The sequence below is a fragment of the Curtobacterium sp. UNCCL17 genome, assembly GCF_000686685.1.
Lineage (GTDB): Bacteria > Actinomycetota > Actinomycetes > Actinomycetales > Microbacteriaceae > Curtobacterium > Curtobacterium flaccumfaciens.
Map to the genome: position 1 here is coordinate 111,974 of NZ_KK366002.1, position 57,240 is coordinate 169,213.

Annotated in this window: 49 protein-coding genes, 1 tRNA gene, 1 pseudogene and 1 riboswitch (1 of these 52 running past the window's edge); of the genes and pseudogenes, 26 read left to right on the forward strand and 25 right to left on the reverse strand. The window is 70.9% G+C overall.

The genetic code is table 11. The features are described from left to right. A protein-coding gene (locus BR70_RS0114350; protein WP_027466619.1) for a serine/threonine-protein kinase crosses the window boundary here: on the forward strand, positions 1–678 show its 3' end. 1,338 nt of this gene lie to the left of the window's left edge; only the last 678 of its 2,016 coding nucleotides appear in the window; the start codon falls outside the window, past its left edge; its stop codon occupies positions 676–678. Between the two features lie 105 nt (positions 679–783). Here BR70_RS0114350 and BR70_RS0114355 read toward each other — a convergent pair whose 3' ends face one another. Genes BR70_RS0114355 through BR70_RS0114365 form a run of 3 tightly spaced genes read right to left on the reverse strand, consistent with a single transcriptional unit; the run spans position 784 to position 9,251 of the window. Beyond that, a complete protein-coding gene (locus BR70_RS0114355) occupies positions 784–5,055 on the reverse strand; it encodes an FtsK/SpoIIIE domain-containing protein (RefSeq protein WP_027466620.1) in 4,272 nt (1,423 codons plus the stop codon). 36 nt (positions 5,056–5,091) lie between these two features. Further along, positions 5,092–6,498 carry an ABC transporter substrate-binding protein gene (locus BR70_RS21155; protein WP_051596974.1) on the reverse strand — a complete coding sequence of 469 codons (1,407 nt, stop codon included), beginning with the start codon at positions 6,496–6,498 and terminating at the stop codon, positions 5,092–5,094. Beyond that, a complete protein-coding gene (locus tag BR70_RS0114365; protein ID WP_035809236.1) occupies positions 6,495–9,251 on the reverse strand; it encodes a hypothetical protein in 2,757 nt (918 codons plus the stop codon). Before BR70_RS0114365 ends, BR70_RS21155 begins: the two co-directional genes overlap by 4 nt. 253 nt (positions 9,252–9,504) lie before the next feature. Here BR70_RS0114365 and BR70_RS0114370 point away from each other — a divergent pair, with 253 nt between their 5' ends. Then, complete coding sequence (locus BR70_RS0114370) at positions 9,505–10,098, forward strand: hypothetical protein (RefSeq protein WP_027466622.1); 594 nt, start codon at positions 9,505–9,507, stop codon at positions 10,096–10,098. 317 nt (positions 10,099–10,415) lie between these two features. On the opposite strand, the gene BR70_RS0114380 is transcribed toward BR70_RS0114370, so the two are convergent. From BR70_RS0114380 to BR70_RS0114395, 4 genes are all read right to left on the reverse strand, one after another. Beyond that, positions 10,416–10,682 (reverse strand): hypothetical protein, encoded by a 267-nt coding sequence (locus BR70_RS0114380; RefSeq protein WP_155896893.1) that lies wholly within the window; start codon positions 10,680–10,682, stop codon positions 10,416–10,418. A gap of 234 nt (positions 10,683–10,916) precedes the next feature. After that, positions 10,917–11,369, reverse strand: coding sequence for a hypothetical protein (locus tag BR70_RS23365; RefSeq protein ID WP_155896894.1), 453 nt, complete (start codon positions 11,367–11,369; stop codon positions 10,917–10,919). A gap of 767 nt (positions 11,370–12,136) precedes the next feature. Further along, positions 12,137–17,512: a DUF6531 domain-containing protein gene (locus BR70_RS0114390; RefSeq protein WP_027466624.1), complete on the reverse strand. Its 5,376-nt coding sequence runs from the start codon at positions 17,510–17,512 to the stop codon at positions 12,137–12,139. Positions 17,513–17,619: 107 nt separating this feature from the next. Next, a complete protein-coding gene (locus tag BR70_RS0114395; RefSeq protein ID WP_027466625.1) occupies positions 17,620–17,901 on the reverse strand; it encodes a hypothetical protein in 282 nt (93 codons plus the stop codon). Positions 17,902–18,108: 207 nt separating this feature from the next. Here BR70_RS0114395 and BR70_RS0114400 point away from each other — a divergent pair, with 207 nt between their 5' ends. The 6 genes from BR70_RS0114400 to pstB all read left to right on the forward strand — a co-directional run bounded on the left by BR70_RS0114400 (position 18,109) and on the right by pstB (position 25,756). Beyond that, on the forward strand, positions 18,109–20,274 hold the full coding sequence (locus BR70_RS0114400) for an RNA degradosome polyphosphate kinase (RefSeq protein WP_027466626.1): 2,166 nt from the start codon (positions 18,109–18,111) through the stop codon (positions 20,272–20,274). Next, positions 20,271–21,218: an NUDIX hydrolase gene (locus tag BR70_RS0114405; protein WP_027466627.1), complete on the forward strand. Its 948-nt coding sequence runs from the start codon at positions 20,271–20,273 to the stop codon at positions 21,216–21,218. The genes BR70_RS0114400 and BR70_RS0114405 overlap by 4 nt, the downstream gene beginning before the upstream one ends. 406 nt (positions 21,219–21,624) lie before the next feature. Further along, positions 21,625–22,734, forward strand: a complete 1,110-nt coding sequence (locus BR70_RS0114410) for a phosphate ABC transporter substrate-binding protein PstS (RefSeq protein ID WP_027466628.1) — start codon at positions 21,625–21,627, stop codon at positions 22,732–22,734. Between the two features lie 143 nt (positions 22,735–22,877). Next, entirely contained in the window at positions 22,878–23,828 is a 951-nt protein-coding gene (gene pstC / locus BR70_RS0114415) for a phosphate ABC transporter permease subunit PstC (protein WP_027466629.1), read from the forward strand. A gap of 13 nt (positions 23,829–23,841) precedes the next feature. Next, positions 23,842–24,927 carry a phosphate ABC transporter permease PstA gene (pstA, locus tag BR70_RS0114420; protein WP_027466630.1) on the forward strand — a complete coding sequence of 362 codons (1,086 nt, stop codon included), beginning with the start codon at positions 23,842–23,844 and terminating at the stop codon, positions 24,925–24,927. A 49-nt stretch (positions 24,928–24,976) separates the two neighbouring features. Then, complete coding sequence (pstB, locus tag BR70_RS0114425) at positions 24,977–25,756, forward strand: phosphate ABC transporter ATP-binding protein PstB (protein WP_027466631.1); 780 nt, start codon at positions 24,977–24,979, stop codon at positions 25,754–25,756. Positions 25,757–25,969: 213 nt separating this feature from the next. Here the strand turns inward: pstB and BR70_RS0114430 are convergent, their stop codons facing one another. The 3 genes from BR70_RS0114430 to BR70_RS0114440 form a co-directional block, all read right to left on the reverse strand. Beyond that, the gene (locus BR70_RS0114430; protein ID WP_035809238.1) at positions 25,970–26,845 is read right to left on the reverse strand and encodes an anti-sigma factor; all 876 of its coding nucleotides are present in this window, start codon (positions 26,843–26,845) and stop codon (positions 25,970–25,972) included. Further along, positions 26,842–27,441, reverse strand: coding sequence for an ECF RNA polymerase sigma factor SigK (gene sigK, locus BR70_RS0114435; RefSeq protein WP_027466633.1), 600 nt, complete (start codon positions 27,439–27,441; stop codon positions 26,842–26,844). The genes BR70_RS0114430 and sigK overlap by 4 nt, the downstream gene beginning before the upstream one ends. Positions 27,442–27,955: 514 nt before the next feature. Continuing rightward, positions 27,956–28,585 carry a hypothetical protein gene (locus BR70_RS0114440; protein WP_027466634.1) on the reverse strand — a complete coding sequence of 210 codons (630 nt, stop codon included), beginning with the start codon at positions 28,583–28,585 and terminating at the stop codon, positions 27,956–27,958. Between the two features lie 127 nt (positions 28,586–28,712). Here BR70_RS0114440 and BR70_RS23635 point away from each other — a divergent pair, with 127 nt between their 5' ends. Both BR70_RS23635 and BR70_RS0114450 read left to right on the forward strand, forming a co-directional pair. After that, positions 28,713–28,874 (forward strand): DUF2207 domain-containing protein, encoded by a 162-nt coding sequence (locus BR70_RS23635; RefSeq protein WP_138801981.1) that lies wholly within the window; start codon positions 28,713–28,715, stop codon positions 28,872–28,874. Between the two features lie 53 nt (positions 28,875–28,927). Then, positions 28,928–29,000 (forward strand) — tRNA-Lys (locus BR70_RS0114450). A 117-nt stretch (positions 29,001–29,117) separates the two neighbouring features. On the opposite strand, the gene BR70_RS0114455 is transcribed toward BR70_RS0114450, so the two are convergent. Beyond that, positions 29,118–29,672: an SGNH/GDSL hydrolase family protein gene (locus BR70_RS0114455; protein WP_027466635.1), complete on the reverse strand. Its 555-nt coding sequence runs from the start codon at positions 29,670–29,672 to the stop codon at positions 29,118–29,120. A gap of 140 nt (positions 29,673–29,812) precedes the next feature. On the opposite strand from BR70_RS0114455, the gene BR70_RS21160 reads away from it, so the two are divergent. Beyond that, the gene (locus tag BR70_RS21160; protein WP_155896895.1) at positions 29,813–30,628 is read left to right on the forward strand and encodes an SGNH/GDSL hydrolase family protein; all 816 of its coding nucleotides are present in this window, start codon (positions 29,813–29,815) and stop codon (positions 30,626–30,628) included. Positions 30,629–30,814: 186 nt separating this feature from the next. Beyond that, on the forward strand, positions 30,815–31,135 hold the full coding sequence (locus BR70_RS0114465) for a hypothetical protein (protein WP_027466636.1): 321 nt from the start codon (positions 30,815–30,817) through the stop codon (positions 31,133–31,135). Between the two features lie 88 nt (positions 31,136–31,223). Here the strand turns inward: BR70_RS0114465 and BR70_RS0114470 are convergent, their stop codons facing one another. Further along, a complete protein-coding gene (locus BR70_RS0114470) occupies positions 31,224–32,156 on the reverse strand; it encodes an aldose 1-epimerase family protein (protein ID WP_027466637.1) in 933 nt (310 codons plus the stop codon). Then, positions 32,153–33,007 carry a DeoR/GlpR family DNA-binding transcription regulator gene (locus BR70_RS0114475; RefSeq protein WP_027466638.1) on the reverse strand — a complete coding sequence of 285 codons (855 nt, stop codon included), beginning with the start codon at positions 33,005–33,007 and terminating at the stop codon, positions 32,153–32,155. The genes BR70_RS0114470 and BR70_RS0114475 overlap by 4 nt, the downstream gene beginning before the upstream one ends. A 64-nt stretch (positions 33,008–33,071) precedes the next feature. Here BR70_RS0114475 and galT point away from each other — a divergent pair, with 64 nt between their 5' ends. Both galT and galK read left to right on the forward strand, forming a co-directional pair. Then, positions 33,072–34,169 (forward strand): galactose-1-phosphate uridylyltransferase, encoded by a 1,098-nt coding sequence (gene galT / locus BR70_RS0114480; protein ID WP_027466639.1) that lies wholly within the window; start codon positions 33,072–33,074, stop codon positions 34,167–34,169. Beyond that, positions 34,166–35,305 (forward strand): galactokinase, encoded by a 1,140-nt coding sequence (gene galK / locus BR70_RS0114485; protein WP_027466640.1) that lies wholly within the window; start codon positions 34,166–34,168, stop codon positions 35,303–35,305. The genes galT and galK overlap by 4 nt, the downstream gene beginning before the upstream one ends. A gap of 149 nt (positions 35,306–35,454) precedes the next feature. Here galK and BR70_RS0114490 read toward each other — a convergent pair whose 3' ends face one another. The 3 genes from BR70_RS0114490 to glyA form a co-directional block, all read right to left on the reverse strand. Continuing rightward, positions 35,455–35,904 (reverse strand): hypothetical protein, encoded by a 450-nt coding sequence (locus tag BR70_RS0114490; RefSeq protein ID WP_027466641.1) that lies wholly within the window; start codon positions 35,902–35,904, stop codon positions 35,455–35,457. Positions 35,905–36,011: 107 nt separating this feature from the next. Continuing rightward, complete coding sequence (locus BR70_RS0114495; RefSeq protein ID WP_051596976.1) at positions 36,012–36,947, reverse strand: tetrahydrofolate dehydrogenase/cyclohydrolase catalytic domain-containing protein; 936 nt, start codon at positions 36,945–36,947, stop codon at positions 36,012–36,014. Then, positions 36,944–38,221, reverse strand: a complete 1,278-nt coding sequence (gene glyA, locus BR70_RS0114500) for a serine hydroxymethyltransferase (RefSeq protein WP_017888107.1) — start codon at positions 38,219–38,221, stop codon at positions 36,944–36,946. Before glyA ends, BR70_RS0114495 begins: the two co-directional genes overlap by 4 nt. A 96-nt stretch (positions 38,222–38,317) precedes the next feature. Next, positions 38,318–38,402, reverse strand: a riboswitch (ZMP/ZTP riboswitch). A 38-nt stretch (positions 38,403–38,440) separates the two neighbouring features. Between glyA and clpS the strand changes: the two genes are divergently transcribed. After that, the gene (gene clpS, locus BR70_RS0114505) at positions 38,441–38,746 is read left to right on the forward strand and encodes an ATP-dependent Clp protease adapter ClpS (RefSeq protein WP_027466643.1); all 306 of its coding nucleotides are present in this window, start codon (positions 38,441–38,443) and stop codon (positions 38,744–38,746) included. Further along, entirely contained in the window at positions 38,743–39,216 is a 474-nt protein-coding gene (locus BR70_RS0114510; RefSeq protein WP_027466644.1) for a DUF2017 family protein, read from the forward strand. Before clpS ends, BR70_RS0114510 begins: the two co-directional genes overlap by 4 nt. Positions 39,217–39,259: 43 nt before the next feature. Here BR70_RS0114510 and BR70_RS0114515 read toward each other — a convergent pair whose 3' ends face one another. Further along, positions 39,260–40,132, reverse strand: a complete 873-nt coding sequence (locus BR70_RS0114515) for an NmrA family NAD(P)-binding protein (RefSeq protein WP_051596977.1) — start codon at positions 40,130–40,132, stop codon at positions 39,260–39,262. A 75-nt stretch (positions 40,133–40,207) separates the two neighbouring features. Between BR70_RS0114515 and BR70_RS22515 the strand changes: the two genes are divergently transcribed. The 6 genes and pseudogenes from BR70_RS22515 to nagA all read left to right on the forward strand — a co-directional run bounded on the left by BR70_RS22515 (position 40,208) and on the right by nagA (position 45,170). Then, positions 40,208–40,723, forward strand: coding sequence for a MarR family winged helix-turn-helix transcriptional regulator (locus BR70_RS22515; RefSeq protein ID WP_051596978.1), 516 nt, complete (start codon positions 40,208–40,210; stop codon positions 40,721–40,723). Further along, the gene (locus BR70_RS0114525) at positions 40,720–41,154 is read left to right on the forward strand and encodes a MarR family winged helix-turn-helix transcriptional regulator (RefSeq protein WP_027466646.1); all 435 of its coding nucleotides are present in this window, start codon (positions 40,720–40,722) and stop codon (positions 41,152–41,154) included. The genes BR70_RS22515 and BR70_RS0114525 overlap by 4 nt, the downstream gene beginning before the upstream one ends. Before the next feature lie 112 nt (positions 41,155–41,266). Continuing rightward, positions 41,267–42,649, forward strand: a pseudogene (locus BR70_RS21170) (MFS transporter). Positions 42,650–42,730: 81 nt separating this feature from the next. Then, a complete protein-coding gene (gene purU, locus BR70_RS0114535; protein ID WP_027466647.1) occupies positions 42,731–43,591 on the forward strand; it encodes a formyltetrahydrofolate deformylase in 861 nt (286 codons plus the stop codon). Between the two features lie 8 nt (positions 43,592–43,599). Continuing rightward, entirely contained in the window at positions 43,600–44,007 is a 408-nt protein-coding gene (locus BR70_RS21175; protein WP_051596981.1) for a YrdB family protein, read from the forward strand. Continuing rightward, positions 44,004–45,170, forward strand: a complete 1,167-nt coding sequence (nagA, locus tag BR70_RS0114545; protein ID WP_051596982.1) for an N-acetylglucosamine-6-phosphate deacetylase — start codon at positions 44,004–44,006, stop codon at positions 45,168–45,170. The genes BR70_RS21175 and nagA overlap by 4 nt, the downstream gene beginning before the upstream one ends. Before the next feature lie 16 nt (positions 45,171–45,186). Here the strand turns inward: nagA and BR70_RS0114550 are convergent, their stop codons facing one another. The 3 genes from BR70_RS0114550 to BR70_RS21180 all read right to left on the reverse strand — a co-directional run bounded on the left by BR70_RS0114550 (position 45,187) and on the right by BR70_RS21180 (position 49,149). After that, a complete protein-coding gene (locus tag BR70_RS0114550) occupies positions 45,187–47,634 on the reverse strand; it encodes a GH92 family glycosyl hydrolase (protein WP_231495710.1) in 2,448 nt (815 codons plus the stop codon). A 119-nt stretch (positions 47,635–47,753) separates the two neighbouring features. Next, a complete protein-coding gene (locus BR70_RS0114555) occupies positions 47,754–48,218 on the reverse strand; it encodes a hypothetical protein (RefSeq protein WP_027466650.1) in 465 nt (154 codons plus the stop codon). Between the two features lie 40 nt (positions 48,219–48,258). Then, the gene (locus tag BR70_RS21180) at positions 48,259–49,149 is read right to left on the reverse strand and encodes an SDR family NAD(P)-dependent oxidoreductase (protein WP_051596983.1); all 891 of its coding nucleotides are present in this window, start codon (positions 49,147–49,149) and stop codon (positions 48,259–48,261) included. Positions 49,150–49,226: 77 nt separating this feature from the next. Here BR70_RS21180 and BR70_RS0114565 point away from each other — a divergent pair, with 77 nt between their 5' ends. Both BR70_RS0114565 and BR70_RS0114570 read left to right on the forward strand, forming a co-directional pair. Then, positions 49,227–49,799: a TetR/AcrR family transcriptional regulator gene (locus BR70_RS0114565; RefSeq protein WP_027466651.1), complete on the forward strand. Its 573-nt coding sequence runs from the start codon at positions 49,227–49,229 to the stop codon at positions 49,797–49,799. Positions 49,800–49,843: 44 nt separating this feature from the next. Beyond that, positions 49,844–51,019: a MalY/PatB family protein gene (locus BR70_RS0114570; RefSeq protein WP_027466652.1), complete on the forward strand. Its 1,176-nt coding sequence runs from the start codon at positions 49,844–49,846 to the stop codon at positions 51,017–51,019. Positions 51,020–51,058: 39 nt separating this feature from the next. Here BR70_RS0114570 and nagB read toward each other — a convergent pair whose 3' ends face one another. Further along, a complete protein-coding gene (nagB, locus tag BR70_RS0114575; protein WP_027466653.1) occupies positions 51,059–51,844 on the reverse strand; it encodes a glucosamine-6-phosphate deaminase in 786 nt (261 codons plus the stop codon). 60 nt (positions 51,845–51,904) lie between these two features. Here nagB and BR70_RS0114580 point away from each other — a divergent pair, with 60 nt between their 5' ends. After that, on the forward strand, positions 51,905–52,384 hold the full coding sequence (locus BR70_RS0114580) for an NUDIX hydrolase (protein WP_027466654.1): 480 nt from the start codon (positions 51,905–51,907) through the stop codon (positions 52,382–52,384). Between the two features lie 133 nt (positions 52,385–52,517). Here the strand turns inward: BR70_RS0114580 and BR70_RS0114585 are convergent, their stop codons facing one another. From BR70_RS0114585 to BR70_RS0114600, 4 genes are read right to left on the reverse strand one after another with little or no spacing between them, the layout of a single operon-like run. Next, entirely contained in the window at positions 52,518–53,588 is a 1,071-nt protein-coding gene (locus BR70_RS0114585) for an ABC transporter ATP-binding protein (RefSeq protein WP_027466655.1), read from the reverse strand. Continuing rightward, entirely contained in the window at positions 53,585–54,499 is a 915-nt protein-coding gene (locus tag BR70_RS0114590) for an ABC transporter permease (protein ID WP_027466656.1), read from the reverse strand. Before BR70_RS0114590 ends, BR70_RS0114585 begins: the two co-directional genes overlap by 4 nt. Next, positions 54,496–55,449 carry an ABC transporter permease gene (locus BR70_RS0114595; RefSeq protein ID WP_027466657.1) on the reverse strand — a complete coding sequence of 318 codons (954 nt, stop codon included), beginning with the start codon at positions 55,447–55,449 and terminating at the stop codon, positions 54,496–54,498. The genes BR70_RS0114590 and BR70_RS0114595 overlap by 4 nt, the downstream gene beginning before the upstream one ends. Before the next feature lie 5 nt (positions 55,450–55,454). Next, on the reverse strand, positions 55,455–56,600 hold the full coding sequence (locus BR70_RS0114600) for an ABC transporter substrate-binding protein (protein WP_027466658.1): 1,146 nt from the start codon (positions 56,598–56,600) through the stop codon (positions 55,455–55,457). Positions 56,601–56,784: 184 nt separating this feature from the next. On the opposite strand from BR70_RS0114600, the gene BR70_RS0114605 reads away from it, so the two are divergent. Continuing rightward, on the forward strand, positions 56,785–57,222 hold the full coding sequence (locus BR70_RS0114605; RefSeq protein ID WP_027466659.1) for a YdeI/OmpD-associated family protein: 438 nt from the start codon (positions 56,785–56,787) through the stop codon (positions 57,220–57,222). Positions 57,223–57,240 lie beyond the last annotated feature (18 nt).

Sequence of the window (57,240 nt, forward strand, 5' to 3'; positions counted from 1 at the left end):
CTGCGCGTGACGTACGCGGCACAGGCGGCCACCCTCAGCGGACCGTTCCTCGAGGTGCTGCCGGGTGCCCGCTCGGGAGCCTCCTGCCCCGCCGTCACCTGGTCCGGCGAGGGCATCACCGCGAAGCGCAACCAGCCGTCACTGACCGGCGTGGACACCGCGTGCGCGTGGAGCCTGTCCGGCGTCGAGGTCCCCGCTGGCGGAGACGTCACCGTAGAGGCCTCGGTGCCACTCGCCGTCGAGGACGGTGCAGCGCTGCAGACCTGGCTCGACGGCGTCGGCGAGGCGACCACCGCAGCCGTGACCGACGACGCCGTGCGCGGGACGGCCTACCCCGTCCAGCGGCTGCAGGGTGTCGAGGTCCGGACGCCCGACCGGACGGTCAGCCAGACGGCGCTGCCGGTGACCCTGGTGCCGGTCTGGCCGAACGGCGCCGACGAGCTCAACCCGCTGTACCGCAGTCCGAGCAGCGGGCGCCCGTCGCAGATGCTCGTCGACGTGGCCGGCGGGGAGTCCGGAGTACGGTTCGCCGACGGCTGCTCGGGCGCGTTGGCCGTGTCGTCCGACGGGCTCGTGGTCACCGCACTGTCCGTCGCCCCGTCGTGCACCGTCCGGGCGACGGTGGGGAACTTCACGAACCTCGAGAGCTCGCCCTTCGGGATCACGACGCGCGACTGAGCGCGTCTGTCACGCGCGTCCATCGCACGACTGAGCGCGACCAGCAGACGGACTGGAGGCCCGTGGCGGTGTCGCCACGGGCCTCCAGTCCGTCAGTCGGTCGGGTCAGCTGCCTGCGGACGCGGTCTGGACCAGGCGGACGGTGCCGCCGGACGACGCGTAGCCGCGTCCCGCGGTCAGCGCGACCGGTGCACGGCGCGGGAGCGTGACGCCGAGCAGCTCGCCGTCGTAGTCGACGTCCGGCTGCAGGAGCACGCCGCACCGCGACTTGCGGACGGCGCGGGTCCAGTGGCTGTAGAGCGACCGGAGGTCGGCGGACCGACCGGCGGCGACCACGCACAGACCGGGACGCTCCGTCGCGAGCAGGGTGGCGATCGCCTGGTCGCCGTCGTCGAAGCGTTCGGCGTCGTCGATGAGCAGCAGGACCGGACCGCGCTCAAGCCGCAGCCCGGCCAGCAGTGCGGGGACCTCGTCGGGTCCGACGGCGATGCGGTCGAACGATCCCGAGGCGAGCGGTGACCGACGGTCACACACCGCCCAGACGGCCGGGCGGACGCCCTCTGCAGCGCGCGCCAGTGCCGCCAACGCCAGCAGGACGGTCGACTTGCCTGAGCGCGCCGGCCCCGCGACGAGCACGTGTTCGCCGTCGTAGACCTCGAGCGTGGCCGGAGCGAGGTCGTCCTCGGCGATCCCGACCGGCAGCCGCCACGGCTCGCTGGAGAAGACCGCACCGGCACCGAGCTCGTCGACCAGGACGGCGTCGGGCAGCCGCCCGACCGCACTCGCCTTCGGAGCGGTGCCGGACCAGCGCTCCGCGAGGCGCTCGACCGCCTGCGCGAGCGGGACGTCGGGTGTCGCCACGTGTGACTGCAACCTCAGGACCGAGTCGATGAAGCGACCCGGCACCGGCGGCGGGACGTCCTTCGGGCGGACGCCGATCGAGGCGTAGTCGTACGGGTCCGCGAGGCGGAACATCCACTTCTGGGTGGTCACTTCGTCCATCGCGGACGGCACGGCCTTGGCCCGTGTCGTCGACACGGCGAACGAGATGCCCAGCGCGGGCCCCTCGGCGTAGACGCGGTACAGGGCGTCGAGCAGCAGCTGGCCCTCGAAGTCCTGGTACTCGTCGCGCAGTGCCGCGAGACCGTCGATCAGCACGATGGCACGGCGGCCCCCCGGAGTGGCACGACGGCGCTCGAGCTCGACGCGCAGGTGGCGGAGGAACCGCGCCTGCAACTCCCCCGCGCCGGCACCGGAGCCGACGTAGGCCGTGGTGTGCGGCAGCCGGGCGAGCGGAGCCAGGTCGCCTGGACCCATGTCGAGCACCAGCAGGTCGAGGTCGTCCGGGCTCGTCGCCGCGGCGAGCTGCAGGGCGAGGGTGGCGAGCGCGGTGCTCGTCCCGCTGCCGGGGATGCCCATGAGCATGAGGTTGCCCTCGTCGAGGTCCCATCCTGTGGTGACCTGACGCTGGTGGTCGGGGTCGTCCGCCAGGGCGACGGGCACCGTCCGCGACGTGTCAGCGGCGTCGGCTGCCCCCAGCGCACCCAGCTCGACGCGGTCGCCGAGTGCCTCGGGCCAGATCGGGCGCGGCGGGGCGTAGCCGGCGGCGGCGTTCGCCTGCCTGATCGACTCGATGAGCTGGTCGAGGTCGGTCACGTCGGACGCCGTCGGAGCCGGGGCGGGCATCGGCGCCGGAACGCCGAAGACGTCCGTCGGCCGGACGGACACCGGCTGTTCGGCGCGTTCGTCACGGGCTCGGCCGGTGACGAGGGCTGTCTGCACCGGGGTGATGTCGTCCTGCCCGAGCTTCACGTAGGCACGACCGGTCTGCTGGCGACCGATGCCGGCGGCCGCGGGGACGCCGATCACGTTGGTGGAGTCCTCGCGGCTCTGCACCCGCAGCGCGACACGCATGTTGGTGTTCGCCAGGATGTCCTCGCTCACCACGCCGGCCGGCCGCTGGGTGGCCAGGATCATGTGGACGCCGAGTGTGCGCCCGACCGCCGCGACGGCGACGAGCGAGGTCAGGACGTCGGGGAAGTCCTTCGCCAGCATCGCGAACTCGTCCACGACGAGGAGCAGGCGCGGCATCGGCTCGTCCGGCTTCGTCGCCAGGTAGGCGTCGAGGTTGTCGATGTCCGCCCCGGCCGCGGCGAACACCCGCTGCCGTCGCTCGAGCTCGGCCTCGAGCGCACGGATCGCCCGGTCGGCGAGCTGCTCGTCGAGGTTGCTGATCGTGCCGATGGTGTGCGGCAGCCGCTCGCAGGCGGCGAACGCGGCCCCGCCCTTGAAGTCGACGAGCAGGAAGTTCAGGCGCGTCGGGTCGTTCCGCGCAGCGAGCCCGGCGACGAGCGACCGCAGGAACTCGCTCTTGCCGGATCCCGTCGTGCCACCGACCAGGCCGTGTGGTCCGTCGCGGACGAGGTCGATCTCGAGGACGCCGCTCTCCGACGACCCGATCGGGGTCGAGAAGCCGGTGCGGGCGTCCCAGGCCGTGCGGATCGCATCGGCTGGGCTCGTGCCCGTCGGGGTTCGCGCGACCGTGTCGTCAGCCGCGAGCAGCTCCGGCAGGCGGACGAGCGACGGCAACGACGCCCCCGGCACCAGCAGTTCGGGATCGTCGAAGTGCGCCACGCTGCGGGCGCTCCGTTCGGCGGTCTCGGCGCTGAGGCCGGCGAGCACGACGTCCTCGACGCGGGTCCGGTCCTCCGGCCGGTAGACCGTCGCGGCGGCGTCGGCACCGACCGTGATGATCGTCGTGCAGGCTGCGGGGAGCTGCTGCTCGTTGGTCGCGATGACGATCCCGCTCACCCGTCGTGGCTGCTCGCCGGGACGGAGCGACTGTCCGGGCACGGTGCGCCCTTCGCCGAGCAGGTTCCGGGCGGGTGCGTCGCGGCCCTCGGTGAGCACTTCCGAGTCGACCACGACGAGCAGGTTGGGGGTCGGGAGTTCGTCGAGCGACTCCCGCAGTCCCCGGAGCATCGCGGCGCTCTGGTCGCGCTGGGCCGACATCCAGCGGGCACCGGTGCTGCTCCCCGCCACGCGCGCGTGCGGCAGCCAGGAGGCCCATCCCCAGTCGTCCGCGCGGCCGGCGTCACAGAAGATGCCCACCGCCAGGTCTGCGGGTCCGCAGTGCACGGTGGCCTGCGTGAGCAGACTGCGCGCCAGCGCGAGCGCGCCCTCGCGGTCGCCGACGATCCCGACGACGCCGGCGTCGGACAGGTCCGCCACGACCGGCGCAGCGGTGAGGCGACTGTCGGCGACGGCGGCCTTCGCATCGTCCTCGAGCTTGGACGACGCCGCCCGCTGATCGAGTTCGGGGCGCCACGGTGCGTCACCGGTGCCGGCGTGCAGGCTCAGGAAGTCAGCGTCCTCGGAGCGTCGCTGCCACAGCAGGGTGGTGGGGAGTTCGGCCCGGCGGACGACGGTGGCCGGGTCGGGGACGAGTTCCTGCCGACGGGCCGCCTCGGCCGCTGCGGCCTCGGCGATCTCACCCCGGAAGGACTCCACGGCCTCGGCGAAGCGGGTGTCCTCCTCCTTCAGGTTCTTCGCCCGACGGTGCTTCTGCTCGAACCACATGCCGATCGCGGTGACCGGCGACAGCAGCGCGAACAGGGCGAACCGGGCGTCGCCGAGCAGGAGCACCATCGCGCCGGCGAGGACCAGTGGCGCTGCGACGGTGATCCAGCTGAACTTCGAGGCCTGCGGGACCTCGCGCTTGGCCGGCGGGTCGACGGTCTCGGTCTCGGTGTTCCGCCCGGCTCGGGGCGGGCGGTTGAACGGCGCGGTCGCCGCGGGCGTCAGGTTGGCCAGCGAGCCCGCGGCCGGCACGGGGACCTCGTCCAGCGCTGGCCGGAGCAGCAGCACGGCGCCGCCCACGATGACGCTCGTGGTCCCGGTGAGCAGGACTCCCTCGGCATCGATGCGCTCGCCCGCGATCACGGTGCCGTTCGTCGAACCGGCGTCACGCACCCGGACCCCGTCGTCCTCGCGCTCGATCGTGCAGTGCTCCCACGAGGCGCTCTCGGTGGGCAGCACGACGTCGGCTTGGGGCGCCCGGCCCACGACGAGCTTCCGGCTGCGCGGGAACGGTACGACGAGACCCGCGTCGAGTCCCCCGGCGAGGGTGACGCTCCACCCGTCGATCGTCTGCGGTCGCTCCTGTGGTGCGCGGCCGATGCGGGACCCCTCGAGCAGGACGAGGTCGCGCAGCGGGGTCGCCGCACTGGTGCGGTGACCGTCGACCGCGAGGGTCGTCTCGGCATCGAGCTCGACGCCGATCGCCGCCGAGAGGAGCTCCCCCAGCGAGGACGCGCCGGACCACCCGTCGACCTCGACCGCTTCACGTCGGTCGTCGAGCTCGATCAGCAGGCGCATGCTCGCGGTGTCCTTCTCGGGTTGTGCGTGGGTGGGTCAGCGTGCGGTGGAGTCCTCGAACCACACCAGCGAGGTGGCCTGAGCCGCGTCGTCGCCGGATGCGTCTTCGGAGCCAGCAGCGGCGGCGTTGTCGGGTCGGAGTCCGAGTGGCTGTGCCGAGGCCGCCAAGACCGTCGCGGACGCACCGAGCGCCTGCTGCCGCGTGAAGTCGAGCGCCGGACCGGCGATGCCCGCCGCGGAGTCGAGGTCGAGCGCGGCGAGGGCATCGGTCACGTCGGAGGGCTCCGTGCTGCCGGCCCTGCCGACCGCGCGGACCAGGGCGACGACGGCATCGTGGCTGCGGGCGTCCGCTGCCCCGGCGACCGCCGAGAACGGCCGGTCGCCCGTCAGGTTCTGGGCGTCGGCATCGTCGGCGAGCACCCGGACCCCACCGAGGAACGCGGACATCGCCCGGCCTTCGGCGTCCGAGGAGAGCGCCCGTGCGTCGTCGGTGGCCACCCCGACGGTGCGGAAGGAGCCGCTCAGGCTGCCGCCGGCATCGACGAGTGCGGCGCCGAAGGCCGGACTCGTCGCGTCCGGGGTGAGGACGACCGGCACGGTGACGTCTGCGGCCTGCAGTGCCGCCACCAGGGCACCCTGTCGTTGCGCGGACCCGCTGACGACGACAGCGTCCGAGTCCGGCGCGGCCTTCGGGTCGGCGTCCGCGGCCTCGGCGGTGTCGTCGTCTGCGTCGGTCGCGCCGGTCCGCGAGGCGATGGTCGCGGCGAGCTCCGCGGTGTCTGCGGTGTCGTCCCCGTCGAGGACGTGCGCCACTCGGAGGTCTGCGGGCGCACCACCGCCGAGGTTCACCAGGAGCGGCGACTTCGCGTCGCCGAGCGCCGTCGTCATCGCGGCGCCGATCGACTCGGCGGTCGGCGCGGTCGACCACGAGTCCTTCTCGGCCGAGGCGTAGGGCACCACCACCGGGATGTGCTTCTCGGCCGCCGTCGTCAGCGCTCCGGAGACGTGCTTGCCGGACGACGCGACGACGATGCCCGCGACGCCGCTCTTCGCCAGGGACTCCACCGCGGTCTTCGCCCCCGCGGACGTCCCGCCGTCGTTCTTCGTGACGAGCGTGATGTCGGTCCCGCCGAGTGCCAGTCGTCGCTCGGCGACCAGGGCACCCTGCGCCGCCTCGTTCCACTCGGAGCCTTCACCGTCACCCAGGGTGACGACGACGCCGATCTTCGTGGTGTCGGGGACGTGCTTGACGGTGATCTCCACCGGCACGGTGGCCGGGACGGCCTCGGCCGGTGTGCTGCTGCCGATCGCCCGGAAGGTCAGGACGGCGGCGACCACCGCGGCGACCAGGAGCACCGCGATGGCGGTGATGACCAGCGGACGGCGATTGCGCGGACGTCCCGCCTCGGTGCCGTCGGACTCGTCGATCGTCTGGTCGCTCATCGGTCCGCCCCGATCCGGAAGGTGTACAGCGTGGTCGAGGTCGCGCTGGCCGGCACCTTGAGCTGGAAGGCGGGCAGCGTCGTCGCGGCGTCGAGGGAGGCTCGGAACTGCTCCTGCTGGAGCAGGATCCCGGCGACGTCCTCGGCGCGGACGTTCGCGTAGCCTGCGGCGTTCTGCGAGGCCAGGGCGAGCTGGTAGTCGGCGGAGTCGGACTTCGCCGCGCTCGTGGCCATCGCGCCGAGGATGCCGGATCCGTTCACCTTGCGGTCGCCCAGGTCGAGCATCACCCGGTTGAGGTCGCCGGTCAGCAGCGTCGAGGCTCCCTGCACGTCGCGCGTCGAGGCGCTCGTGCTCGCGGCGATCTGCTCGAGACTCGAGGCCGTCTGACGGTCGACGGCGGATGCCAGCTCGGAGCCTTCCTGCTCGAGCGTCCCCCGCTGCTCGTCGATCGTGCCCTTCGAGTCCTTCGTGACCTCGCCCGAGGTGGACCGGAGCCCGGAGATCGACTTGTCGAAGGCCGAGATGACGGCGTCACGGCTGCCCTTCGCGGTCTCACTGACCTGCCGCACCTGCTGGTCGATGATCTTCTGCACGTCCTTCTCGGACTGCGTCGACGCGTCGGCGAAGGCCTTGCGGACCGCGTCCTGCAGCTGGGTCTGCTGCGTGCTGATGGCGGTCAGCTGGGTGCCGACCACAGCGCTCGACTTCGTTGCCTGCTCGACGAGTTCCTGGAGCTCCTGTGCCGCTCCCTCGACCGAACCACCGTCGTTGCGCACCGCCCGGCGGACCGAGGCGATGCCGTCGTCGAGCGCGTCGACGTCGTCGGACAGCGTCGTGACCGCGGCACCGATGCCGGTCTCGGAGCGGAGATCGGTCGCCGCGACGACCGCGTCCCACTGCTTCGCCTGGTCCGTGAGGCGTTCGTCCATCGGGGTACTGAAGCGTCCACCGGGCCGCAACGTCGTGCCCTCTTCGGCACCGGGGCACGGCGTGGCGGTCAGGTACCCGCGCAGCGCATCGGCCTGCTCCGCGTCGAGCTGGTCCGTCGCCGCGAGGGCGCAGAGCTGGTCGGCAACCTCGAGGTTCTGCGCCTGCATCGAGGTGCTGAACCGACCGTCGCCGGCGTTGCCCACCAGCCCGCGCGCTGCGACTGCCTGCCGGTTCACCGTCGTGACGGCATCACGCACGGGGCCGAGGTCGTCGGCGGTCTGGTCGCGGAGGTCCTGCAACGCCTGCAGGGTGCGCGCGACCTCGCCGGTGCCGTCGGCGCCGAGGGCCTGCACGGCGGTGTCGATCTCGCCGAGCTTGGCACGCAGGGCGTCCGACTGCTCGATCGCCGTGTCCGCGAGCTTGGGGTCGAGCTGGTCGGCGAGCTGCTGCCCGGTGCTGACCAGACCGATCAGCGAGGTGCTCACCGCACGCGACGAATCCCAGAGCGCGCAGGTCAACGATCCACGGGCCTCCTGAGGGGCACACGTCGTCTCGTCCGGCGACGCCGGGCCGACCGCTCCCGCCAGCTGCGCACTCACCTGCTGCTTGCACGCCTCGCTGGCATCGGCGTAGCCGGTGAGCTGCGCCGAGACGCGGAGGAGGTTGCCGTAGACACTGCCCCCGGCGGACGGGGTCTTCGGCGTGGCCGCGCACCCGCTGCCGTCGAGCACCGTTGCCGGCGCGGTCGCGGAGGTGTCGCCGAGCAGGCTGTCGAGACTCGTGGTGGTCTGCTGGAGCTGCTGCAGCACCGTCGACTGCGTGGCCTTGACCGTGGTGCCGAGGTCGCTGTTCAGGGAGCCGAGCTGTCCGGAGAGGGACTGCATCGTGCTTGCAAGGGAGGAGCTGCTCTCCTTGAGGCGCTCGGCCGTGCTGACGCCGAGGGTCTCCGACGTCGTCTCGAGGTTCGACCGGACCTCGGTGATGGTGCCACCCGCACGCGCCAGCACCTCGTTCACCTGCGAGATCAGGTCGATCGTGCGGCGCTGGAGCGCGAGTTCGGAGTCACTGTCGGACCCGAAGGCCGCGTTGACGACGCCCGTGGAGGACAGGTCCGTGGACAGCCCGGGCTGCGCGGCGACGTCGATGGTCGGTGCGGTGAAGTCCTCGACGTCGGCGACGAGGTGCAGCGTGCTGCTCGCGCCGGAGGTCGGCGGAGCGAGCAACCGGCCCCACTGGACGACCGCGTCGCCGTCCTCGTTGGTGCTCACGACACCGTCGGTCGACGAGCCGGAGTCGGCCGAGTCCGTGACGACGCGGTCGGCGGCGGTCCCCGCCAGCACGGTCGACGCCGCGATGCTGAAGGGCGCGCCCACGAGTGCCGGGGTCGAACGCGACGTGCCGGCGACGTCGTAGGTCAAGTTCTTCGAAGTGACCGTCAGGTTCTCGATCGTAAGGTCGATCGACACCCGACCCGAGTACCCGTCGAGGTCGGCCAGGTCCGTGCCGGTCTTCTTCTTGGTCGAGTACTGCGTCGTGATGCGCAGTGGCAGGTCACTCGCCGCCTTCGCGGGGTCGTGCTCCGTCGTCACGGACGAGGAGCCCTTGCCTGCGACGGAGATCGCGGTGTCCGAGATCGAGGTGATCGAGCCGTCCGCGGCGAGGCGCGTGTCGACGGTCTGCAGGACCCTCGAAGGGTCGGCAACAGGCTTGTCGTCGGAAGTGCAGCCGGCGAGCGCCAGCGCAGCGATCCCCGTGACGGCGACCGTCCCCGCGATCCGTCGTCCGGTCCGTCGTGCTCCGGTGTTCCCGGCACGCTGGTTCATCACGGTCTTCCCCCCAAGAGAATCGTCGAGCACATCGATGCTAGTTGCTGAACGGCGTCAGATCCGGGCTGGTCTCCCCCGGGAGCCACCCCCGTTCGGGCCACAGCTCGCTACTGAAATCCAACATAGAGCATCCGCGAGTGTGCTCGTACCTGTCCACAGGGCGCTGATACTCTGCACGCATGATCCAGGGGGACCAGGGCGTCACGCCCTTCGAACGACGGCGCACGAACGCACGAACGGGGGCGGACCGGTGAACATCAACCTGTCGCCGGTGCTCATCGCGCTGATTGCCATGATCACCATCCCGGCCGCCGTCAGCGCGCTCGTCCGTCAGAACGACCGGAAGCGGCCACCGTCCACCGTCGTGGGCGACGAGGCGTACGGCGTGCTCTTCACCGTCCGTGCTCGCCGGTTCAGCTACCTGCTGCTCCGGATCATCGGGATCGTCGTCATCGTCGTCGGCGGGTTCTTCTTCCTGGCCACGCTCAGCCTGCTCGACGACCCCGACGCGATCGGCATGCTCATCGCCGGCGTCGGCATGGTGCTGTTCGGGATCCTGTTCGTCTACCTCGGCGTCGGTCAGAAGCGCCGTCGCGTCGAGGCGTACGACTCGCAGCTGGTCGTGACGCCGATGTTCCGTGCCGCGCGGACCGTCGACCCGGCGGCGATCAAGCGCATCCGGCCCACCACCAACCGGTTCGGTGGCCTGGACATCAAGGTGAACGGCCAACGCGGCGTGATCAGCGTCCTGTCGATCGACGCCGCCTATCCCGAGCTCTGTGCATGGCTCGAGCAGCGGGCGCCCGCGCAGTGGGGTGAGTTCGTCGGGGCCTTCGGGCGCTGAGCGGCGCGCTGCTGCTGCACTGGGCAGACGGACCTACTGTGTTCGCACAGGCTCGAAGCTCTTCACGTACACGGCCTGGCGGATCGTGTTCAGGAACTCCCGCATCGTGAAGGAACCCTCGCCGACGTCGAACCGGTAGCGCTCCCCCTCGGCCAGGTGATCCTCTTGTCGCGATCCGCAGCCCAGACAGCACAAGCGCCCCGCAGTCGGAGCCTCGAAGACGGCCTACGACGTCGACGAGCCGGCGCCCTTCACGGAGTGAGGCGAGCCCGCAAGACTGTGCGCGGAGCTGACGGTGCGAGGCGTTCAGTCCTGGGTCACTCGACTGCAGCCCCGATGTCCGTCGTTCGGTGCGGGCCAACTTTCCGTCGCACCGCTTCGGAAAAGGCCAGCACCAGCGCCCCCAGCTCGCTCTCGTAGGGCCAGGTGTCGGCAACAAGGCGGGCGGCGCCCTGTATCCCGCTGCGGTACGCCGGATGGTCGGGCGCCTGCTCGAATGCGGCAATGAGGACAGATCGTACGGCGGCTATCTGCACAGCCGACGCGGCGTCCTCGACGGCGTGGTCGTCGAGTTGCTTGAGCAATTCCGACATTGTCATGTTCTGCTGTGCCCCTTCAGTGCTGGAACAACGCCACTAAGGACCGAGTACGGCGTCGCCGCGAGAGCATGATCACCAGCGAGCACGAGGGGCAAGGCGTCTTCAGATCCGCCGAGCGTCGCCGCAGCGATGAGAACGCCGCGATGCTACTCGACGCGACCCACATGCGGGGATCCGACCGCTAGAGACCGCGTGTGAACGTCGGGGCCGCGTCGAACACTACTCCTGGGTTGCCTTGAAATCGCGCACATCCGGTGCGACTTTGAACAGCTCAAGAACCGAGCGCAACCGGTAAGTCCCCTCTCCAACTTCGAATCGGTAGCGTTGCCCCGCCTTGAGCTCGTCGACCACCCGGCCGACATTGTCCTTGTTGATACCTGAATCGATCAGCAACCGCCCACAGCCTATGGTCTCGATGACAACTTGACTGCCCGAACTCCCGATGCCCTTCAAGGAACGACTCGAAGCGCTCCCCGCTTTTGCTGATTCAACGGTGCATGTCACTGACATTGGATGCGAATCGTCGTACACACCCAAAGCGATCGGCGCTCCGAAGAATGCCAAGATCGGGACGACAACGACGAGGAAGAGCAAGAGCACGGCGACCGCGCGGTTCCGAAAGACACGCCGCCGGGCAACGTCCGTCCTAAGCTGAGTCTCAGCATTCGGCACGGTTGCCCCCTTCTTCTCTCGTCGCCCGCCACTTCCGCCAGTGCCCTGATTCTTCGGGATTGATCTCCGCCGCTCGAAGCAGCCCTGGTCTGCTGCAATCCATTGCTCGCACTCAACGGCCGTCGGACACCAATCCATCACCTGGAGCCCACCTCGCAACCACCCCGAATCGAGGTGGATATTAGACAAAGCGAGGTCGCTGGCCTTGGTCGATAGCACAGCTTCCACCAAGGCCGGTCCGGAAGCCCCTAGGTGCTAGCCACTAGGCGCTTCGCCAAGCTATTTCGCCCCTACTTGCGGACTTGGCTATAGCCGTACACCGTCGGAGCTACTTTGACAAACTTGAGACCCATCCGCAGATTGAACGAGCCAGCGCCAACTTCAAACCGATACAGTGCGTTCGATTCAACCGAGTCGGCTATTTGTTTCATATTCGATCGATCGACTCCGTCTGCGTAGATGAGATTCCCGCAGTCTGTATGGAAGGTCACCTGCGGTTGCGAGCCTCCCGCGCCTTTCGCAGACCGTGAGGACGCAATGTTTGCGTCGGCAGAATCAACTTTGCAGGTTACTTTGATTCGATGAGAATCATCATATCTCCCGAGCCAGGCCGGTCCGACCGTTAATGTCAGGAGAGGAATCACGATGACGCCTAAGACGATTGCTACTGCAATCACTCGATTACCCCAGACGCGTGCCCTGCTTTTCCTCTTTCGAGGCAGCTTCGACGCAACCCGGTCGTCTTCGGAAGAATTCACCATCCGACCCTAGCCCCTGTGCGCGGCTGGGACCCGCACATCGGGGCCTTCAGCGCCGCCTATGGCCCCGCTCAGTAGCGTCCTGCCGAAATTATCGCCTTGCACGTCGCCTCCTGGCCGCGCCACTTCGTTGAGGAGGCTCTGGCCTACCCCCGCCAAGGAATCTGCACCCTTCGCAACGATCGCGCTGACCGTTCGCGACGCCGTCGACACCGCAGCAGGGTCTGCATGTCGACCTGCCGATGCCGCGAGCTCGTCCAGCTCGAGCTTCTTACCAACGACGGACCCGATCTTCGGCGCGTAGGCGCTGGACAGTCCGCTGAAAGCCGTGCCGGTTGCCATTCCCACACCCCCGGCTTGGAGATACCCACCAGCGTCACCTTGCCAGCCCGTTTTCACTCCGTAGTCAGCCATGTTGCTCGTGGCGTTCTGCACACCGCTGGAGATCGCGGATCGCCCTGCTTCCCCGAGCACTCGAGATCCACCCGCTCGTGCTACCCAGCTGATGCTGGATCGACCCAGAGCGGGAACGGCCTTGGACAAGCCGAGTGAAGTCCCTCCTCCAACCGCGCCAGCGACCCCACCGATCAGGGTGTCCACACCGACTGCGCCCCAATCGACCTTCCCGTCCTTCCCGCGATTCGACTTGATCGACATCCCCCCAGCGAGGGCCGCGCCGCCGCCGGCCATCACGGCAATCGCGACCACCGGGCCCATCGGCGTGCACATTGCAAGGACTGTCGCTGCCACGCCGAGGCCAATGCCGATGTTCGAGATCAGCTCCGAGTGCTCGTCGGCCCAGTCACGCACATTGGCGATTGCACCCTGATTCGCATCCCGGTAGGCCTGCAAGTCCTTGTCCGTCGCCGGCCGCAACCCGAGCGGGTCGACGGCTTGCAACGGATCGTTGCCCGCGTACGAGTACGGGTTCCCAGACCACGCGGCACCCAGGATCGGAGCCAGCGGATCGACCGACAGGAAGCCCCGCGCCGCAGGGTCGTACACACGGGCCCCGAGCCACTCCAGCCCTGCGACGGACACCCCACCCGAGCCGGTCAGGGACACCCCCGCGGGGAGCCCGACGTCGGTGACGGCAGCGAGCGCAGCCCACGGGTCCGCAGCATCGGTCGCGCGAGCACTGCGCCAGGCGGGCTGCGTCACGGCATCGCCGATCGCGGTGACACCCCCCGGCAGGTCGAGCAGCGACGTGTCGGCGATGCTGATGAGCGACGGCACGACCGCGGCGGAGTCCCACCACGTGGCGACCCCACCCACCTCGGCGAGCTCACCGAGCGCGTCGACCCAGACGTCGAGCCGACCGGTCTCGGCGTACGAGGCGTCGCGGTCGACGACGGCAGCGAGGTACCCCAGGTCGGACCACGCGTACTCGGTGGTCGACCCGTCGGTGGCGGTCCGCCGGATGCGTCGGCCGAGACCGTCGTGGACGTACTCGATCCGGCCGGCCTCGGTGATCGTCGCGACCAGCTGTCCGGCAGCGTCGTACTCGTGGCGCGTCTCGACACCGCCGACGGTCTCGGCGACGAGTCGCCCACCGTCGTCGTAGGCCCACGTCGAGTCCCCGGCGCGAACGAGCTGCCCGGCGTCGTCGTACTCGTACGACACCGCCCCGGACGGTCCGTCGACCGCGGTGATCCGCGCGTCGGCATCGCGCTCGATCCGCGTGCTGGTGGCACCGTCGAGCGTGGTCGAGGTGTGCGCGACGAGGGCGCCTCGCTCGTACGACCACGACTGCACCAGGTCGCCCGTGGCCGCCTGGACGATACGACCCGAGGCGTCGTAGGTGAACGCGCCGGCAGCGGTGCCGTCACGGTCCACCCCGACCACACGGCCGACGGCATCGCGCCGGTAGGTGGTGCGGGTGCCGTTCGGGTCAACCCGAGCAGTGCGGTTGCCGTCGGCGTCGTACTCCCACGCGACGGACTGGTCGCCGCGGGCTCGGCGGACGAGCAGGCCACGGCGGTCGTGCTGGAGCTCGTGCTCGATCGTCCGGCCTGCACCACGGGTGTGGTCCGACACGACGACAGTTCGGTGGACGGTGTCGCGGGTGATCTCCGCCTGCACCGCACCGTCGACGAGCACGGCCCGCTGGCGGCCGGCTGCGTCGTACGTCCACTCGGTGGTGCGGCCGTCGGGATCCGTCTGGCGGATCTGGCGCCCGGCCGGGTCGTAGGCCGCCATGGTGGTCCGCCCGAGCGGATCGGTGACGGCGACCACGCGGTCGACGGCGTCGTACTTCCGTCGAGTGGTGCCGCCGGCGGGGTCGGTGATCGTCACCAGGCGCCCGCGCTCGTCGTACTCGAACGAGGTGACCCCGTCGAGACCGTTGACGACCTGGATCAGCTGCCCGGCTGCGTCGTAGCGGAACCGACGACGGCCGAAGCGTGCGTCGTGGCTGGAGACGAGCCTCCCGGCCTGGTCGTAGCGGAACCGCGCGGTGCCGGAACCCGGAGTCGACTGCGTGACCACGCGCCCGACGACGTCGTACGTGATCTCCTCGACCTCGCCGGTGGGCAGGGTCCGGGCCACGACACGGGAGTCCGCGTCGTAGGTGAGCGTCGTCCGCGCCCCCGCGGCGTCGGTGGCTGCGGCGGGACGCCCGCAGGCGTCGTACTCGTACGTGGAGCGCGCGCCCGAGGGGGCGACCAACGCGACGACGCGACCGGCGAGGTCGCGCTCGAGTCGGGTCAGTCCGCCTTCGCCGTCGACGAGTTCGACGGGGCGACCGGCGGCGTCGTAGGTGACGAGTTCGGAACCGGTCTCGTCAGACGTTGACTCGACGGGTCGGCCGTACTCGTCGAACCGGACGGTCGCGGTGTCGAAGGCGTCGCGCAGCGTCGCGACACCGGTCGCGACGTCGTCCGAGAACTCCTGACGGACGCCCGTCGGGTCGACGGTCGCCGTCAGCTCGCCGACGACGTCGTACTCGCGACGCCAGGTCGCGCCGGCGGGGTCGGTGACGGCCTGGAGGCGCGACAAGGCGTCGTGCGCGAACGTCCAGACCGCGCCGCCCGGCAACGCGAGCTCCGCCAGGTTCCCCTGGTCGTCGAACGTCCGTGAGACGCGTCGACCCAGTGGGTCGGTCGTGGTCGCGAGTTCGCCGTTCGGGGCGTACTCGAGCGTCGTCCGTGCTCCGAGCGGATCCGTGATCGCAGCGATCCGTGCTCCGGCGGCGTACTCGAAGCGCCAGACGGCTCCGTCGGCGTCACGTCGTTCGACGAGGAGCCCGGCGGCGTCGTAGCGGTACTCGCTCCGTGCGCCGGAGGGGCTGATCGCGGCGACCGGGTGACCGGCCGCGTCGCGCTCGATCCGAGCGGTGTCGCCGACGGCGTTGGTGGTCGAGACGAGCTCACCGAACGCGTCGTAGGAAAGCGTCAGGACCACGCCGGTCGGGTCGACGACGTGGGTGAGGGAGCCGTCCTGCCAGGTCAGCTCCGTCCGGCCGCCGACCGGGTCGACGATGACCGACGGGTCGCGGTCGTCGCCCACGTACTCGTAGCTCACGACGGCACCGGCCTCGGTGACGACCGTCGTCACGCGGTCCTGTTCGTCGTACCCGTAGGTCAGGTCGCCGCCGGACGGCGTGACGGTCCGGGTCTTCCGGCCGCGGTCGTCGTACGCGTGGACGGTCACCGACCCGTCGCGCTCGGTCGCCGACACCAGGTTGCCGTGCCGGTCGTAGCTCATCGACTGGCGTCGGTCGTCGGAGTCGATGACCCCGACGAGACGCCCCTTGGCATTGGCGATGTAGGAGTTCGACCGCGAGCCGTCGTGGTCGGACACCACCGTCACGCGGCCGGGCAGGTACGCGAACCGCACGGTGCGGCCGTGCGGGCTGATCTGTTCGACCACGCGGCGCTGGTCGTCGTAGGTGTTGTCGACCTCGACGACACCGGCCGCACTCGTGACCGTCGTGATGAGGTCGTCGTCGTTCCAGCCGTAGGTCCGGGTGCCGACGGCATCGGTGACCGAGACGAGTCGCCCGCGATCGTCGTACCCGTACTCGACCCGGCGGCCGTCGGAGGCACGGAGCACCGCCACCCGGCCGTCGACGTGGTCGATGTCGATCGAGCGACCGCGCTCGTGCACCAGGCGCACGACGACGTCGTCGGCGTCCCGCTCGACGCGAACCGCGGTGCCGGCCCCGCCGCGCTGTCCGAGCCACAGCCCGGACGGCGAGAAGTCGATGCGCTCACCCTGGTTGTCGCGGACGACGAGCCGGTTGCCCTCGGCCGCGAGCCAGCGGTTCTCGCCGACGCCGCGGGCCCACCCCTCGCCGTCACGTGGGAAGCGCACCTGACGACCGTCGGCGCCGACGAACGACGCGCCCTCGTCGTCGAGGAGCAGGCGGGTCTCGAGGATCGACGCCCACCCCGGACCGAAGAGGCCGACGTGCTGGTCGAGGGAGTTGTACATGCGGGTCACCTGCAGCGCCGCAGATGCACCGGTGAACGCCAGGTCGAGCTCCGGCTCGAGGAAGTTGCCCGTCGTGGTGTTCACCGGGTCCATCGAGTAGCCGGTCGTCGGCTGGGCGCCGTAGGCCGATGGTGGATCGAATTGCAGGTCGGTGCGGGACTGCGAGACCCCGGCGGCAGCCAGGGCTGCGGCGAGCGCGGCGTCCGAGACGGTGGACACGGCGCCCTCGCCGCCAGCTGCCGCGAATGCGTCGGCGATCGTGTTCGCCCACGTGACGTCCTGGTCGTTGGCAGCAAGCCACTTGTCGAACGCCGACACGAGCCCGTCGGCGTTGATCGTGCCCCACGAGCACTTCGTCGCGAAGTCGTCGAGCTTGCCGCGGAGCCCCGCGGGCTTCCCGGCGAGGTCGCTGTTGAGCGAGGTCGATCCGGCGGCGAAGGAACGCAGGTCCTCCGGCTTGGCGGACGAGGTCCCGCCGCCACCACTCCCACCCGCGCCCGGATTCGGGGTCTGGCGTGTGGTCGACTTCGCACTGGCGGGCGCGAAGGTCGGAGCATCCTCGTGCTCGACCTTGGGCGGCTCCGGTGCGCCGGCGACCTTGTCGTGCATCCACTCGAAGAAGTTCCGGTCACCGTACTCGGCGTACCAGTCGCGGGCTTTCTTGCGACGGGCGTTCTCGCGCTCGGCGGCCGCCTTCATCTGGTCGACCCAGCCCGCGACGGTGCGCAGGTTCGTGGCGATGTCCTCGGCGTCACTCTTCGCGGTGCCGGCGTTCTGCGCGAAGAGCTCGGAGAAGTGCCCGCGGAACTCCTGCGATGCGGTGGTGACGTAGGACTGTCGCGAGCCGGCCTGGCCCTCGATCGACTCGGCCGCGCCGTTCAGCGCCGTGCTGAGTGCGTCGGCCGTGCCGTTGTCGAACTTGACTGGCTCGTTGCCGTGCAGGTCCACCATGGTTCATCCCCCGAAGTCGTGCTGATCGTGCTGGTGAAGCGGCCCCACCGACCGCGAACGCCCGGACCGCCGCGAGTGCGACGGTCCGGGCGGGAACAGGCCGGTGCTTACGCGCCGCCACCCGCGGTGAAGATGTCCTGCGAGATCTTGTCGAGCTGCGTGCGGAGCTGCTCGAGCTCGGTCTTCGCCTTGTCCAGAGCAGCCTTGGTCTCCGGCCAGGTGGACCCGCGGAACGTCGCCGCGAGCGGGCCGTCCCAGACGTTCGAGTCGGACAGGATCCGGCCCTGGGCGTCGAGCTGCGAGATCTGGTCGGTGAAACCACCGTTGATGATCGACTGGACCTGACGGATGGCGGTCTTGGCCTGCTCGGTCGAAAGGACACGCGACATGATGAACCTCTTTCATTCGTAGCTGCACCCCCGCGCAGTGGAATCCCCCCGGAGGCTCTGACACGGCCCACCATACCCACAAACCCAGGCAGATGTCACCGTCGGTATATCGTGACCCTTCCTCCACATCCGAACGGTTCACCACCGGTTTCCACAGCGTCCACCGAGGCCCCTCCGGTGGCAGGGGCCGGGTGGCAGGATGTGGGGATGGACACCGAACCGCAGCTCGACGGCGAATCCGTCGCACCCGACCTCGACGACTTCGACGAAGTCATCGAGATCGAGCACGAGTCACTGCCGACGGACCGCTACTTCGACCGCGAGCTCAGCTGGCTCCGGTTCAACCAGCGTGTGCTCGAGCTGGGTGAAGACCGCACGCAGCCCCTGCTGGAGCGGGCGAACTTCCTGGCGATCTTTGCGTCCAACCTCGACGAGTTCTTCATGGTCCGCGTCGCCGGCCTGAAGCGCCGCATCGACACCGGCATCGCCGTCCCGACCAACGTCGGCCGTGCCCCCAGCGACGTCCTGCGTGACATCGCGAAGAAGGCCCACGAGCTGCAGGACCGGCACGCCCAAGCCTTCATCGGGTCACTCAAGCCCGACCTCGACGCCGCGGGCATCCACATCGAGCACTGGTCCGACCTCGACGAAGCCGACCGGCAGCGGATGCGGGAGTACTTCAACGAGCAGATCTTCCCGGTGCTCATGCCCCTGGCCGTCGACCCGGCGCACCCGTTCCCCTACATCTCCGGGCTCTCGCTCAACCTGGCGGTGCGGGTCCGCAACCCGAAGTCGCAGCGCCAGGAGTTCGCGCGCCTCAAGGTGCCGCAGAACTTCTCCCGCTTCATCAAGCTCCCCGACGACAACTCCGGCCGGATGCGCTTCATCCCGCTCGAAGACCTCATCGCGAACCACCTCGACGATCTGTTCCCGGGGATGGAGGTCCTCGAGCACCACGTGTTCCGGGTCACCCGCAACGAGGACGTCGAGATCGAGGAGGACGAGGCCGAGAACCTCATCCAGGCCCTCGAGCGCGAGCTCCTGCGCCGCCGGTTCGGTCCGCCGATCCGCCTCGAGATCACCGAGGACATGGACCCGGTGACCCTCGACCTGCTCGTGCGTGAACTCGACATCACCGAGGAAGAGGTCTTCCGGCTGCCGTCGCCGCTCGACCTCGGCGGACTGTTCGAGATCTCCAAGATCAACCGTCCCGACCTGCACTACCCCAAGCACGTGCCGACCACCCCGGTGCAGTTCCAGCCGGGTGAGCCGAACACGAAGCCCGACCTGTTCCGCGCGATCAAGGCGAACGACGTCCTGGTCCACCACCCCTACGAGTCCTTCGCCACGAGCGTGCAGGCGTTCCTCGAGCAGGCCGCGGCCGACCCGAACGTCCTGGCGATCAAGCAGACCCTGTACCGCACCTCCGGCGACAGCCCCATCGTCGAGGCGCTGATCGACGCTGCGGCCGCCGGCAAGCAGGTCCTCGCCCTGGTCGAGATCAAGGCCCGCTTCGACGAGCAGAACAACATCACCTGGGCCCGGAAGCTCGAGAAGGCCGGCGTGCACGTCGTTTACGGCCTGGTCGGGCTGAAGACGCACTCGAAGCTGGTGCTCGTCATCCGGCAAGAGGGCGGGACGCTCAAGCACTACAGCCACATCGGCACGGGCAACTACAACCCGAAGACCTCGCGCATCTACGAGGACATGGGGCTCTTCACCTCGGACGACACGGTGGGCAAGGACCTGACCCGCCTGTTCAACGAGCTGTCCGGCTACGCCATCGAGAAGAAGTTCAAGCGCCTGCTCGTGGCACCGCTGCACCTGCGGAAGGGCCTGCTCAAGCGCATCCAGACCGAGGCCGCCAACGCCCGCGCCGGCAAGCCCTCGGGCATCCGGATCAAGGTCAACTCGATGGTCGACGAGCAGATCATCGACGCGCTGTACCTGGCGAGCCAGGCCGGGGTGCCGATCGACGTGTGGGTGCGCGGCATCTGCTCGCTCAAGCCGGGCATGGAAGGCGTCAGCGACACCATCCGCGTGCGGAGCATCGTCGGGCGCTACCTCGAGCACTCCCGCGCGTTCGCGTTCCACAACGACGGCGACCCGGCGGTGTTCATCGGCAGCGCCGACATGATGCACCGCAACCTCGACCGACGCGTCGAGGCGCTCGTGCGGCTGGTCGCCCCGGACCACATCAACGAGGTCCAGGAGATGTTCGACCTGGCGATGGCCGACACCGCCAGCTCGTGGCACCTGGAGTCCGACGGCGAGTGGACGCGGCACTCCACCGACGATGCGGGCCGTCCGCTCGAGGACGTGCAGAATGTGACCATGCGGAAGATCTCGGCCCGGAAGCGCTCGACTCGGTGAGCGGCGGTCCCTCGGGCCCCGTCGTCGCTGCGGGTGCGGTCGTCTGGCGCGAACAGGACGGCACGCCCCTCGTGCTGCTCATCCACCGCGACCACCACAAGGACGTCTCCCTGCCCAAGGGCAAGGTGGACCCGGGCGAGGCCGTCCCGACGACCGCCGTGCGCGAGATCGACGAGGAGACCGGGTACCGCGTCCACCTCGGCGCACCGCTCGGCACCGCCGAGTACGTGCTGCCGAACGGCCGCGACAAGGTCGTGCACTACTGGGCGGCCCGAGTCTCGGCGAAGGAGTACGCCCGCGCGGGCGCCTTCGTGCCGAACCACGAGGTCGCGGCGCTCGAGTGGGTGACCATCGACGACGCCCGCAACCGCCTGACGTACGAGCGGGACGTCGCGATCCTCGACCGGTTCGCCGAACGCGCCGCCGCGGGACAGCACCGCACGTTCGCCCTGATCACCCTGCGCCACGCGAAGACGGTGCCCGGCTCGGACTGGGACGGCCCCGACGCCACCCGTCCGCTGCTGCCCGTCGGCCGCTCGCAGGCCAAGGCCGCCGCGGCACCGGTCGCAGCGTTCGGCCCGAAGAAGATCGTGAGCAGCACGGCGGCGCGGTGCCTCGCGACCGTCGAACCGCTGTCCGCCGCGACGAAGCTCGGTGTCTCGAGCACCCCGGACCTCAGCCAGGACGCCCACGACCGCGGAGCCGCCGACGTCAAGGGCGTCGTCCGGCGCCGGCTCGACAAGGGCAAGACCGCCGTGTTGTGCTCGCACGGCCCGGTACTGCCCGACATCATCGCCCGGATCGCCACCGCGACCGCCGACGAGTCCGGCCGCTTCGACCTGCGCCGCGCCGCGATGCTGTCGGTCGGGGACTTCTCCGTCATGCACATCGCCGGGGACACGCTCGTCGCGGTCGAGACGCACCGCAACACGATCCCGGCGTAGCCCGCCACCGGCGGATCGCAGCGGTCCGGCTGCCCGCAGCGCCGCCCGACCGCAGCGCCGGCGGACGGCAGCGTCGGCGGACCGCAGCGTCGCCGCACGGCTGCCGACGCGCCCGGCACCCGGCCACACAACGGGGCCGCGCCGCGCCCGGGAACGCGATCCGGGCCTCCCGACCGCTCGTCCGCGATCATGCGTGCGCATCTTCCAAACGAGCGCACAGTGCCCCCGATCCTGCTCCCTGCGCGGGTGCGGCGCACGCCGCCCCGACGCGGACAACCCCTCGTTCACCTCCCGTTCACCAGCGGGGGTGATTGCGGTCACCTCGCGTCCCTACAGTCGCTCCCGGGTCGGCACCGGCCCAGGGACCGCAGTGGTCCCACTGCATTCCATTCCCGAAGGGACCCCTGTGAACATCAAGCGAATCGGTTCGATCGCAGCAATCGCGATCGCCGGCGCAGTCGTGCTCTCCTCGTGCGCGGCAAACGAGGACGCGGGCAGCACCGAGTCCTCCTCTTCCACCAGCGGCAGCGACTACTCGAAGCTCTCCGGCACCCTGACCGGCTCGGGCTCGTCCGCACAGCAGACCGCGCAGGCCACCTGGGCCGCCGGTTTCCAGAACGAAGCCTCGGGCGTCACCGTCAACTACACGCCGGACGGCTCCGGCGCCGGCCGCGAGAACTTCATGTCGGGTGCCGCGGACTTCGCCGGCTCCGACGCCGCGCTGAAGGACGAGGAGCTCTCGGGCAAGTTCGAGTCCTGCAAGGCGGACACCAAGGGCATCGACATCCCCGTCTACATCTCCCCCATCGCGATCGCGTACAAGGTCGACGGCGTCAGCGACCTGACCCTCGACGCGAAGGCCATCGCGGGGATCTTCTCGGGCAAGATCACCAAGTGGAACGACTCGGAGATCGCCGGCCTGAACAAGGACGCGAAGCTGCCGGACGCGAACATCACGGTCGTGCACCGCTCGGACGACTCGGGCACCACGCAGAACTTCTCGGAGTACGTCTCCGCGAACGCCTCTGACGTCTGGACCGAAGAGCCCAGCCAGACCTTCCCGTACTCGGTCGGTGACAGCGCGAAGGGCACCTCCGGTGTCGCCTCCGCGATGGGCAACGCCACCAACGCCATCACCTACATCGACGACTCCGGTGCGGGCGACCTCGACCGCGCGAAGCTGATGGTCGGCGACAAGGCGACCGAGATCTCGGCCGACGGTGCCGCGCAGGTCGTCGCCGACTCGAAGATCGCGACCGGCCGCGAGGACAACGACCTCGCGATCGACATCGACCGCAAGGACACCGCTGACGGTGCCTGGCCGCTGGTCCTCGTCTCCTACGCCATCGCGTGCCAGGAGTACAAGGACGCCGACAAGGCCGAGCTCGTGAAGGGCTACCTCGACTACGTCGTCTCGAGCGCCGCTCAGGACGCCGCTGCCAAGGAGGCCAAGTCGGCCGCCCTCTCCTCCGACCTCGCGTCGAAGGCCAAGGACGCGGTCGCGTCCATCAAGTAAGGCCCCTTGAGCGCCCGGACGCCGGTCCCACCCACACGACCGGCGTCCGGGCACTCAGCCGTCCAGGACACCACCGGACGGGCACCGCACCACCACCCCAGAACCCGTCGCCTCCCCCGGCGTTCCTCCGACAGGAGTACCCCATGACGACCGCACCGGCCCAGCCAGGGGCCACCGTCACCCCGATCAAGCCGAAGGCCGTCGTCCGTGTCGGCGACCGCGTCTTCTCCGCCGCGTCGGTCATCGCCGGCGGCCTCATCCTCTTCGTGCTCGTGCTCGTCGCCGCGTTCCTCGTGTGGCAGAGCATCCCGGCCTTCTCCGCCAAGGTCGGCGAGCTGCCGGGCAAGGCCACGAACTTCTGGGACTTCGTCGGCCCCCTGGTCTTCGGCACCGTCTGGTCCGCGCTCATCGCGCTCGTGATCGCCGTGCCGCTGTCCCTCGGCATCGCCCTCTTCATCTCGCACTTCGCGCCGCGTCGACTCGCGCCGGTCCTCGGCTACGTGATCGACCTGCTGGCCGCGGTGCCGTCGGTCGTCTACGGCCTCTGGGGCATCGCCGTGCTGGCGCCCCTGGTGAAGCCGTTCTACGTGTTCCTGAACGAGTACGTCGGCTGGTTCCCGCTGTTCTCCGGCCAGGTGTCCGGCACCGGCCGCACGATCCTGACGGCGTCGATCGTCCTCGCCGTCATGGCGATCCCCATCATGACCGCGGTCATGCGTGAGATCTTCCTGCAGGCCCCGACCCTCAACGAGGAAGCGGCCCTGGCCCTCGGCGCGACCCGCTGGGAGATGATCCGCCTGTCGGTCCTGCCGTTCGCGAAGTCCGGCATCGTCTCCGCGATCATGCTCGGCCTCGGCCGTGCACTCGGCGAGACGATGGCGATCGCGCTGGTGCTGTCGGTCTCGACGAACGTCACGTTCCAGATGCTGACGTCGCAGAACCCCTCGACGATCGCCGCGAACATCGCCCTGCAGTTCGCCGAGGCCTCGGGCACCGCACTCAACGCGCTCATCGCGTCGGGTCTGATCCTCTTCGTCATCACCCTGGTCATCAACATGCTCGCGCGGTACATCGTCCGCAGCCGAGTCAGCTGAGAGGTCGCACCCGATGTCCCTCGCGCTCCGTCAGACCGGCACCGCCGGCAACGTCTACGCCAACGGCAAGCTGCACGCCTCCGTCCCGTGGCTGCTGCTGGTCGGCAGCTGGGTCGCCCTCGTCCTGGTCTTCGCCCTGCTCAACGCGGGTGGCGCCGTCAAGGACTTCAACGTCGTCGCCGCGATCTTCCTCGGCACGGTCCTGTTCGACGTCCTCATCGTCGTCATCTCGCGCATCGTCGAGGGCGGCCGCAAGGCGGTCGACCGCCTGGTCACCTCGCTCGTCATCACGGCGTTCGTCATCGCGGTCCTGCCGCTGGTGTCGCTGCTCTGGACGGTCATCGCCAAGGGCATCGCCCGCTTCGACGCGAACTTCTTCTCGTACTCGATGCGCGGGGTCATCTCCGAGGGCGGCGGCGCGGTCCACGCCCTCATCGGCACGCTCGAGATCACGCTGTTCGCGGCGCTCATCTCGGTGCCGATCGGCCTGCTCACCTCGATCTACCTGGTCGAGTACGGTCGCGGCGCCCTGGCGAAGGGCATCACGTTCTTCGTCGACGTCATGACGGGCATCCCGTCGATCGTCGCCGGTCTGTTCGCCTACGCGCTGTTCGCGCTGTTCCTCGGCCCGGGTGCCCGCTTCGGCCTGGTCGGCTCCGTCGCCCTGTCGGTGCTGATGATCCCGATCGTCGTGCGCTCCACCGAAGAGGTGCTGAAGATCGTCCCGATGGAACTCCGCGAGGCCTCGTACGCCCTCGGGGTGCCGAAGTACCTCACGATCCTCAAGGTCGTGCTCCCCACCAGCCTCGCCGGCATCACCACCGGCGTCATGCTCTCGATCGCCCGCGTCATCGGTGAGACCGCCCCGCTGCTCGTCACGGCCGGCTTCACCGCGAGCATGAACTACAACCTGTTCCGTGACCCGATGATGACCCTGCCGGTGTACGCGTACACGCAGTACTCGCAGCAGGGCGCCAACCCGGTGCCGTTCGTCGACCGGGCCTGGACCGCGGCCCTCGTGCTCATCCTGATCGTGATGCTGCTCAACCTGCTCGCCCGGTTCATCACCCGTCTCTTCGCCCCCAAGCTCAGCCGCTGACCCTCCGCCCCCGCGGAACCAGCGACACCACCCACCCAGAAGGATCAACGTGTCCAAGCGCATCGAGGTCGACGGCCTCAACGTCTACTACTCGAAGTTCAAGGCGGTCGAGGGTGTCGACATCACCATCGAGCCCCGCACCGTCACGGCCTTCATCGGCCCGTCGGGCTGCGGCAAGTCCACCTTCCTCCGCACCCTGAACCGCATGCACGAGGTCATCCCCGGCGCATGGGTCGAGGGCTCGGTCAAGATCGACGGCGACGACCTGTACGGCGCCGGCGTCGACCCCGTGCTCGTCCGTCGCCAGGTCGGCATGGTCTTCCAGCGTCCGAACCCGTTCCCCACGATGTCGATCCGCGACAACGTGCTCGCCGGCGTGAAGCTCAACAACAAGCGCGTCTCCCGCTCCGAAGCCGACGACATCGTCGAGCGCTCGCTGCAGGGCGCGAACCTGTGGAACGAGGTCAAGGACCGCCTCGACAAGCCCGGCATGGGCCTGTCCGGTGGGCAGCAGCAGCGTCTCTGCATCGCCCGCGCGATCGCGGTCGAGCCGGACGTGCTCCTGATGGACGAGCCCTGCTCGGCCCTCGACCCGATCTCGACCCTCGCCATCGAGGACCTGATCGAGGAGCTCAAGAAGGAGTTCACGATCGTGATCGTGACCCACAACATGCAGCAGGCGTCGCGCGTCAGCGACAAGACGGCGTTCTTCAACATCGCCGGCACCGGTGCACCCGGCAAGCTCATCGAGTTCGACGACACCGCGACGATGTTCTCGAACCCGTCCGTGCAGGCCACCGAGGACTACGTCTCGGGCCGCTTCGGTTGATCGGCATCCGTCCGTCGCGCTGACGGACTGCCTGGAGGCTCGGTGCACGTCCGCCAAGGACGCGCACCGGGCCTTCTTGGTTGCGGCGGCGTTCGTGGTCGCGTCGGAGCAACGACTGAGCGTCATACGGACGCGGAACGACGAAGCCGCTGTCGTGTGACAGCGGCTTCGTCGTTCTGCGTCGGTGGCAGTCCAGCAGGACCGCGCGTCGCGTCAGGCCGTGGTGGTGGGGACCGCCATGATCGGCGAGGTGGTCGGCTGCTCGGAACCGCCCTCGGGCTCGACCGTCATGCCGATCGTCGCGCCCTCGGACATCGCGCCCTTGAGCACGGCGGAGTGCACGCCGTCTGCTGCACCGTCGACCAGGCCGGCCGACTTGATGGTGCCGCCCTGCTCCTCGGAGCCGATGTACCAGAGCTCGTACGTCTTACCCTTCGGCGCCTGCTCGACACCGTCGAGGATCACCGCGGACTTGCCGAGGTCGTTCGACCACACGACCGTCGCCGAACCCCCGCCCGCGACCTTGGTCGTGGTGCGCTGGAAGTCGGACGCGGCGTAGATGCGGTCGAGGCCGCTCGAGGCCTGCGTGGTGCCGGTGCCGGAGCCGTTCGGGTCGAAGATCGATCCGACGCCGAGTCCGCCGAAGAAGACCGCGGCGACGGCAGCTGCGGCCGTCAGCATGACCGCCGGACGCTGGAACCAGCGGCGGCGAGCCTCGGAGGAAGCCCGGCCACCGGCGGTGGGGCCGTCGGCGATCGAGGCGACGTGCCTGGCGGGCTCGGGACGGGCCTCCTGGACGGAGGTGGTCTCGGCGACCGGGATCTGGTCGACCGTCGTGTCGGCGAGGGGTGCGGCCTGGGGGGTCGTGGCGATCTGGGCCAGCAGCGACGCCTTGAGCGACGCTGGGGGCTCGATCGGTGCGACGGCGTAGGCGAGCTGCAGCGCGGTCTCGCGCAGCGAGTCGTTCTCGGCCTGCAGCTCGGGGGACGTCCGGAGGGCGTCCTCGAGGAGCGCGCGCTCGTCGTCGGACAGCGCGTCGAGGGCGTGGGAACCCGTCATCAGTGCGGGGTCGTCGTGGCGTTCGGTCATGAGGTCACCCCCATCTCGTCTCGGAGTCGGATCATCCCGTCACGGAGACGGGTCTTGACGGTGCCGATGGGGACACCGAGGTGTTCGGCCATCTCGCTGTGCGAGTAGCCGCCGTAGTACGCGAGTTGCACGGCCTGCCGCTGGAACTCGGTGAGCTTCGCCAGCGCTCGGCCGACGCGCTCGTGCTCGATGCGGATCTCGACGGACTCGGAGACCTGGTCGAAACCGGCCTCGAGGTCGCGGATGCCGATCTTGGTGTCGCGGTCGTGCGACGACTGCGAGGCACGGACCCGGTCGACCGCTCGGCGGTGGGCCATGGTGAGGACCCAGCTGGCCGCGGTACCGCGCTTCCGGTCGAAGCGGGTGGCCTGCTGCCAGACCTCCAGGAAGACCTCCTGCGTGACCTCTTCCGACTGCGCGCGGTCCCGGAGGAGGCGCGTGATCAGACCGAGGACCCGACCGGAGAGTGCGTCGTAGAGGTCCGCGAAGGCGGCTTGGTCACCGGCGGCGACCCGGGCGAGGAGGTCGTCCGGCGATGCCTGAGCTGGCTCTGACGAGCTCCAGCGTTCGGTGTCGCTATCCACGAGGGCAAGCATTGCAGGTTTCCCTCCTCTCGGTTGCTTTCGTTGACCAGGCGGGTAGCACGAAGCCTCCGCATGGGCGGTCGAGACGAGGGGCCGGCGTGACCCACAGGGAATTGACCGGCGGTGCCGGTCCGGGTCACACCGGGCCTCTCGCTTCGTGACGGGCATTCCGACCGTCACGCAGATGATTCGGCGCGGTCCCCGCTGTGGATTGGATGGGGGTCGGGATTTCTCGGCAGGATGGGCGCGGCGGGCCTTCGAAGGGGTTCCCGCGGGCACGCCCGGGGCCGGTTCTGTCCACCATGAGTGAACAGGGTCGAGTGATCAGCCAGCGTCTCGTAGACTTGGTGTCGCCGGGCCGCAGCAAGCCCCGGGCTCCAAAATTCGCCGCTTCGAGCGGCCTCGCGCCGAGAGGCGCTTCTGCGGCCCGGTCTTTTCATGCCCGGATGCGTTCCGTCATGCCCGGATGCGTTCCGGACTGCAGCGCGGGCCTGGAGGCCCGGTGCGGGTCCGTCCCGCCGCGCGCTCAGTCCAGGCTGTCGCGGCGCCAGAGCGCCGCCGCCTCGGTCAGGTCGGCCGCCAGCTCCGTCAGGCGGAGCGCCCGCGTCGTGAGTTCGCTCGCGCGCTCGGACGCGACCAGGTCCGACTCGTCCGCCACGGCCGTCGCGCCGGCGGCGGTCAGACGGCAGAACGACGCCCCGCGGTCGAGCGCCACCGCGAGGTCGCCCGTGTACAGGCCGTGCAGGATGCGGTCGGCGAGCGTCAGGATCTCGGCCGGGCCCGTCGGTTCCTCGGCACCAGCGACCGCCTGGTCGATCGTGCCGATCTGCGCCGTACCCCGCTCGAACAGGTACGCGATCTCCTCCGGGTTCTGCCGGATGACGATGCGCACCAGGTACACCCGCCAGAGCGCCCCCGGCAGGGTGTGTGCCCCGACCCGTGCCCACAGCTCCGCGATGGCGTCGATGCCGTGCACGTCGGTGTAGGTGACGAGCCGCTCGACCACGGCGGGGTCCGGGTCTTCGCGCACCCGGTGCAGCAGTGCGTTCGCGGTCTCGTGCGCGACACGGTTCACCAGCGCCGGGTCCTCACCGCCCTGGATGGCGGCGAACTCGGCGTCGGTGAAGTGGACGGGACGGTGGTGATCGCGAGGCACCGCAGCAGTGTAGGCGCGGCCGGTGACACGCTCGCGTCCCGTTCGCCCAGAACGCAACGGCTGCGCCACGCGTACCGTGTTGCGGCAGGGAGGCGCTCCTCCCTGCACGTGAAGGAGAGGATCTTCCATGAACGCCCTGCTCATCATCCTGGCTGTGATCGCAGTCATCCTGCTGTTCGTCGGCGGGTTCGCCGCGAGCCTGAAGTTCCTGCTCTGGGTGGGCATCGTGCTGCTGGTCATCGCGGTCATCGCGTGGCTGCTGCGCTCGCTCACCGGACGTCGGGGCTGACCCGGACCGACGGTTCCGTCCTGGAGGCCCTCACCCGCTAGCCTTGCGGGTGAGGGCCTCTAGCTCAGTTGGTAGAGCACCGGACTTTTAATCCGAGGGTCGTGGGTTCGAGCCCCACGGGGCCCACACCCTCCCGAACGCCGGCTTTTCATCCGAGGGTCGTGGGTTCGAGCCCCACGGGGCCCACACCCTCCCGAACTCCGGCGAGCCCGCGGGGCCCACACCTTCGCGAACGCCGCTGTGTCAGGCAGACGCCCCACCGGCGGCGATGCGGATGGCGGTGGACAGGATCGCCCCGGCCGTGGTGCCGGTCGCGACCGTCGGGTGGACGCCGTCGACGTCGGCCGCACCGGACGCGTAGGTGCCGTCGAGGCGACGGACCGGGAACCAGGGGTCGACGAGCAGCCACCCCCGATCGGCCGTGAACCGCGCGAGGTCGCGGTTGTGGGCGAACCCGCCGGCGGCACGGTCGATGTGGTCGGCGCCGTAGTCGGTCAGGTTGGACGGTGCGACCTGCCCGATGACGACGTGGTCGGCACCGACGACCTCGACGATCGCCGCGATGTTGTCGCGGATGGTCGACCGACCCACGCCGAGGCGGATGTCGTTGGTGCCCACCATGACGACGAGGACGTCGGCATCCACGGGGGCCACGGCGTTCCGCACCGCCGCCGACGTCGCGCCGCTGATGCCGACACCGCTGACGAGCCGCAGATCGGTCCCGGTCAGGAACCGGGTCCAGGAGAACGAGTTCTCGGGGTTGGTGATGCTGTCGCCGGCGTAGGTGACGGTCGTCACGGGAGCTCCCAGGGTCGGTTTCGGTCGCGGGTGTCCAGCCAACCACGCCCAGGACAGCGCTCCGCGTGCCGCCAGCGGTGTTCGCGGACACTCCTCACCGGTCAGCCGAGGTGCGGATCGGGCCGCGTAGAATCCCGGCCGTGGCCCGACGAACCGACGGCGGATGGCCGGACGGTCCCCGTTCGCTGCTGCTCAGACGACGACGCCGGAGGCGACGCCTGGTACCGGCTGTCGCCCTCGGCGCGATGAGCCTCGGCGTCGCCGGGCTCCTCGTCCTGCTCCCGACGGTGTCGGACGCGTGCCAGCCGGATCCGGCAGCGCCGACCGTGTCGGCGAGCGAGGCGGCATCGGCGATCGCCGCCGGCTCGGACGTGCTCATCGTCGGCGACTCGTACACGACCGGGCGAGGCTCGTACGACGGCATGCACGGTTGGGCGCAGGACCTCGTCGCGGAACGCGGCTGGGACGCCACCATCGACGGCGTGCCCGGGAGCGGCTACGTGAACACCGGAAGGTCGCACTCCTCCGCACGGACCTACATCGCGCGGATCGAACGGCACGCGTCCCTCGATCCCGAGCTGGTCATCGTGCAGGGCAGCCAGAACGACTGGCTCGTCGACGCCGCGACGCTCGAGTCCCGCGTCGAGCAGACCCTGCGGACCGCGGAGCGACAGTGGCCGGACGCGGTCGTGGTGGCGATCGGCCCCTCGGCACCGCAGCCCCGCGCGAAGACCACCGTGGCCATCTCGGCGGCGGTCGCCGCCGGCGCACGAGACGCCCGGGTGCCGTTCATCGACGCGATCGACCGGCAGTGGTTCACGTCGGCCAACAGCGCGAGCTACGCGGCGGGCGACGGGCAGCACCTCAACGACGACGGGTACCGCTACCTGGCCGACAAGATCGACGGGGCGCTCGAGGAACTCACCAGGGCCGCGCCGAGCGAACGCTGCTCCTGACGGCGCGACCGGGCGCCGGGGGCCGCGGCACCGGGGTACAAGTCCTCCTCAGCGGGCTCATGGCGGATCCCCTGCACAGCCCAGCCCGCCCTCAGCGGATTGTTGGCATAGCGCCGATAGTGTCGTTCCCGGATCCGATCGACGGATCCTGCAACACCGCACCACCACGAACGAACGGGGTACACCGTGATCGAGCCCATCGAAGCCACGCAGACCAGCACCACCGGTGACGCGCGCCGCATCGTCGAGCTCGCAGCAGCGACCAACACGACGATGAGCAACGAGCTCCTGCTCGACACGCTCCGCCGCAACGCCCAGGTCACGACCCGCCACATCCGCAAGGACTTCATCGAGGTCGCGACGGCCACCGCCGTGCTCGGCTACGTCTGCCGGCAGCGCAAGGACTTCATCGCGCTCCGTGGCGACGACCCGGCATGGGCGCACGAGGTCGGCCGGTACGCGACCGAGTCCCTCGCGGTCGAGGCGCTCCGGATGCGCCGCGGCTGACGCCCGGCTCCCGACACGAACGACGAAGGCCCCGCCGGACACCCGGCGGGGCCTTCGTCGTGTCAGCGGTGCGCGCCGACCGGAGTCCTCAGGACCAGACGCGGCGGATCCCCCACGAACCGGTCCAGGTCTCGTCCGGCTCGAGCCAGCGCAGGCCCTCGCCCGAGTTCAGGGCGTTGGCGGGTGCCGTCATCGGTTCGACCGCGACCGCCAGGCCCTTCCCGTCGCCACGCGGGTACTCGCGCGACGTGAAGACCTGCACGTAGGGGAACGAGGCGTCCTGCCAGAGCTCGACCCCGTCGCCCTCGGGCCCGTGCATCGTCGTCCGGCGGATCCCCTCGGCGTCGGGGGTGACGTCCTTGTACGCGGTGTCGAGGTCCGAGTCCCCGGCCCGCCGCCCCTGGCGCAGGTCGTAGGGCGTGCCCTCGACCGGCACCGAACCGTTCGGCACCTTCTGCTCGTCGACGGTGAACGCGGTCGCGGCGTCGAGCGTGACGACCAGGTCGTCGGCGGGGGTGTCCCCGGCGCGCAGGTACGGGTGCGCACCGATCGCGAAGGGTGCACGGACGCCTGAACGGTTCGTGACCTCGTGCGTGACGCGGATGCCGTCGTCGACGAGTTCGTGCAGCACGCGCGTCTCGAGGGTGAAGGGCCACCCGTGCTGCGGGTGGATCGTCGCTTCTTGCTGGATCGACGTCTCGGTCTGCGAGACCACCCGGTACGGGGCGAACCGGAGCAGTCCGTGCGACGCGTTGCCGTACTTGGGCTCCGAGACGTCGAGTTGCTGCCGCTTGCCGTCGAGCTCCCACACGCCACCGGCGACGCGGTTCGGCCAGGGTGCCAGGACGATCCCGTTCGCCCCCGGCGGCTGCTCGGTCACGGGGAACGGCTCGGTGATGTCGAAGCCGGCGACGCGGAGTTCGCGGATGCCCGCGGCGACCTCGGTGACCACGGCTTCGACGACCCCGTCGGGCCCGGCGTGGTGGAGGCGGTACTGGCCACCCGTGGGTGCTGCGGTCATGGGGTGTTCTTCCTTCCGGCTGGTTCGGTGTGCTGCTCGCCGTCGGCGACGATCACCTGGGCGCCGGCCGCCCGGATCGTGGCGACCGCGGCGGCGTCGGCCTCGGCGGTGACGACGACGTCGATGTCCTCGAGCGCGCGGACGACCCCGATGTGGGCCCGGCCGAACTTCGACCCGTCCGCGACCACGACGGTACGCCGGGCCGTCCCCGCGAGCATCCGCTTGGCCTCGGTCTCGGGCAGGTTCACGTTCGTCAGGCCGTGGTCGACGTCGAGGCCGGTGCCACCGAGGAACACGAGGTCGGCGGCGATCATCGGCAGGACCGCGCCGTTGAAGGGCGCGACGAGTGAGTGCTGCAGGGGTCGGAGGGTGCCGCCGGTGACGATCACGGTGAAGCGCGGGACGGCTCGCTCGAGCGCGAGCGCCGTGGTGAGGGAGTTCGTGACGACGGTGACGCCGGTGAGTTCGGTGCGCGCCACGAGCGCCTCGGCGACGGCGGCGGGCGTGGTGCCGACGTCGAGGACGACGCACTCCCCCGGGCGCACCAGCGCCGCCGCCGCACGGCCGATGGCCGCCTTGGCCACCTGGTGCTCGACGGCGGTCTCCTCGAAGGGGCGCTCGGTGGACCCGGCCCCGAGGCGGACCGCACCCCCGTGCACCCGGCGGATCCGGGCCTCCTGGTCGAGGACGGCGAGGTCCTGGCGGACCGTCACCTCGCTGGTGCCGAGGGACGCGGCCAACGCGGCCGTCCGGACCATGCCCGGGGCGCCGTCGACGATCGCGACGATGCGGTCCTGCCGCAGGGGCGCGGGCAGCGCGCCGGCGAGGAAGGAGAGGTCGGCGTCCGTCATGTGGACAGTTTCGCTTGCTTCCGATGCCTTTCGCAACGCTTCGGATCGGCGCTAGGCTGTTCCGGTGATCACCAAGCGCGTGACGAAGCTCGCGGACGGCCGCGACCTCTTCTACTTCGACGACGCCGACTCGACGCTGCCCGCAGAACGCAGCATCGACGAGCGCGTGCTCGACCCGCGGCCCGAGACGGCGCGGATGCGGCAGGACGTCCTGACGGGCGAGTGGGTGTCGATCGCGGCGTCCCGGCAGAACCGGGTGTTCCTGCCGCCGGCCGACCAGGACCCGCTCGCGCCCCAGAGCCCGGCCAACCCGTCCGAGATCCCGAGCCGCTACGACGTCGCCGTGTTCGAGAACCGCTCGCCGTCGTTCGGCCCGCTGCTCGAAGCCGACGACGCTCCCGAGTCGCTCGAGTCCCTGAGCGACGTCGGCCTGAACCGCCAGCTCCGCTCGGTCGGCCGGTGCGAGGTCGTGTGCTTCTCGCCCGAGACCTCCGGGTCCTTCGCCTCCATCTCCGAGTCGCGTGCCCGCACCGTCGTCGAAGCCTGGGCCGACCGCACCGCCGCACTCTCCGCGATGCCGGGCATCCAGCAGGTGTTCCCCTTCGAGAACCGGGGCGAGGCGATCGGCGTCACGCTGCACCACCCGCACGGACAGATCTACTCGTACCCGTACATCACCCCGCGCACCCAGCGACTGCTCGCGAGCATCGAACGGTTCGGCCCGGACCTGTTCGAGCAGCACCTGGCGAACGAGCGGGGTTCCGAGCGGGTCGTCCTCGCCGGCGAGCACTTCACCGCCTTCGTCCCGTTCGCCGCGCGCTGGCCCATCGAGATCCACATGCTGCCGCACCGTCACGTCCCCGACTTCGCCGGCCTGACCGACGCCGAGAAGGACGAGCTGGCGCACATGCACCTCCGGCTCACCCGTGGGCTCGACGCGCTCTACGGCGACCCGACGCCGTACATCGCCGCGTGGCACCAGGCACCGGTGCACACCGCCCGCGACACCGTGCGGCTGATGCTGCAGATCACCTCGCCGCGACGTGCGGCGGACAAGTTGAAGTTCCTGGCCGGCAGCGAAGCCGCCATGGGCGCCTGGATCGGGGACCTCGTGCCCGAGAAGGCGGCCGAGTTCATCCGACAGGGAGTCGAGCGCGCATGACGTTCCAGCAGGTCTACGGGTACGAGCCGACGGTGCGGTACTCCGCCCCGGGTCGCGTCAACCTGATCGGTGAGCACACCGACTACAACGACGGTTACGTGCTGCCCTTCGCGATCGACCGTCGCACCACCGCCTCCATCGCGCAGCGCGACGACCGGACGATCCGCGTTGCCTCCGCCTTCGACGCCACGAGCGAGCCGGTGGCGCTGTCCCTCGACGACCTGTCGCCCGAGGCCATGAACGGCTGGTCGGCGTACGTCTTCGGCATCGCCTGGGCCCTGCGCGAGCAGGCCGGAGCCGATCTGAGCGACAAGACCGGGTTCGACGTCTTCATCGAGTCCGACGTCCCGGTCGGTGCGGGCCTGTCGTCCAGTGCGGCGATCGAGTGCGGTGTCGCGCTGGCGTTCAACGACCTGTGGGAACTCGGCCTCGACCGGAAGACCCTGGCGCGCGTCGGGCAGTACTCGGAGAACCACGCCGTCGGTGCCCCCACCGGGATCATGGACCAGTCCGCTTCGCTGCTCGGCGAGCAGGACGCCGTCGTGTTCCTCGACTGCCGCACGCTCGACACCGCCGTCGTCGACCTGGCGCTCGAGGCGAACGGGCTCGAGGTCCTGGTCATCGACACCCGCGTCGAGCACGCCCACGCGACCGGTGGCTACGCGGCTCGTCGGGCCTCGTGCGAGAAGGGTGCGCGGGTGCTCGGTGTCGAAGCGCTGCGCGACGTCAGCGTCGAGGACCTCCCTCGTGCGCAGGAGCTCCTGGACGACGAGACCTTCCGCCGCGTTCGGCACATCGTGACCGAGGACCAGCGCGTCCTCGACACCGTCCGCACGCTGCGCGAACAGGGCCCGAGGACGATCGGTTCCCTGCTCGTCGCGTCGCACGAGTCGATGCGCGACGACTTCGAGATCTCCGTGCCGGAGCTCGACCTGGCCGTGGCGACGGCGGTCGAGCACGGTGCCGTCGGTGCCCGCATGACCGGGGGTGGGTTCGGCGGCGCGGCGATCGCGCTGGTCGACCAGGAGTCGCGCGGTGTGATCACCGCCGCCGTCACCGCTGCCTTCGCCGACGCCGGGTACCGCGAGCCGAACGTGTTCACGGTGCACGCCGCGCAGGGCGCCCGGCGCGACTGACGGCTGCGGCGCGCGCGGCCGCTCGCGGGCTCGACGTTTCGCGCTCAGCGACAGCTCACGCGGCGATCAGCCCGTGGGCTGTCGCTCAGCGCGAAAGAACGGCAGCACCCCGACAGCCCCGACCGCCGCGACCGCGCGCGACAGCCTGCTCAGCCGAGGTAGTCCGCGTACCGGACGTACTCCACGACGTTCCCGAGCACGAACGGGTGCGTCCGACCGTGCTCCACGGCCCACTCCACCCACGCGGTCTGCGCCGGCATGAGCAGCCACACCACGACGGTCGTCCCGAGCACGGCAGCCAGGGTCAGGCCCATCACGGTGTGCTCGTCGAAGCGGGCTGCACCACGGCGGGCGATCGCGACGACGAACCCGGCGACCGCGAACCCCACCGTCGCGAGCGTCCACCCGAACCAGGGGCCCGACGTGAACGTGTACTCCTGGCCGGCGTGCGCGAGTGTCATCGACCAGGTCGACCCCGGAGCCTGGAACAGCACGCAGAGCGCCACGATGACGATCAGCCACCGGGCGTCCTTGGTCAGTTGCGACGGCTCGGGCCGGGGGCGCATCACCGGCGCCGTCTGCAGTCGTTCGTCCCCCATGCCGCGACCGTAGCACCGGCGGAGTGCACTTCGTGAGCAGCAATGGTCGGGTGCGATGACGCCACCCGACCATTGCTGCACACCATCGGCACGCGAGAGCCCGCGCGCTACGACAGCTGGCGCTCGGCGGCCTCGACGACGTTCTTCATGAGCATCGCGCGGGTCATCGGCCCAACGCCGCCGGGAGTCGGCGACAGGAAGCCCGCGACCGATGCGACCGCGGGGTCGACGTCGCCGTGCAGCTTCGCCTTGCCGGTCTCCTCGTTGACGACGCGGGTGATCCCCACGTCGATGACGGCGGCACCGGGCTGCACCCAGTCGGGCTTGACGAGCCCGGCGACTCCGGCCGCGGCGACGATGATGTCGGCGCGACGGCACTCCGCGGCGACGTCGGCGGTCAGCGAGTGCGTCAGGGTCGCGGTGGCCTCGAGCCGCGTGAGCAGCAGGCCGAGCGGCCGTCCGACGGTCAGCCCCTGCCCGATGATCGTGACGTGCGCACCACGGATCGGGATCTCGTAGGCGTCGAGCATCGCGACGATGCCCCGAGGGGTGCACGGCAGCGGTGCGTCGATCGTGCCGGCACCACCGGGCACGGCGAGCACCAGCTCGCCGAGGTTGGTCGGGTGCAGGCCGTCGGCGTCCTTCGCCGGGTCCATCAGCTCGAGCATCGGCGTCGGGTCGATGCCCTGCGGCAGCGGGAGCTGCACGATGAACGCGGTGACCCGGGGGTCGTCGTTCATCTGCAGGATCGCGGCCCGGATGTCGGCAGCGGACGCCGTCTCGGGCAGGTCGATGCGGTGCGAGTCGAGCCCGATCGACGCCGAGTCGCGGTGCTTGCCAGCGACGTAGGACATCGAGCCGGGGTTCGAGCCGACCATGATCGTGCCGAGGCCCGGACGGATGCCGTGCTCGTGCAGGCGGTCGATCCGGCCCTGGAGTTCGTCGAGCGTCCGGGCGGCGAGGGCGGTGCCGTCGATGCGGACGGCACTCCCTTCACCGGCCCAGAGCTCGCGCGGGAGCGCCGCGCTGACCGAACCGCTCACGCGTAGAGCGGGAACGCGTCGGTCAGGACCTTCACGCGGGCCGAGAGCGCTGCGACGTCCGGGTTCGGCATGAGGGTCAGCGCGATGATGTCGGCCACCTCGGTGAACTCGGCGTCGCCGAAGCCGCGGGTCGCCAGCGCCGAGGTGCCGATGCGGACACCCGAGGTGACCATCGGCGGGCGCGGGTCGAACGGCACGGAGTTGCGGTTCACGGTGATGCCGACCTCGTGCAGCAGGTCTTCGGCCTGCTTGCCGTCGACCTCGGACGCGCGCAGGTCGACGAGCACCAGGTGCACGTCGGTGCCGCCGGTGAGCACGTCGATGCCCGCGGCCTTGGCGTCGTCGGCGGTCAGGCGGGCGGCGAGGGCCTGGGCGCCACGGATCGTGCGCTCCTGACGGTCCTTGAACTCCGGGGTGCCGGCGAGCAGGAACGCGGTGGCCTTCGCGGCGATCACGTGCATGAGCGGGCCGCCCTGCTGGCCCGGGAAGACCGCGGAGTTCAGCTTCTTGAACAGGGTCTCGTCGTTCGACAGGATGATGCCCGAGCGGGGGCCGCCCAGGGTCTTGTGGACCGTCGACGAGACGACGTGGGCGTGCGGGACCGGCGACGGGTGCAGACCGGCGGCGACGAGGCCGGCGAAGTGCGCCATGTCGACCCAGAGCTTCGCGCCGACCTCGTCCGCGATCTCGCGGAACTTCGCGAAGTCGAGCTGGCGCGGGTAGGCGGACCAACCGGCGATCAGGACCTTCGGCTGGTGCTCGATGGCCTTCGCGCGGATGTCGTCGTAGTCGACCTCGAACGTCTCGGGGTCGACGCCGTACGCCACGGCGTTGTAGATGCGGCCGGAGAAGTTGAGCTTCATGCCGTGGGTCAGGTGCCCGCCGTGCGCGAGCTCGAGGCCGAGGATGGTGTCGCCGGCCGAGGCGATGGCGTGCAGGACAGCGGCGTTCGCCGTCGCGCCGGAGTGCGGCTGGACGTTGGCGTACTCAGCACCGAAGAGCGCCTTGGCACGGTCGATGGCGAGCTGCTCGGCGACGTCGACGTACTCGCAGCCGCCGTAGTAGCGCTTGCCCGGGTAGCCCTCGGCGTACTTGTTGGTGAGCACGGAACCCTGCGACTCGAGCACGGCGCGCGGCACGAAGTTCTCGGACGCGATCATCTCGAGGGTGTCGCGCTGGCGGCCGAGCTCCTGCTGCAGGACGGCGGCGATCTCGGGGTCGACCTCGGTGAGCGGGGCGTTGAACGCGGCGCGGGCGGCGGCCTGCTCGGCCACCTCGGCCGAGTCGGAGACGAACGGGGGCAGATCGGCAATGGACACGGGACTCCTACGGTGTGCGGACGACCAGCTGGTCGCGCTCGGACGGTCGGTCGGTGCAGCCCAGGCGTACGGCCGCGCACCGTGTCTTTGTCGCTCCCCGATGGTGACCCATCCAACGCCAGTCGCGACCTGACGATCGTACCGAGGGACCCCGCCCTGTGTCACCCTGGATGCATGACGCTGCTCTCGCCCGACGTGGACGAACGGACCACCACGGACGAACGGACCAGTGCGCGGTCGGACACCCCGTGGGTCACGGTGGTGTGGGACGACCCGGTGAACCTGATGTCGTACGTCACCTACGTCTTCCAGCGGCACTTCGGGTTCTCGCGCGAGCAGGCCGAGCGACTCATGCACCAGGTGAACGACGACGGCCGGGCGATCGTGGCGTCGGGTCCACGCGAATCGATGGAGGCCCACGTACAGTCCATGCACGGCTACGGGCTGCAGGCGACCGTCGACAAGGCCCCCGAAGCGTGATCCCGTTCGTCCGCCGCGCCGACGGCGTCCACCTCGGCCTGTCCTCCGGCGAGCGCGACCTGCTCGCCTCGCTCACCGAGCAGCTGCGGCAGGTGCTCGGCGGCGACCTGTCCACCGATCCGATCAGCGAGCGGATGTTCCCGGACGCCTACCCCGGTGACGACGAGGCGAGCGCGGAGTTCCGGAAGTACACGCAGTCCGACCTGCTCACGCAGAAGACGACGAACGCCTCGATCGTGCACGACTGGCTGACGGGCACCCGCGACGGTTCGCTCGACGCCGAGGACGAGCAGGCGTGGCTCCGCACCCTCACCGACCTGCGGCTGACGATCGCCGACCGGCTGGGCATCGAGGACGCCGACGACGAGGAGCGCTCCGTCGAGGCCGACGCGGGCGTCGGCCTGCGCGACGTCTACGACTGGCTCGGCTACGTGCAGGAGCACCTGGTCGTGACACTCACGTCGCGCTGACGGCCCACGGCCTGGAGGCCCGGATCACCTCCGGCGCGACGGGTCACCCCAGCAGGTCGTCGCCGTGGGCTCGCGCCCAGTCGGTCAGGCTCCGGGGTGCGGAGCCGGTGATGCGCAGGACGTCGTCGCTCATCACGTCGACGCCGTCGAGGCCGCGTCGGACGACCCGGCCGAACTGCTGCCGGAGCCCCTCGGCCTGCCAGGCGGGCACCCCGCTCAGGTGCAGCACACCGGCGTAGACCCGGCTCGGCAGGTGCAGGGCGCGCACGGGTCGGCCGAGCCCTGCGGTGAGCGCGGCGGCGACACCCCGCGCGTCGAGCAGGTCCGGCCCGGTGAGCACCGGTTCGGTGCCGTCGTGGCCGTCCTCCGTCAGCACCCGGGCGGCGGTCCGGGCGATGTCCTCGGTGTCGATCCAGCCGATCACCCCGCGGCCCGTGGTGTGCGGGAACCACCCCCGTCGGATCGCGGGCGCCGAGGGCTGCACGTTCGTCATGAACGACGAGGGGTGCAGGATCGTCCACGCCAGCCCGCTCTCGCGCACCATCCGGTCGATGTGCCAGGCGGCGCTCGCCCACGACATCGGGGAGTGCTCGGCGGCGTCCCCGCCCGACAGCTGCACGATCCGGCCGACCCCTGCCCGCTGCGCCGCACGGACCCCGGTGGTGCCCTGCTCGCGCTGCCGCTGGCTCACCGGCGTCACGAGGAAGAACCGGTCGACCCCGTCGAGCGCGGCGGTGAGCGCGTCCTCGTCGTCCAGGTCGGCCAGGCGGCCGTCGATGCCCCGCGCCCCGAGCGCGTCGACCTGCTCGGGTCGTCGGACCACGGCTCGCACCGTCACCCCTGCCGTCCGCAGCAGCTCCGCCGTCTTGCCCCCGACGTCCCCGGTCACGCCGGTGACCGCCACGATCTCGCCCATGTCTGCTCCTCGTTCCACTGACCGGTTCTGATATCAGTTTCCTGATACGCGAACGTACGCCGGTACGATCACCCCGTGCCCCAGGAACTCCCAGCCCCGCGTGACGACGTCGACGGCATCGTGGCCTGGACGGTGATCCGGGCCGCACGGACGCTCTCCCGCCGACTCGCGGCCGAGCTGGCGCCGCTCGGGTTGACACCCGTCGAGTTCGGGGCGCTCATCCAGCTCGCAGCGGCCGGCGAGCTCAGCCAGGCCGACCTGGCGCGGGCGGTCGGCGTCCGACCGCAGAGCATGACGACGCTCGTCGGGGGGCTCTCGACGCGGGGACTCGTGGAGCGGGGTGCTGCACCGGGCCGCGGACGGGCCTCCCGGATGCGACTGACCGACCAGGGCGAGGCGCTGCTGGCACGCGCCCACCCGATCGTCCGGGCGAGCAACGCGTGGTTCGGCGACGGCGCGGAACCGATCTCGGCAACCCTGCTCCCGCTGCTCGAGCCGGACGCGGGCGACGACGGTTCCGCCGTTCCGCGACCGGTATCGGAAGGCAAACTTGCAAGGTGGGCTGGTGACGGACTAGCCTCCGGGGCGTGACCGACGCACCGGAGACCGACCCGACCGACCTGGCCGACGCCGTGCTGACGATGCACGGGCGACTGCGGCGGTCGTTGCTGGCCTCGAAGTCGGACGACGTCACGGCGTCGCAGACCGCCGCCCTCGGACGCCTGCTGCGGCACGGGCCGGCCACCATCGCCGACCTGGCCCGAGCCGAGGGTGTCCGACCGCAGTCGATGGGCGCGACCGTCCAGGCCCTGGTCGACCTCGGCCTGGCCGAGCGGCAGGCCGACCCGACGGACGGCCGGCGGTCGATCGTCAGCGCGACGGCGGCCGGCCGGGACGCGCGCCAGACCGCCTGGGCCGCGCGGAACCACGAGCTCGCCGAGCGGCTCGCGACCCTGCCCGAAGCGGACCGCCGCGTCGTCGCGCGGGCGATGGACCTGCTCGGGCCGATCGTCGATCCCTGACCCGCACCCCTCGCCCAGTCCTGCAACCGGAAGAAGCGCTCTCACGTCCACCACCACCACGACCCCCGACACGACCACGGGCAGCGGCTTCGGTCCGAAGCTCCTCATCCCGGTGCTCGTCGGGCCCCTGCTCAACCCGATCAACACCACGATGGTGTCGGTCGCCCTCACCCCGATCTCCCGCGACCTGGGCATCGGTGCGGCGCAGGCGATCTGGCTCGTCGCGGCCCTGTACCTGGCGAGTGCGATCGCGCAGCCCACGATGGGCAAGCTCGCCGACCGGTTCGGCCCGAAGAAGGTGTTCCTGACCGGGCTCGTCATCGTCGGGATCGCCGGGGTGGTGCCCGAGGTCCTGACCGGGTTCGGCGGCGCCGTGTTCGCCCGGGTGCTCATCGGCATCGGGACGTCGTCGGCCTAACCGGCGGCGCTCACCACGCTCCGGCAGCACTCCGCCCGGATCGGGAAGCCGACGCCGCCGCTCGTGCTCGGGGCGCTGTCGATCACGTCGCTCGTGTCCGCCGCCGCCGGCCCACCGCTCGGCGGGGCGCTCATCGCCGCTTTCGGCTGGCACGCGATCTTCCTGGTGAACGTGCCGCTCGCGGTGTTCGGCATCGTCGTGGCGACGCTCTGGCTGCCGTCCGACCGGCTGCGTCCGCGCGACGACGCCGACCTGCCGGTGCTGCAGGCGCTCGACCCGCTCGGCATGGTGCTGATGACCGGGACCGTCTCGGCGCTGCTCGTCTTCCTGCTCGACCTGTCCGCCGGGCTGTGGTGGCTGCTCGCGGTGGCGCTCGTGCTGCTCGTCGCCCTCGTGGCGTGGGAGCTCCGGGCCGTGCGACCGTTCGTCGACGTGCGGCTGCTCGCCCGGAACGGCGCGCTGTCCCGCACGTACGGCCGCCTGTTCCTGACGTACCTGCTCGCCTACACGATGACCTACGGGTTCTCGCAGTGGGTGCAGGACGTCGCGGGTTACCCGAGCGACGTCGCCGGGTACATCCAGCTGCCGGCCGCGATCGTCGCCGGGGTGGCCTCGTTCGTCGTCGCACGGAAGACCGCGATCCGCGGGCCACTCGTCGTCGCCGCGCTGGTGCCGATCCTCGGCGGTGTGCTCCTGCTCTTCCTGCACACCGGGTCGCCCGTCGTCCTGCTCGCCCTGACCCCGGCGCTGTTCGGGGTGCCGCAGGCGCTGGCGTCGGTGTCGAACCAGGCGGCGCTGTACCGGCTCGTCCCCGCGGAGTACATCGGCACCGCGGCCGGGCTGTCCCGCACCGCGGTGTACATCGGGGCGATCGCGGCGTCCTCGCTGATCGGCGGCGTGTTCGGCCAGGCCCCGACGACGCCGGACCTGCACGTGCTGGCGTGGGTGATCCTCGGCGTCGCGGTGCTCCTGACCGTGCTGACCCTGGCCGACCGTCGCCTGCGTGACGCCGACGCACCGGCCCCTGCGCGTGCGCCCGCGCCCGACGCCGCCGCCGCTGCGCCTGACGCTTCGTGAGCAGGAACGGTCGAGTCGCCGCTGCCCACTCGACCGTTCCTGCTCACGAAGCACATCCCCCGCGGCCGGTACCCTGATCCGGTGACCGACCCGACCCCCACGCACTGGACCCTGACGCTCGTCTGCGACGACCAGCCCGGGATCGTGCACGCCGTCTCCGGAGCGATCGTCGCCGCCCAGGGCAACATCACCGAGTCGCAGCAGTTCTCCAGCGCCGACACGAACACGTTCTTCATGCGCCTGCAGGTGATGGCGCCGGTGGACCGCACCGCCTTCGAGGCAGCGCTCGCCCCCGTCGCCGCCCGCTACGACGCCCGCGTCCAGCTCGACGTCGTCGGGCGTCCGCTGCGCACCCTCGTGCTGGTGTCGAAGGCGGGCCACTGCCTGAACGACCTGCTCTACCGGCAGCGCGGCGGACAGCTGCCGATCGAGGTCCCCCTCGTGCTGTCGAACCACGCGGACCTGTCCGAGCTCGCCGCGTTCTACTCCGTGCCGTTCGAGCACCGCCCGGTCACCGACGCCGAGTCGAAGGAGCAGATGGAGCGACGCGTGCTGCAGGCGGTGGAGGAGCACGACATCGAGCTCGTGGTCCTCGCCCGCTACATGCAGATCCTGTCGCCCGAGCTCTGCGCCGCGCTCGAGGGCCGCGCCGTGAACATCCACCACTCGTTCCTGCCCGGCTTCAAGGGCGCGAACCCGTACCGGCAGGCGCACGCCCGCGGGGTGAAGCTCATCGGTGCGACCGCGCACTTCGTGACGAGCGACCTCGACGAGGGCCCGATCATCGAGCAGAACGTCGTCCGCGTCGACCACACCAAGGAACCGGCCGAGCTGGTGTCCATCGGGCAGGACGAGGAGTCCCGCACGCTCACCCAGGCGGTGCGCTGGATCGCGGAGGACCGCGTCCTGCTCGACGGCGCCCGCACCATCATCTTCAAGTAGGCAGCACCATGACCAACGCCCCGCAGTCCCCCGTCGACTGGGAATCGGTTCCCGACCCGGCCGCCGTCCGGCAGCCGCGACGGCGGTTCGAGGCCTGGATGGTCCTGCGGATCGCCGTGATGGTGTTCGGCCTGCTGTCCCTGGCCTTCTGGGGCTACTGGTCGTGGCAGCTCCCGCTCCCCGGCTACCTGTTCATGGTCGGCGCCCCGCTGTTCGCCGCGGTCGTCTGGTACTTCTTCCGGTCGCCGCGGTCCCCGATCGAGACCGACATCGTCGGCAAGACCATCGTCGAGGTCGCCCTGGTCGTCGCCGCAGGCGCGACCTGGATCTCCATCGGGCACCCGGTCGTCGGGATCGTCTTCATCGTGATCGCCGCTCTGAGCGGCCTGATCGCGTTCCGCAAGGAGACCGCATGAGCACCACGGGCCTCCAGACCGGCCAGGAGGCCCAGCGCACGCTGGTCCGCGCAGCCCGCGTCGTCGACACGGCCGGCACCACGGCCGACGGCTGGGTCCTGGTCGTCGGCGACACGATCCACGCGACCGGCTCCGGCCTCGAGGCCCCCGCGGCCGACCGGGTCGTCGACCTGGGCGACGCGGTCCTGACGCCCGGCTTCGTGGACCTGCACGGGCACGGTGGGGCAACCGAGGCGTACGAGGACGATTCGTTCGACCGTTCGCTCGCGATGCACCGTTCGCACGGCACGACCCGCTCCGTCCTGTCGCTCGTCGCGAACCCGGTCCCCGCCCTCACGGCGTCGCTGGCCCGCGTCCGCGCCGTGATGGCGGCCGACCCGCTCGTGCTCGGCGTGCACCTGGAGGGACCGTTCCTGTCCCCGCACAACAAGGGTGCGCACAACGAGTCGTTCCTGATCGACCCGACACCCGCCGCGGTCGACGCGCTGCTCGAGGCGGGCGAGGGCGTCATCCGCCAGGTCACGATCGCGCCCGAGCTGCCCGGAGCCCTCGACGCCGTCCGCCGGTTCGTCGAGGCCGGCGTCACGGTCGCCGTCGGCCACACGGTCGGCACGTACGACCAGGCCCGTGCCGCCTTCGACGCCGGGGCGACGATCCTGACCCACGCGTGCAACGCGATGCCCGGGCTGCACCACCGCGCACCGGGGCCGATCGGCGCTGCCGTGGCGGACGACCGTGTGACGCTCGAGCTCATCCTGGACGCCGTGCACGTGCACCTGGTCGTGGCGGAGACGCTCTTCCGGGCGACGCCGGGTCGTGTGGCGCTGATCACCGATGCGATGGGTGCCGCCGGCGCTGCGGACGGCTCGTACCGGCTCGGATCGCTCGACGTCACGGTGACCGACGGGGTCGCGCACGTCGCGGGGACCGACACCATCGCCGGGTCGACGCTGACGCAGGACGTGGCGCTCCGCAACGCGGTCTCGCTCGCCGGGCGGACCCTGCCCGAGGCCGTGGCGGCGCTGACGAGTGTGCCGGCCGCGGCACTCGGGATCGGCGACCGCCTGGGTCGGCTGGCTCCGGGGTTCGCCGCGGACCTCGTGGCGCTGTCGCCGTCGCTCGAGGTGCAGCGCGTGTGGGGCGGCGGGCGCGAGCTGCGCTGAAGCGCGCAGCGCGCGTTCAGCGGTCGACCGGGCGCCCCCGCTCGCCGCTCGCCCACGACGTGTCCGCCGTCTCCCCGACCCGGAGCGACAGCGTGCCGCCCCGCGTCACGAAGGACGCCGGCACCCACGACCGCTCGAGCGTCCGCCCGTTCAACCGGGCTCCCTGCACGTACGGCTCGGTCCCGTTCGACCGGATGACGATCCGCTCCCCGCTCGCGCGCCGGATGTCGACCGTGCTGAACGTCGGGCTGCCGATGAGCATCTCCGCTCGCCCGGGCGTCTGCGGGAACAGGCCGATCGAGGCGAAGACGTACCAGGCGCTCATCGTGCCGAGGTCGTCGTTGCCGGGCAGGCCGCCGGGGCCGGTCGAGTAGGCGTCGTCCACGACCTGCCGCACGGTCTCCTGCGTCTTCCAGGGCTTGCCGAGGGCGTTGTACATCCACGGCGTGTGGATGTCGGGCTCGTTCGTCGGGTCGAACTTCGTGGCGTCGCCACCGGTGACCGCCCAGTTGCCCGAGGCGTCGTGGAAGAAGTCGTCGAGCCGTGCGACCGCGGCGTCGTCCCCGCCGAGCGCGCTGGACAGCCCCTGCACGTCCTGCGGCACGAGCCAGGTGTACTGCGCGCTGGTGCCCTGCGCGAACCCGGTCCCCGTCGACGGCGACCAGCCCGGCGTCCACGAGCCGTCGGCCTGCCGCGCGGCCTGGTACCCGACGGCGGCGTTGAAGGTGTTCTTCCAGGAGGTCCCGCGCTCGGCGAACATCCGGGCGTCGGAACGAAGTCCGAGGGAACCCGCCCAGTACCCGAGCGCGCTGTCGGAGATCGAGTCCTCGAGGGTCTCGGCCGCACCGCCCCAGCAGGAGCAGTCGTCGTTCGCCGCGTACTGCCGCTCCAGGTACTCGTCGAGTGCGGGCCGCTGCGCCAGGCACTGCCCCGGGCACCCGATGTCGCTCTCGGCGTCCGCGTTCTCGACCGTCGCCTGGCGTTTCAGCGAGGCGTAGGCGGCCCGGACGTCGAAGTTCCGGACGCCCATGGCGTACCAGGTGGCGAGCGTCGCGGCCGAGGGGTCGCCGGTCATCACGTGCGTCGGCGCGCCGAGGTGCAGCCACCGGTCCCAGACCCCGCCGTTCTGCTCGGCGAACCGCAGCATCGACTGCGCCATGTCCCCGGCGACGTCCGGCCGCAGCAGCGCGAGCAACTGGATCTGCGCCCGGTACTGGTCCCACCCGGAGTACGTGCCGTAGACGGTCCGGTGTCCGCGGTCCATCCGGTGCACCCGCAGGTCCGGGCCCAGGTAGCGCCCGTCGCGATCGTTCAGCGTGTTCGGCTGCATGAGTGCGTGGTAGACCGACGTGTAGAGCTGGGTGGTCCGGTCCGCCGTGCCGCCGCCGACGCGCAGGCGCGACAGTTCACGGTTCCAGGAGGCCCGTGTGCCGGCCGCCACGCTGGCGACGGTCGAGCGCTTGGTCACCTCGCCGTCACGGTTGGCGACAGCCCCGGCTGCGCTCACGTACGAGATGCCGATCTTCGCCTGCACCGTCGCTCCGCGACGCGCGTCGAACCCCACCCACGCGCCGGAGCCGCGTCCGGCGCGGTCGGCCCCGGTCAGGTAGCCCTCCCCACCGGAGGAGGACGTGCCTCCAGGCTGGACCGTCCCGTCCTTCCAGGTGCCGGTGCTCGCGAACGCCGTGTCGAAGGTCGCGGTGAAGTACAGGCGGTAGTAGCTGCGGCGGTCCGGGTTGGTGGCGCCGCCGCCGTTCGCGCGGCGGCTGCAGAAGCCGCCCGTCAGGACGCTGCCGCTGACCGTGCGGGTGCGGGGGTCGACGCGGGTGATCGCGGCCTCGCTGCCGTTGATCGAGTTCGACGTGCGGAACAGCAGGTTCGCGTCCTTGCCGGCCGGGAACGTGAACGCGCCGACGCCGGCGCGCGTGGTGACGGCGAGGTCGGTGCGGACGCCGTTGTCGAGCGTGACGCCGTAGCGGCCGGGGCTCGCGGACTCCTGGTCGTGGGAGTACCCGGCGGCGTAGACAGCGTCCTTCGAGTCGGCCGACGGCGAGGTCGTGACCGGGGTCGTGACCGGCATGATCGGCACGTCTCCCGCAGCACCCGGAGCACACCCGGCCCCGTTCAGGTGCGTCAGGCTGAAGCCGCGCAGCCGGTTCACGTCGTACGAGTAGCCGTTCGCGACCGGGGTCGACGTCTGGTCGCCCGCGGTCCCGGTGGGACTCCACTGCACCATGCCGAACGGTGCGGTGGCCCCGGGCCAGGTGTTGCCGTTGTTGCTCGTGCCGACGAAGGGGTCGACGTACCGGGCCGGATCGCTCACGGTCCGCCCGGCCTGCGTCGATGGCGAGGCCACCGCCGGCGCGGCGACGATCCCCGTGCCCAGCAGTACGGCGATCGTGGCCACCGCGGCGAGCGGGAGCGGACGGACGAGCGGGCGACGGTGCACGCGAGATCGGTTCACGTTCGTGACGCTAGCCCCCTCGGACGGGGGACGTCCGCTCTCGTCACCCAGCGCTCTCCCGCTGTTCACGTCGGGTTCGGCGACGGGCCCCGGCGCCCTCCGGTGCTGCCGGCTCGGGGTCAGCCGCCGTACTCCGCGCAGCTGTCGGTGCCGCTGTAACAGGCCGGCGCCTCGCGATCACGCCGGGTGTCCTGCTCCGTCTGGTTCCAGCGCCCCTGCGGGACGGCGAGGACGTAGGCGGCCACGAGCACGATCGGCACCATGACGACGGCGGTCACCACGACGCCGGTGCGCCCCGTCCGGACGCCGAGGAGCACGGCGACGAAGCAGGCCACGGGTCCCAGGACGAGCAAGAACTCGTAGGTGTGGACCGCACCGGGACTCTCGACGTTGTCCCCGAACAGGCGCAGTGTCGAGACGATCGTGGCGAACATCGCGACGGGAACGACGCAGAGCACCAGCACCGCGGCGAGCGCGACGCGGCGCTCGACCCGGACGCCGCAGCCCTTCCGGCGCTCCCGCTCGAGCCGCGCGTACTCCGCACCCACCGGGTCGTCCGTCGCTGCGTCGTCCACCCCCATCATCGGGTGAGTGTCGCACGGAACGGTGCCGACCGGTACGTGATCAGGCCGTCGTGCGCGCGGCGACCTCGTCGACGAAGGTGCGGACCCGCTGCCGGAACCCCGGGTCGGCGGCTGCCCCGCGGACGGGGACGACGTGCAGCCGCCGGTCACCCCGACGCAGTGCCGGACCGACGAACACCCCCTCGGCGACGTCCGGTGCGGTGGCCGACCAGAGCGTCGAGCGAGCGCCGTCCTCCGCGGTCCGGGCCATGCTGCGGGCGACCAGGCCACCGAGGCGCTGCGTGAGGGTCTCGGCCTGGTCGTTCATCCCCGTCGCCGCGATGCCGGGGTGTGCGATGACCGAGCGGACGTCCGAGCCGGCCGCGCGGAGCCGCTCGCCGAGGTCGACCGCGAGCGCCGTCGCCGCCGTCTTCGAGTCGGTGTACACGGCGAACTGGGAGTAGCCGCTCGCATCGTCGACCCCGCCCGGTGCAGGCACGCGGCGGGTGCGCTGCGACAGGTTCGACCCGACGAGCACGACCCGGGGTGACGGTCCACCGAGCACCGGGAGCATCGCGTCGGCGATGCCGGCCGGGCCGACGACGTTGGTGGCCCAGGTGCGTTCGATGCCCTCGTCGGTCAGCCCGAACGCGCCGAGCGTCGCGCCGGCGTTGTTGACGAGGGCGTCCACGACGATGCCGTCCGCGGCGAGCTGCCGGGCGAATGCCGTGACCGAGGCGACCGACGCGGTGTCGACGACCCGCGCCTCCAGACCCGCGGGTAGGACGCGAGCCGCCTTGTCCGGGTTGCGGACCGCCGCGATGACGCGCGCTCCAGCGGCGGCCAGTCGGGTCGCGACCACCAGACCGAGTCCGCCGGTCGCACCGGTGACCACGACCGTCCGCCCGTGCTGGTCCGCCATCTGTCCGGGCTCCCACGTGAAGGGTTCCATCGTCGTCTCCTGTCCGCACTCCGTATCGAATCGGATGATCCATCCGGAACGCTAGCACAACCGGATAGGGTGTCCGCATGACGATCGCCATGGCCCGTCCCGAAGCGCTGCGTTCCGATGCGCAGCGCAACCGGACCGCGCTGCTCGACGTCGCCCGGTCGTTCCTCGAGCGCGGCGAGCAGCCGCTCCTGAACGCCGTCGCACACGAGGCCGGTGTGGGTGTCGGGACCGCCTACCGGCACTTCCCGTCGCAGCAGCACCTGCTCGAGGCGCTCGCGATCGACGCGCTCGAGGACATGCTCGACCTCGTCCGTGTCGCCGTCGCGCTGCCCGACACAGGGGACGCGCTCCGCGGGGTCGTGACGGCTGCCTTCCGGAGCATGGTCGACGATGCCGCCCTGGGCGACCTGCTGACGAACGGCGGGTTCTCGTGCGCCGACACCGCTGCGCTCGCAGGAGGCCTGGTGGTGTCCGTCGACGCACTGCTCGCTCGGGCACGGGCCGAGGGGCTCGTGCGTGCCGACGTCGACGCGGACGACCTGCGACGGCTGCTGTGCGGCATGCGGGCGGCCGCCGTGGCGGGAGGCTCCCGGGTGCACGACCCCGAGCGCTACGTCGAGGTGCTGCTGGCGGGCCTCCGCCCGGCCTGACCGCCACCCTCGCGCCCCGCGTGCCTCGCTGTCAGGATGGGCGCATGAGCGTCATGGTGTCCGTCTTCGATGCGTACCGGTTCCGCACGAGCGAGAAGTACACGGCCTACCCGCCGGACGTGCTCCCCATGTTCGTCGCCGAGATGGACAGCATGCTCGCCGAGCCGATCCGCGACGCCCTGGTCACGGCGGTGACGAACGGCGACACCGGGTACGTCGGGCACGGGCGGGCCCTGCCCGAGGCGTTCGCCGACTTCGCCGAGAGCCGGTGGGCGTGGCGGGTCGACCCCGACCTGGTCCGCACCACCACGGACGTGTCGGTCGCTGCGGTGGAGGTGCTGCGCCGGGTCATCGAGCCGGGCGACCAGGTGGTCATCATGCCGCCCGTGTACCCGCCGTTCTGGGAGTACGTGTCCGAGGCCGGCGGCACCGTCACCGAGGTCCCGCTGCTCGCCCCCGCAGGCCCGGCCGACCCCTTCGACACCACGGCCGGCTGGCGGATGGACCTGGACGGCCTCGCGCAGGCGTTCGCCGACGGAGCCCGCACGGTGCTGCTCTGCAACCCGCACAACCCCCTCGGCCTGGTGCACGACCGTGCATCGCTCGTCGCACTTGCGAGGCTGGCCGCCGAGTGGGACGCCGTCGTGGTGTCCGACGAGATCCACGCGCCGCTCGTGCACGCCGACGCGGCGTTCACCCCGTTCCTGGAGTCCTGCCCCGAGGCCGCATCGCTCGGCGTCGCCCTGACGAGTGCGAGCAAGGCCTGGAACCTCGCCGGCACGAAGTGCGCCATGATGATCGGCGCCTCGGAGCGGGCCCGCGCCTGGTTCGACGGCCTGCCGACCGAGGTCGTCGAGCGCACCGGCATCCTCGGCTACACCGCGAGCGTCGCGGCCTTCAGCGAGGGCGAGCCGTGGCTGGCGTCACTGCTCACCGAGCTCGCGGCGAACCGGCGCACCCTGGCCGAGCGGATCGGCGACGTGCTGCCCGGCGCCGAGTACCGGCAGCCGCAGGCGTCGTACCTGGCGTGGCTCGACCTGCGGGCGCTGCCGTGGGGCGACGACCCCGCGGCGGAGCTCGTCGACCGGGCGAAGGTGGCGCTCGGCTCCGGCCCGGCGTTCGGACGGCAGGGCCGGGGCTTCGCGCGGCTGAACTTCGGGTGCTCGGCGGAGACCCTCGACGAGGGGCTCAGCCGCCTCGCCGCAGCCGCGCGCGCCTGACACCGGACCTGGACCGGGCCGGAAGACGCCGGCGGCGGCCTACTCGAACCGCTGCCAGGCCGGCTTGTTCGCGTACGTGTAGCGGTAGTAGTCGGCGAGCTGCAGCCCGGCGGCGGCTTCCTCGTCGACGACGACGGTCGCGTGCTCGTGCAGCTGCAGGGCCGAACCGGGCACGAAGGAGCTGAGCGGCCCCTCGACCGCCGCGGCGACGGCCGCCGCCTTCGACGGGCCCTGGGCGACGAGGACGAGCTCGCGGGCCTCGAGGATGGTGCCGAGCCCCTGCGTCATGCAGTGCGTCGGGACCTGCTCGGGCGAGTCGAAGAAGCGCGCGTTGGCGTCACGGGTCGACGGCGCGAGGGTCTTGATGCGGGTGCGCGAGGCGAACGACGACGTCGGCTCGTTGAACCCGATGTGGCCGTTGGCCCCGATGCCGAGGATCTGCACGTCGATCCCGCCCGCGGCACGGATCGCGGCGTCGTACTCCTTGGCCGCGAACTCCAGGTCGGCGGCACGGCCGTCCGGCACCCGCACGCGCGACGCGTCGAAGCCGAGGGGCGCCACGACGTCGCGGGTGATCACGGCAGCGTACGACTCGGGGTGCTCGAGCGGGATGCCGACGTACTCGTCGAGGGCGAACCCACGGGCCTCGGCGAACGAGATCTCGCCCGACTGCACCCGGCGCTGCAGGTCGGTGTAGATGCCCAGCGGGCTGGATCCGGTGGCGAGACCGATGACGGCGGACGGCTTCTTGGCGACGACGGACGCGATCTTGGCCGCGGCGACGCGACCGACCTCGTCCGGCGTGGGCAGGATGATGATCTCCACATGCCCAGCCTACTGGTCATGACCAGTCTGCGACAGGGGTCGTGTGGGTAGCGTGGAGGCATGCCGACCCCCGACTTCGTCCTGTCCCTGCGCGAGAAGATCGGCACGGCGCCGCTCTGGCTGTCGGGCGTGAGCGCGATCGTGACGCGCGGCTCCGGCGCCGAGCGCGAACTGCTCGTGGTGCGACGGGCCGACACGGGCGCGTACACGCCGGTCACCGGGATCGTCGACCCGGGCGAGGAACCGGCCGTCGCCGCCGAACGCGAGGTCCTCGAGGAAGCCGACGTCGTCGCCGTCGCCGAACGCCTGGCCTGGGTGCAGGTGCTGCCCGAGATGACCTACCCGAACGGCGACCGGTCGCAGTACCTCGACCTGGTCTTCGCCTGCCGGTACGTCTCCGGGACGCCGAACCCCGCCGACGGCGAGAACACCGAGGCGTTCTGGGCTCGGCTCGACGCCCTGCCCGACATGTCCGAGAACATGCGGGCACGCGTCGAGGCCGGGCTGGCGGACGAGCGCGAGGCGCGCTTCCAGCGCTGACCCCACCGGCCTGGAGGCGCGGTGCCAGGCCGCCACGGGCCTCCCGTCCGCGTCCCCCGACGTTTCGGGCACAGCGACAGTCCACGCATCTGGTCGCGCGCGGACTGTCGCTCAGCGCGAAACCTCGTCGCGACTACGCGAGCGGCGCGACCGCGACCGGTGCGCCGAGCAGGCGCACGGCGGCGGGGTCGCCGGTGGCCCGGCGGTCGCCGACCTCGTGCTGGACGGTCACGACGGTGTCGTCGTCCAGGCGGACGGTGGTGCGGCGGATCGACCCGAGGAAGCTCGAGGTGACGACGGTGCCGGTGATGCCCTCGGGGGCGAAGGCGATGTCCTCCGGCCGGACGTAGGCGAGCACCGGGCCGTCCGGAGCCGAGGAGTCGAGCGCCGGCACCCGGAACCCGTACACGAAGACGTCGCCCCCGCGCAGGTCGCCCTGCAGCCGGTTCGACTGGCCGACGAAGTCCGCCGTGAAGGCCGACGACGGGGTGCGGTAGAGCTCCTCGGGCGTGCCGATCTGCTCGATGTCGCCCGCCTGCATCACGGCGATCCGGTCGGAGACGGCGAGCGCTTCCTCTTGGTCGTGCGTCACGAACACCGTGGTGATGCCGAGGTCGCTCTGGATGCGGCGGATCTCGTCGCGCAGCGAGACCCGGACCTTCGCGTCCAGGGCCGACAGCGGCTCGTCGAGCAGGAGCACCCGGGGGCGGGTGACCAGGGCACGGGCCAGGGCGACGCGCTGCTGCTGCCCGCCGGAGAGCTGGTGCGGGTAGCGCTCGGCGAACTCGCCGAGGTGGACCATGTCGAGGGCCTCGACCACGCGGCTCCTGCGTTCGGCGGCGGGGACCCGGCGCATCTCGAGGCCGAAGGCGACGTTCTGCCGGACCGTCATGTGCGGGAACAGCGAGTACTGCTGGAACACCATGCCGATGTCGCGTTTGTTGACCGGGGTGTCGGCGACGTCCTGGCCGTCGATGCGGATCGAGCCGGCGTCGATCGCCTCGAGGCCCGCGAGCGCCCGGAGCGCCGTCGTCTTGCCGCAGCCGGACGGGCCGAGCAGCGACACGAACTCCCCCGGCTCGACACGGAGGGACAGCCCCGCGAGCGCCCGGTGTGCGCCGTAGTGCTTCTCGACGGCGTGGAGTTCGACGACGGCACCGGTGGTGGCGAGGGACGCCGGGGCTGCCGGAGCGGTGACGGTCATGCGGACTCCTGGGTGCGGGGACGACGGGTGGTGCGGGTGCGGCGGACCCGGCCCGTGCGACGGGTCCCGATGCGGCCGATGAGGACGAGCAGCACGAAGCCGAACACGAGCGCGGCGACCGAGAAGATCGCGGCGACGTACGGGTCGGTCCCCTGCACGAGCACGAGCCCGGTCTGGAACGTGCTGCGGGAGAGGAACGCGGCGAGGGTGTACTCGCCGAGGACCACGGTGATCGTGAGGAAGCACGCGGCGGTGATGCCCCGGCGCAGGTTCGGCAGGAGCACGCGCCAGGTGACGGTCCACCACGAGGCACCGAGTGAGCGGGCGGCCTCGGACAGGACGATCAGGTCCATCGCGGTGATGGCGGCGGCGATCGGGCGGAACGCGAACGGCAGTGTGACGATCCCGATCGCGAACGCCAGCGTCCAGGCGCCGGAGCCGAAGACCTGCGAGACGACCTGGTAGACGGGGATGAACCCGACGACGAGCACCACGACCGGCACGGTGATCGGCACGATGCAGACGAACTCCAGGATGCGTCGGAGCCCCGGGTAGCGGAGCGCGGTGATGATCTGGGCGGGCAGCAGCACGAGCAGCACGATCCCGACGGTGATCACGGCGATGAGCAGCGACGCCCCGAGCCCGTCGAACACGGGCTGGTAGGTGAACGCGTTGGCCGGGTCGCCGATCGCTGCCCAGTGCGCGAAGGTCAGGCCGCCGTCGGTGCCCTGCCGGAACGTGAACTGCAGCAGGGCGACCAGCGGGACGGCGAACAGCAGCCCGATCACGGTGAGCACGGTCACTGCCGCACCACGGGACGGGGCCGTGCCGAAGCGGCGGACGCGGGACGGGCCTCCGAGCCGAACCGGCTGCGCCGGACGCACCGGGCGGACCGGTGCCGCCGCGCTCATCGCTGCCACCTGGCGGCTCGGCGCTGCAGCAGCGAGTAGGCGCCCATCACGACCGCCATCACGACGACCATGCCGAACGCGAGCACCCCGGCGACGTTCTGCAGGCCGACGAGCGTCTCGCTGGTGAGCTGCGTGCGGATCGTGAGCGGCACGATGCCGCCCTGCGAGATGAGGGCCGCGGCGGTGGCGAACGACGAGAAGCCGTTCGCGAAGAGCAGCAGGAGCGACCCCCAGAACGCCGGCGCCAGGACCGGCAACGCGATCCGGCGCCAGTACGTCAGGCGCGAGGCGCCGAGGGTCGCGGCGGCCTCGCCCCACTGGGCCTTGACACCCTCGAGGGCGGGCATGAACGTGAGGACCATGAGCGGCACCTGGAAGTAGACGTAGGGGATGACGAGCCCGGGCACGGTGTACAGGAAGGCGCCGTCTGCGTTGAGGTCGACGTGGAAGACCGTGACCAACCACGTCGTGACGAGTCCCTGCACGCCGATCGTGGCGATGAACGCGAACGCGAGCATGACGCCGCCGAACTGGGCGAGGACGCTCGCCGCCGAGTCGATCATCGACCGGACCAGTCCGTCCGGCCGCAGTGCCGAGAGCGCCCAGCAGACGACCGCGCCGAGCACGGCTCCGATGACCGCGGAGGCGGCGGACAGGCCGAACGACCCGCCGAACGCCCGCAGCACGGACGGGTCGGCGAAGGCCGCGAGGTTCGCGAACGTGAACGCTCCGGAGCCGTCGAAGAAGCCGCTGCCGATCGCGATCACGGCGGGGACCGCGAGGAACAGCAGGACGTAGGCGGCGAAGGGGGTCAGCCCCAGCCAGGCGAGACCGACGCGGCGCCGGACACGGGGTCCGGCGCCGCGACGGACGGCATCGGCGGGCGCGGACGCCGGGCGCACGGTGCTCGGAGCGCTCGTCGCGGGCGCGTCTGCCGATGCGGTGGTCATGCTGCTCAGGACCCCATCGTCGAGGACCACTTGGCCTTGAGCACCGTCGCGGCGTCGGCGACCTGGGCGTCGGTCAGCTCGACGTAGTCCTTCGGCGCGCCACCGGCGGCGTCGAGGGCGTCCTGGTCGACCTTGCCGGACTTCTCCATCGCCGACAGGGTGGCGGGGAAGGCACCGGCCTGCAGGTACAGGTTCTGGGCCTCCGGGCTGGCGATGTACTCCTGCCACAGGCGGGCGGCCGCGGGGTTCGGGGCGTCCTTGGTGATGGCCTGCGAGTAGTACGAGCCGAGCGCCTGCCCCTTCGGGACGACGGTCTTCCAGTCCTTGTTGCCACTCGCGCCCGCTGCCGGTCCCCACGCCAGGTTGTTGTACGACCACTGGATGACCACGGGGGTCTCACCCGAGGCGACCGTGGCCTGCGTCGGCAGCACGTTCTGGAAGTTGCCGGCCTTCTTCAGGTCGCCGAAGTAGTCGACGCCCTTCGTGATGTCGTCGGCCGAGCCACCGTTCTCGAGCGCCGCCAGGTAGACGGCCGATGCTGCCTGGTTGGCCTGCGTCGGGTCGCCCGCGATCGAGACCTTGCCCTTGTACTCGCTGCCGAGCAGGTCCTGCAGGTCCTTCGGGGCGTCGGAGATCTTCGACGAGTCGTACCCGATCGACATCAGGCCGGTGTAGTCACGCGTCCACGCGCCGTCCTTGTCCTTCAGGTCGGTGGGGATGTCGTCCCAGTTCGCGACCTTGTAGTCGGTGAGCAGGTCGAGGTTCTCCTGCAGCACCGCGTTGCCGAGGTCGAGCACGTCGGGCGCGGTGGACTGGCCCTTCTGCGACTTCACGGCGGCGACCTCGTCGGCGCTCGAGCCGTTCGGGTTCGCAGAGTTGATCTTGATGCCGTACTTCTTGGTGAAGCCGTCGATGATCTTGCCGTAGTTGGCCCACGACGGCGGCAGCGCGATGACGTTCAGCTGACCCTCGGCCTTGGCGGCCTTGACGAGGGCGTCCATGCCGCCGGCGGACTGGGCGCTGGTGGCGGTCTTCCAGTCGGCGTCGCCGTCGGAGCCGGCGCTCGCGGAGCTCGTCGCCGAGCATCCGGCGAGGGTGACGATCGCTGCGGCGGCCAGGGCGATGCCGGCCAGGGTGCGCTTGTGCTGCACGGGTGGGCCTTTCGGGTGGGGGAAGGTGCTGAGGTGACCGGGGGTCCGGGTTCTGGTCGATCGTGGACGCGGCCGGTTTCCGGCCCGTGCTCCCGTGGTGAACGGCGGCGGAACAGCGGGTGCGGCTGTACGCTTTGCTCGATCTGGGCGCATGGTCGCGCCCACATCAGGCCTGGAGGCACGGATGCGGTTCACGACGACGGTCCTGCAAGCACGGAAGACGGCGACCGGACTCCCCGTCCCGGAGTCCGTCATCGAGGCGCTCGGATCCGGCAAGCGCCCCGCGGTGGTCGTCACGATCAACCGGGGCTACACCTACCGCTCCACCGTCGGGGTCATGGACGAGCAGTTCCTGGTGCCGCTGTCGGCCGCACACCGTGAGGCCGCCGGGATCGCCGCAGGGGACACCGTCGAGGTCGCACTCGAGGTCGACACCCTGCCCCGGACCGTCGACCTGCCGGAGGACCTGGCGGCCGCGCTGCAGGAGGCCGGCGTGCGTGCGGCGTTCGACACTCTGTCGAACTCGCGGCAGCGGGCACTCGCCGACCCGGTCACCCAGGCGAAGGCCCCGGAGACCCGGGCCCGGCGGATCGAGAAGGCCGTGGCGTCCCTGCGGGGGTAGTGCTGCGGGGCGGGGTCG

What these genes read in the sequence shown, in the direction of transcription:
- clpS (WP_027466643.1), top strand. Translation starts at nt 38,441, where the DNA reads ATGACGCTGCTCTCGCCCGACGTGGACGAACGGACCACCACGGACGAA.
- BR70_RS0114570 (WP_027466652.1), top strand. Translation starts at nt 49,844, where the DNA reads ATGAGCGTCATGGTGTCCGTCTTCGATGCGTACCGGTTCCGCACGAGC.
- BR70_RS0114555 (WP_027466650.1), bottom strand. Translation starts at nt 48,218, where the DNA reads ATGATGGGGGTGGACGACGCAGCGACGGACGACCCGGTGGGTGCGGAG.
- BR70_RS0114355 (WP_027466620.1), bottom strand. Translation starts at nt 5,055, where the DNA reads ATGCGCCTGCTGATCGAGCTCGACGACCGACGTGAAGCGGTCGAGGTC.
- BR70_RS0114565 (WP_027466651.1), top strand. Translation starts at nt 49,227, where the DNA reads ATGACGATCGCCATGGCCCGTCCCGAAGCGCTGCGTTCCGATGCGCAG.
- BR70_RS21155 (WP_051596974.1), bottom strand. Translation starts at nt 6,498, where the DNA reads ATGAGCGACCAGACGATCGACGAGTCCGACGGCACCGAGGCGGGACGT.
- BR70_RS0114365 (WP_035809236.1), bottom strand. Translation starts at nt 9,251, where the DNA reads ATGAACCAGCGTGCCGGGAACACCGGAGCACGACGGACCGGACGACGG.
- BR70_RS0114590 (WP_027466656.1), bottom strand. Translation starts at nt 54,499, where the DNA reads ATGAGCGCGGCGGCACCGGTCCGCCCGGTGCGTCCGGCGCAGCCGGTT.
- pstC (WP_027466629.1), top strand. Translation starts at nt 22,878, where the DNA reads ATGACGACCGCACCGGCCCAGCCAGGGGCCACCGTCACCCCGATCAAG.
- BR70_RS21175 (WP_051596981.1), top strand. Translation starts at nt 43,600, where the DNA reads ATGACCAACGCCCCGCAGTCCCCCGTCGACTGGGAATCGGTTCCCGAC.
- BR70_RS0114490 (WP_027466641.1), bottom strand. Translation starts at nt 35,904, where the DNA reads ATGGGGGACGAACGACTGCAGACGGCGCCGGTGATGCGCCCCCGGCCC.
- BR70_RS0114515 (WP_051596977.1), bottom strand. Translation starts at nt 40,132, where the DNA reads ATGGGCGAGATCGTGGCGGTCACCGGCGTGACCGGGGACGTCGGGGGC.
- pstA (WP_027466630.1), top strand. Translation starts at nt 23,842, where the DNA reads ATGTCCCTCGCGCTCCGTCAGACCGGCACCGCCGGCAACGTCTACGCC.
- BR70_RS0114430 (WP_035809238.1), bottom strand. Translation starts at nt 26,845, where the DNA reads ATGACCGAACGCCACGACGACCCCGCACTGATGACGGGTTCCCACGCC.
- BR70_RS0114580 (WP_027466654.1), top strand. Translation starts at nt 51,905, where the DNA reads ATGCCGACCCCCGACTTCGTCCTGTCCCTGCGCGAGAAGATCGGCACG.
- BR70_RS23635 (WP_138801981.1), top strand. Translation starts at nt 28,713, where the DNA reads ATGAACGCCCTGCTCATCATCCTGGCTGTGATCGCAGTCATCCTGCTG.
- BR70_RS0114470 (WP_027466637.1), bottom strand. Translation starts at nt 32,156, where the DNA reads ATGACCGCAGCACCCACGGGTGGCCAGTACCGCCTCCACCACGCCGGG.
- galK (WP_027466640.1), top strand. Translation starts at nt 34,166, where the DNA reads ATGACGTTCCAGCAGGTCTACGGGTACGAGCCGACGGTGCGGTACTCC.
- BR70_RS0114595 (WP_027466657.1), bottom strand. Translation starts at nt 55,449, where the DNA reads ATGACCACCGCATCGGCAGACGCGCCCGCGACGAGCGCTCCGAGCACC.
- nagA (WP_051596982.1), top strand. Translation starts at nt 44,004, where the DNA reads ATGAGCACCACGGGCCTCCAGACCGGCCAGGAGGCCCAGCGCACGCTG.
- BR70_RS0114390 (WP_027466624.1), bottom strand. Translation starts at nt 17,512, where the DNA reads ATGGTGGACCTGCACGGCAACGAGCCAGTCAAGTTCGACAACGGCACG.
- BR70_RS0114585 (WP_027466655.1), bottom strand. Translation starts at nt 53,588, where the DNA reads ATGACCGTCACCGCTCCGGCAGCCCCGGCGTCCCTCGCCACCACCGGT.
- BR70_RS21180 (WP_051596983.1), bottom strand. Translation starts at nt 49,149, where the DNA reads ATGGAACCCTTCACGTGGGAGCCCGGACAGATGGCGGACCAGCACGGG.
- BR70_RS0114605 (WP_027466659.1), top strand. Translation starts at nt 56,785, where the DNA reads ATGCGGTTCACGACGACGGTCCTGCAAGCACGGAAGACGGCGACCGGA.
- sigK (WP_027466633.1), bottom strand. Translation starts at nt 27,441, where the DNA reads ATGCTTGCCCTCGTGGATAGCGACACCGAACGCTGGAGCTCGTCAGAG.
- BR70_RS0114475 (WP_027466638.1), bottom strand. Translation starts at nt 33,007, where the DNA reads ATGACGGACGCCGACCTCTCCTTCCTCGCCGGCGCGCTGCCCGCGCCC.
- BR70_RS0114395 (WP_027466625.1), bottom strand. Translation starts at nt 17,901, where the DNA reads ATGTCGCGTGTCCTTTCGACCGAGCAGGCCAAGACCGCCATCCGTCAG.
- BR70_RS0114400 (WP_027466626.1), top strand. Translation starts at nt 18,109, where the DNA reads ATGGACACCGAACCGCAGCTCGACGGCGAATCCGTCGCACCCGACCTC.